Source organism: Halomonas sp. KO116 (genome assembly GCF_000734975.2).
Taxonomy (GTDB): domain Bacteria; phylum Pseudomonadota; class Gammaproteobacteria; order Pseudomonadales; family Halomonadaceae; genus Vreelandella; species Vreelandella glaciei.
This window is the reverse complement of the sequence record NZ_CP011052.1, coordinates 1667091-1724761: the sequence shown is the minus strand read 5'-3', so window position 1 is coordinate 1724761 and position 57671 is coordinate 1667091. Positions and strand designations below refer to the sequence as shown.

53 protein-coding genes and 3 pseudogenes (2 of these 56 cut by a window edge) are annotated in these 57671 nt (G+C 49.2%); 16 read left to right on the top strand and 40 right to left on the bottom strand.

Going from position 1 to position 57671, the window contains the following annotated elements:
• Positions 1-681, top strand: partial view of a TraX family protein gene (locus tag KO116_RS07950; protein WP_035556734.1) — the 3' portion only. It extends 138 nt beyond the left edge of the window; only the last 681 of its 819 coding nucleotides appear in the window; its start codon lies beyond the left edge, outside the window; it ends in the stop codon at positions 679-681.
• Positions 682-701: 20 nt separating this feature from the next.
• Here the strand turns inward: KO116_RS07950 and KO116_RS07945 are convergent, their stop codons facing one another.
• The 3 genes from KO116_RS07945 to purE form a co-directional block, all read right to left on the bottom strand.
• Positions 702-2276, bottom strand: coding sequence for a diguanylate cyclase domain-containing protein (locus KO116_RS07945; RefSeq protein WP_052703750.1), 1575 nt, complete (start codon positions 2274-2276; stop codon positions 702-704).
• A 177-nt stretch (positions 2277-2453) separates the two neighbouring features.
• A complete protein-coding gene (locus KO116_RS07940) occupies positions 2454-3575 on the bottom strand; it encodes a 5-(carboxyamino)imidazole ribonucleotide synthase (protein WP_035556730.1) in 1122 nt (373 codons plus the stop codon).
• A gap of 11 nt (positions 3576-3586) precedes the next feature.
• Entirely contained in the window at positions 3587-4102 is a 516-nt protein-coding gene (gene purE, locus KO116_RS07935; RefSeq protein WP_035556727.1) for a 5-(carboxyamino)imidazole ribonucleotide mutase, read from the bottom strand.
• A 219-nt stretch (positions 4103-4321) separates the two neighbouring features.
• Here purE and KO116_RS07930 point away from each other — a divergent pair, with 219 nt between their 5' ends.
• Positions 4322-4594, top strand: coding sequence for an XRE family transcriptional regulator (locus KO116_RS07930; protein ID WP_035556722.1), 273 nt, complete (start codon positions 4322-4324; stop codon positions 4592-4594).
• Positions 4595-4760: 166 nt separating this feature from the next.
• Here KO116_RS07930 and chrA read toward each other — a convergent pair whose 3' ends face one another.
• Complete coding sequence (gene chrA / locus KO116_RS07925) at positions 4761-5954, bottom strand: chromate efflux transporter (RefSeq protein WP_200897139.1); 1194 nt, start codon at positions 5952-5954, stop codon at positions 4761-4763.
• 88 nt (positions 5955-6042) lie between these two features.
• A complete protein-coding gene (gene ilvD / locus KO116_RS07920) occupies positions 6043-7725 on the bottom strand; it encodes a dihydroxy-acid dehydratase (RefSeq protein ID WP_035556720.1) in 1683 nt (560 codons plus the stop codon).
• Positions 7726-7924: 199 nt separating this feature from the next.
• Here ilvD and KO116_RS07915 point away from each other — a divergent pair, with 199 nt between their 5' ends.
• Together KO116_RS07915 and KO116_RS07910 are read left to right on the top strand one after the other, a co-directional pair.
• Entirely contained in the window at positions 7925-8221 is a 297-nt protein-coding gene (locus tag KO116_RS07915; protein WP_035556854.1) for a type II toxin-antitoxin system RelE/ParE family toxin, read from the top strand.
• Positions 8222-8225: 4 nt separating this feature from the next.
• Positions 8226-8540 (top strand): addiction module antidote protein, encoded by a 315-nt coding sequence (locus KO116_RS07910; protein WP_035556717.1) that lies wholly within the window; start codon positions 8226-8228, stop codon positions 8538-8540.
• A gap of 78 nt (positions 8541-8618) precedes the next feature.
• Here the strand turns inward: KO116_RS07910 and KO116_RS07905 are convergent, their stop codons facing one another.
• The 3 genes from KO116_RS07905 to KO116_RS07895 form a co-directional block, all read right to left on the bottom strand.
• Entirely contained in the window at positions 8619-8909 is a 291-nt protein-coding gene (locus KO116_RS07905) for a helix-turn-helix domain-containing protein (RefSeq protein ID WP_235272531.1), read from the bottom strand.
• A gap of 204 nt (positions 8910-9113) precedes the next feature.
• Positions 9114-9512, bottom strand: a complete 399-nt coding sequence (locus KO116_RS07900) for an RES family NAD+ phosphorylase (protein WP_235272530.1) — start codon at positions 9510-9512, stop codon at positions 9114-9116.
• Between the two features lie 115 nt (positions 9513-9627).
• Positions 9628-10059 carry a DUF2384 domain-containing protein gene (locus KO116_RS07895; protein WP_008958938.1) on the bottom strand — a complete coding sequence of 144 codons (432 nt, stop codon included), beginning with the start codon at positions 10057-10059 and terminating at the stop codon, positions 9628-9630.
• Between the two features lie 178 nt (positions 10060-10237).
• Between KO116_RS07895 and recC the strand changes: the two genes are divergently transcribed.
• Positions 10238-13885, top strand: coding sequence for an exodeoxyribonuclease V subunit gamma (gene recC, locus KO116_RS07890; RefSeq protein ID WP_035556712.1), 3648 nt, complete (start codon positions 10238-10240; stop codon positions 13883-13885).
• Positions 13886-13890: 5 nt separating this feature from the next.
• On the opposite strand, the gene pncB is transcribed toward recC, so the two are convergent.
• Positions 13891-15072, bottom strand: coding sequence for a nicotinate phosphoribosyltransferase (gene pncB, locus KO116_RS07885; protein WP_035556709.1), 1182 nt, complete (start codon positions 15070-15072; stop codon positions 13891-13893).
• A gap of 159 nt (positions 15073-15231) precedes the next feature.
• On the opposite strand from pncB, the gene recB reads away from it, so the two are divergent.
• From recB to KO116_RS24120, 3 genes are all read left to right on the top strand, one after another.
• A complete protein-coding gene (gene recB, locus KO116_RS07880; RefSeq protein ID WP_035556706.1) occupies positions 15232-19110 on the top strand; it encodes an exodeoxyribonuclease V subunit beta in 3879 nt (1292 codons plus the stop codon).
• 32 nt (positions 19111-19142) lie between these two features.
• Positions 19143-21422 carry an exodeoxyribonuclease V subunit alpha gene (gene recD / locus KO116_RS07875; protein ID WP_035556850.1) on the top strand — a complete coding sequence of 760 codons (2280 nt, stop codon included), beginning with the start codon at positions 19143-19145 and terminating at the stop codon, positions 21420-21422.
• A gap of 723 nt (positions 21423-22145) precedes the next feature.
• Positions 22146-22874, top strand: a complete 729-nt coding sequence (locus KO116_RS24120; protein ID WP_052703749.1) for an autoinducer binding domain-containing protein — start codon at positions 22146-22148, stop codon at positions 22872-22874.
• Between the two features lie 8 nt (positions 22875-22882).
• On the opposite strand, the gene KO116_RS07865 is transcribed toward KO116_RS24120, so the two are convergent.
• From KO116_RS07865 to KO116_RS07830, 11 genes are all read right to left on the bottom strand, one after another.
• Entirely contained in the window at positions 22883-23536 is a 654-nt protein-coding gene (locus tag KO116_RS07865) for an acyl-homoserine-lactone synthase (RefSeq protein ID WP_035556703.1), read from the bottom strand.
• Positions 23537-23603: 67 nt separating this feature from the next.
• On the bottom strand, positions 23604-24914 hold the full coding sequence (locus KO116_RS07860; RefSeq protein ID WP_035556696.1) for a nucleotide sugar dehydrogenase: 1311 nt from the start codon (positions 24912-24914) through the stop codon (positions 23604-23606).
• Positions 24915-24932: 18 nt separating this feature from the next.
• Entirely contained in the window at positions 24933-25745 is an 813-nt protein-coding gene (locus KO116_RS24585) for an alpha/beta hydrolase (RefSeq protein ID WP_082072567.1), read from the bottom strand.
• On the bottom strand, positions 25735-27531 hold the full coding sequence (locus KO116_RS07855; protein ID WP_144408574.1) for a glycosyltransferase: 1797 nt from the start codon (positions 27529-27531) through the stop codon (positions 25735-25737). The genes KO116_RS24585 and KO116_RS07855 overlap by 11 nt, the downstream gene beginning before the upstream one ends.
• 11 nt (positions 27532-27542) lie before the next feature.
• A complete protein-coding gene (locus KO116_RS24115) occupies positions 27543-27761 on the bottom strand; it encodes a hypothetical protein (RefSeq protein ID WP_052703746.1) in 219 nt (72 codons plus the stop codon).
• Positions 27761-28030, bottom strand: coding sequence for an aminotransferase class I/II-fold pyridoxal phosphate-dependent enzyme (locus KO116_RS26065; protein WP_268762332.1), 270 nt, complete (start codon positions 28028-28030; stop codon positions 27761-27763). The genes KO116_RS24115 and KO116_RS26065 overlap by 1 nt, the downstream gene beginning before the upstream one ends.
• 37 nt (positions 28031-28067) lie before the next feature.
• On the bottom strand, positions 28068-28856 hold the full coding sequence (locus tag KO116_RS07850) for an aminotransferase class I/II-fold pyridoxal phosphate-dependent enzyme (RefSeq protein WP_035556694.1): 789 nt from the start codon (positions 28854-28856) through the stop codon (positions 28068-28070).
• A 10-nt stretch (positions 28857-28866) separates the two neighbouring features.
• A complete protein-coding gene (locus KO116_RS07845) occupies positions 28867-29499 on the bottom strand; it encodes a LysE family translocator (RefSeq protein ID WP_035556691.1) in 633 nt (210 codons plus the stop codon).
• A 6-nt stretch (positions 29500-29505) separates the two neighbouring features.
• Entirely contained in the window at positions 29506-30621 is a 1116-nt protein-coding gene (locus tag KO116_RS07840) for an alpha-hydroxy acid oxidase (RefSeq protein ID WP_035556688.1), read from the bottom strand.
• A complete protein-coding gene (locus tag KO116_RS07835; RefSeq protein ID WP_035556685.1) occupies positions 30621-31094 on the bottom strand; it encodes a hypothetical protein in 474 nt (157 codons plus the stop codon). The genes KO116_RS07840 and KO116_RS07835 overlap by 1 nt, the downstream gene beginning before the upstream one ends.
• A 15-nt stretch (positions 31095-31109) precedes the next feature.
• Positions 31110-32267, bottom strand: coding sequence for a serine/threonine protein kinase (locus KO116_RS07830; protein ID WP_235272528.1), 1158 nt, complete (start codon positions 32265-32267; stop codon positions 31110-31112).
• 172 nt (positions 32268-32439) lie between these two features.
• Between KO116_RS07830 and KO116_RS24580 the strand changes: the two are divergent.
• The 3 genes and pseudogenes from KO116_RS24580 to KO116_RS07815 form a co-directional block, all read left to right on the top strand.
• Positions 32440-33158, top strand: a pseudogene (locus KO116_RS24580) (IS5 family transposase); the annotation flags it as partial.
• A gap of 119 nt (positions 33159-33277) precedes the next feature.
• A complete protein-coding gene (locus tag KO116_RS07820) occupies positions 33278-33958 on the top strand; it encodes an MFS transporter (protein ID WP_052703745.1) in 681 nt (226 codons plus the stop codon).
• A 202-nt stretch (positions 33959-34160) separates the two neighbouring features.
• Positions 34161-34418 carry an ATP-binding domain-containing protein gene (locus KO116_RS07815; RefSeq protein ID WP_035556680.1) on the top strand — a complete coding sequence of 86 codons (258 nt, stop codon included), beginning with the start codon at positions 34161-34163 and terminating at the stop codon, positions 34416-34418.
• A gap of 136 nt (positions 34419-34554) precedes the next feature.
• Here the strand turns inward: KO116_RS07815 and KO116_RS07810 are convergent, their stop codons facing one another.
• From KO116_RS07810 to KO116_RS07780, 7 genes are all read right to left on the bottom strand, one after another.
• Positions 34555-35706, bottom strand: coding sequence for a DUF3883 domain-containing protein (locus KO116_RS07810; protein ID WP_035556677.1), 1152 nt, complete (start codon positions 35704-35706; stop codon positions 34555-34557).
• A gap of 161 nt (positions 35707-35867) precedes the next feature.
• Positions 35868-37592 carry a hypothetical protein gene (locus KO116_RS07805; RefSeq protein ID WP_144408571.1) on the bottom strand — a complete coding sequence of 575 codons (1725 nt, stop codon included), beginning with the start codon at positions 37590-37592 and terminating at the stop codon, positions 35868-35870.
• Positions 37593-37618: 26 nt separating this feature from the next.
• Entirely contained in the window at positions 37619-38704 is a 1086-nt protein-coding gene (locus KO116_RS07800) for a dsDNA nuclease domain-containing protein (protein ID WP_035556671.1), read from the bottom strand.
• A gap of 231 nt (positions 38705-38935) precedes the next feature.
• Positions 38936-39256 carry a DUF427 domain-containing protein gene (locus KO116_RS07795; RefSeq protein WP_035556668.1) on the bottom strand — a complete coding sequence of 107 codons (321 nt, stop codon included), beginning with the start codon at positions 39254-39256 and terminating at the stop codon, positions 38936-38938.
• Positions 39257-39340: 84 nt separating this feature from the next.
• Positions 39341-40135 carry a carbon-nitrogen hydrolase family protein gene (locus KO116_RS07790; RefSeq protein WP_035556665.1) on the bottom strand — a complete coding sequence of 265 codons (795 nt, stop codon included), beginning with the start codon at positions 40133-40135 and terminating at the stop codon, positions 39341-39343.
• Positions 40136-40339: 204 nt separating this feature from the next.
• Positions 40340-40942: a glutathione S-transferase N-terminal domain-containing protein gene (locus tag KO116_RS07785; protein ID WP_045812101.1), complete on the bottom strand. Its 603-nt coding sequence runs from the start codon at positions 40940-40942 to the stop codon at positions 40340-40342.
• Positions 40942-42189, bottom strand: coding sequence for a YbfB/YjiJ family MFS transporter (locus KO116_RS07780; RefSeq protein WP_035565822.1), 1248 nt, complete (start codon positions 42187-42189; stop codon positions 40942-40944). Before KO116_RS07780 ends, KO116_RS07785 begins: the two co-directional genes overlap by 1 nt.
• Before the next feature lie 147 nt (positions 42190-42336).
• On the opposite strand from KO116_RS07780, the gene KO116_RS07775 reads away from it, so the two are divergent.
• Positions 42337-43215, top strand: coding sequence for a LysR family transcriptional regulator (locus KO116_RS07775; RefSeq protein WP_045812100.1), 879 nt, complete (start codon positions 42337-42339; stop codon positions 43213-43215).
• 44 nt (positions 43216-43259) lie between these two features.
• Here the strand turns inward: KO116_RS07775 and KO116_RS07770 are convergent, their stop codons facing one another.
• The 7 genes from KO116_RS07770 to KO116_RS07745 form a co-directional block, all read right to left on the bottom strand.
• Positions 43260-43955, bottom strand: coding sequence for a haloacid dehalogenase type II (locus KO116_RS07770; RefSeq protein ID WP_035565338.1), 696 nt, complete (start codon positions 43953-43955; stop codon positions 43260-43262).
• Positions 43936-45171, bottom strand: a complete 1236-nt coding sequence (locus KO116_RS07765; protein WP_035565339.1) for an MFS transporter — start codon at positions 45169-45171, stop codon at positions 43936-43938. Before KO116_RS07765 ends, KO116_RS07770 begins: the two co-directional genes overlap by 20 nt.
• A complete protein-coding gene (locus tag KO116_RS07760) occupies positions 45168-46202 on the bottom strand; it encodes a hypothetical protein (protein WP_200897138.1) in 1035 nt (344 codons plus the stop codon). Before KO116_RS07760 ends, KO116_RS07765 begins: the two co-directional genes overlap by 4 nt.
• Before the next feature lie 84 nt (positions 46203-46286).
• Positions 46287-46466, bottom strand: coding sequence for a hypothetical protein (locus KO116_RS25455; RefSeq protein WP_200897137.1), 180 nt, complete (start codon positions 46464-46466; stop codon positions 46287-46289).
• A gap of 375 nt (positions 46467-46841) precedes the next feature.
• Positions 46842-47765, bottom strand: a complete 924-nt coding sequence (locus KO116_RS07755; protein ID WP_035565342.1) for a LysR family transcriptional regulator — start codon at positions 47763-47765, stop codon at positions 46842-46844.
• A 231-nt stretch (positions 47766-47996) separates the two neighbouring features.
• Positions 47997-48332 (bottom strand): zinc ribbon domain-containing protein YjdM, encoded by a 336-nt coding sequence (locus KO116_RS07750; RefSeq protein WP_035565344.1) that lies wholly within the window; start codon positions 48330-48332, stop codon positions 47997-47999.
• A gap of 103 nt (positions 48333-48435) precedes the next feature.
• Positions 48436-49485 (bottom strand): DUF2235 domain-containing protein, encoded by a 1050-nt coding sequence (locus tag KO116_RS07745; RefSeq protein ID WP_045812099.1) that lies wholly within the window; start codon positions 49483-49485, stop codon positions 48436-48438.
• A gap of 170 nt (positions 49486-49655) precedes the next feature.
• On the opposite strand from KO116_RS07745, the gene KO116_RS07740 reads away from it, so the two are divergent.
• Positions 49656-49841 carry a hypothetical protein gene (locus tag KO116_RS07740; protein WP_158414204.1) on the top strand — a complete coding sequence of 62 codons (186 nt, stop codon included), beginning with the start codon at positions 49656-49658 and terminating at the stop codon, positions 49839-49841.
• Between the two features lie 12 nt (positions 49842-49853).
• On the opposite strand, the gene mmuM is transcribed toward KO116_RS07740, so the two are convergent.
• The 3 genes from mmuM to KO116_RS07725 form a co-directional block, all read right to left on the bottom strand.
• Complete coding sequence (mmuM, locus tag KO116_RS07735; protein WP_082072566.1) at positions 49854-50813, bottom strand: homocysteine S-methyltransferase; 960 nt, start codon at positions 50811-50813, stop codon at positions 49854-49856.
• On the bottom strand, positions 50810-51223 hold the full coding sequence (locus KO116_RS07730; RefSeq protein ID WP_035565352.1) for a hypothetical protein: 414 nt from the start codon (positions 51221-51223) through the stop codon (positions 50810-50812). The genes mmuM and KO116_RS07730 overlap by 4 nt, the downstream gene beginning before the upstream one ends.
• A 286-nt stretch (positions 51224-51509) precedes the next feature.
• Complete coding sequence (locus tag KO116_RS07725) at positions 51510-52301, bottom strand: 2OG-Fe dioxygenase family protein (protein ID WP_035565355.1); 792 nt, start codon at positions 52299-52301, stop codon at positions 51510-51512.
• A 266-nt stretch (positions 52302-52567) separates the two neighbouring features.
• Between KO116_RS07725 and KO116_RS07720 the strand changes: the two genes are divergently transcribed.
• Positions 52568-54433 carry a putative bifunctional diguanylate cyclase/phosphodiesterase gene (locus KO116_RS07720; RefSeq protein WP_235272526.1) on the top strand — a complete coding sequence of 622 codons (1866 nt, stop codon included), beginning with the start codon at positions 52568-52570 and terminating at the stop codon, positions 54431-54433.
• Positions 54434-54436: 3 nt separating this feature from the next.
• A pseudogene (locus KO116_RS07715) lies at positions 54437-54742 on the top strand (ATP-binding domain-containing protein); the annotation flags it as partial.
• Between the two features lie 130 nt (positions 54743-54872).
• On the opposite strand, the gene KO116_RS07710 reads toward KO116_RS07715, so the two are convergent.
• Both KO116_RS07710 and KO116_RS07705 read right to left on the bottom strand, forming a co-directional pair.
• Positions 54873-55505 carry a LysE family translocator gene (locus tag KO116_RS07710; protein WP_035565359.1) on the bottom strand — a complete coding sequence of 211 codons (633 nt, stop codon included), beginning with the start codon at positions 55503-55505 and terminating at the stop codon, positions 54873-54875.
• 250 nt (positions 55506-55755) lie between these two features.
• Positions 55756-55995, bottom strand: coding sequence for a hypothetical protein (locus tag KO116_RS07705; protein ID WP_035565362.1), 240 nt, complete (start codon positions 55993-55995; stop codon positions 55756-55758).
• On the opposite strand from KO116_RS07705, the pseudogene KO116_RS26280 reads away from it, so the two are divergent.
• Positions 55993-56219, top strand: a pseudogene (locus KO116_RS26280) (ATP-binding domain-containing protein); the annotation flags it as partial. The gene KO116_RS07705 and the pseudogene KO116_RS26280 overlap by 3 nt on opposite strands.
• 135 nt (positions 56220-56354) lie before the next feature.
• Here the strand turns inward: KO116_RS26280 and KO116_RS07700 are convergent.
• Positions 56355-57671, bottom strand: partial view of an AAA family ATPase gene (locus tag KO116_RS07700; protein ID WP_035565364.1) — the 3' portion only. 858 nt of this gene lie beyond the right edge of the window; 1317 of the gene's 2175 nt are visible here — the last part of the coding sequence; its start codon lies off the right edge, out of view; it ends in the stop codon at positions 56355-56357.

Sequence of the window (57671 nt, the reverse complement as noted above, 5' to 3'; positions counted from 1 at the left end):
CCCGGCGACTGGGATTTGAGCTGGGCCGGGTCTTCCATTGGCCGTATCGCCTTTCCGCTGTTTGCCGCCATGGTGGCTTGGCACGGGCTGTTTAATACCCGCAATCCGCTACGCTACTCGCGGCGGATTTTGATTATCGGTTTGGTCGCCCAGCTTCCCTATATGATGATGCCGCGGACGTCAGACGCCTTCATTCTGAATGTCTGTTTTACTCTCGCCAGCGGCTTGGCCCTGGGCGCGCTCGTGCGCCAAGGTTGGCAGCACTACCAGCAGCAAACCCTCACCATGCCCTGGCTGTTAGCCGGCGCCGCACTAGGCGTTACGGTGTGGTATCTGCTGGGGTTCTGGGTCGAGTATGGCCACAATGGGCTGTTGCTGATTCCGCTATTAATGTTTGCCATGCATGCCTTGAGCCAAGCGGACAGTGACTTTCAGTCGCGCCTGTGGGCCGGGTTAGCAGCGTTTCCGGCACTTTGGATTGCCGGTCAAATGAATGCGTCTGACATGGCCAAGTCATTTACCGTAGGCACTTGTGTGGTGGTGCTGATACTTGCCGCAGGGGCGGCCCAGCGCATCCCTGCCATCAACTTGGCGATGCCGCGGCGTCTATGGTTAGCGTGGTACCCCGGCCACTTTGCATTAATCGCGCTATGGCTATTGCTGAGCGGGCAGATAGCCTAAAAGGTTCTTTCAATGCCGCTTTAATGCATAGCATCCCGCATCCAGGGCTTAAAGCGGCGTAGGCGTGCCCGCCCTTCCGTTTTGGCGCGGTACATCGCAATATCAGCCTGCTTAAGCAATTCTTCATCGTCACAATCAGCAGCCATAAAGCAGGTGTATCCCATGCTGGGCGTTACCTCCACCCAGCGGCTTTCAAGCCGATAAGGTTCAGAGAGCGCCTGCTGAACAGTGCACATATAAGCCTCAGCGGCGGCTTCCATGCCTGCCTCTGATTTTTCTTCAAGCAGCGCCAGCAGGACAAACTCGTCGCCGCTAAGTCGTGCGGCCATGTCACCTTCGCGCAGGCAGCCTTCTAGGCGGCGGGCTACTTGCACCAGCAAATCATCCCCGGTGGCGTGCCCCCAGGTATCGTTAATCAGCTTGAAACGGTCTAAATCTAAAAACATCAACAAACCGCCCTGCTGTTCAGTTTGCTTCTCATTGCAGAGGGCAGCTAATCGCTCAATAAACAGGCGACGATTGGGCAAGTCAGTGAGTGAGTCATAGTAGGCTTGGCGGTAAATAATCACGTCGGCGCGCTTACGCTCGGTAAAATCTTCAATAATCGCTACACCGCCAACCATCTCGTTACCCGCGCTATGTACACCATTGAAGAAGGCACGCAGAGGCGTTCCCGCGCTAGCCTTGGGCAGATAGTAGGTTCCTTCGTAATAGCCAGTGCCTTTGGCTAGTGCGTTGCGCACAGCCTTTGCCACTCTGCTATCCGCCGAATGGGATAACATGCGATAGCCAAGCAGCTGCGCACGGTTAACACCCAGGATATCCAGCAGTTTGCTATTACAGTCCGTTACTTGGCCATGTTCATCAAAATGCAGCACGCCCAGCGGCGAACGTTGAAAGATAGAGCGGTAACGGTTTTCGCTTTCTTGCAACTGCACTTCGCGAGCAGACATACTCACCCGCAGGGCAATATTGTCGTGAATAATGCGGCTTAGGCGTCGGCTGGTAGTAATTATCAGGCCTAAAAACAGGCTTAGCATGGCGCCAATGAGAATTGCCAGTGATGACCCCAACAACAAAAATTGCACCAGCAAGGGCAGTATAATCGGCAACACAAAACCAAGCGAAACCCACCATACGGAAGAAAGCGTTGTGATGCCGCCAGCGGCAATACCGGCCAGGACAATCGAAAGCGCGGCTAACTGGCCATGGTTTTCGCCAGCAAATAGAAATACCCCACCAGAACCCCACACGCAGCCAGCCGCAATCGCGCCAATGCTGAACCGGTGTAACCAGCGGCGGCGCTGCTGTTGCTGCGCGGGTAAGCGGCGAAAATAGTAAGCCAAGACAAGGCGAGCCAACGACACAAAGGTCAAGACGGCAAGCCAGGTCAGCAGTATCCAGCTCGGCACTACCGGCCACATGGCAGCCACTAACAACACGCCTGCCAACACACTGCTAAGCACGGGCTGCCATAAGTTATCGTACAGAAGGCGTACTTTCTCGCTGTGTAAACGTTTTACGCTGACATGATGATCGCGCTGGAAACCGCTACGCATCCCCGACGCAGTCCCCGTGGTTGAGGATTGAGACATACCGATTACCTGCCTAATGGAAAAGTGCTATTAGTTTCAGCTTAGTGAGCTGATTTTTTTGTGATTCCTTTTTAGCGCATTTAGGCAATTTTAGCGATATACGTTGCTTACTCGGTCAACCACTGACCCATTAAGTAAGCAAAAAAAGCCGCTTGCTGGGCAGGCGGCTTTGGAGCACTACTGTTTGATTGAAAAGCTGAGATCTGGAGGGGGCGCATCGGGCAACAAAGCGCTACAGGCGCGAACTTTCTCAAGCAGTTCGGCATGGTTGGGTGCCAGGATATTGACGTGGGCGAGTTTGCGTCCGGCACGTTCTGCTTTGTCATAGCGATGCAGATGCGTGTTCGTAAGCGCCAGGATCGCCGCATTATCCCCTTCACGACCAATCACATTAATCATGCAGGTGGGGCCTATCGCTTGGGTATCACCCAACGGCAAGCCCTGAATAGCACGCAGATGATTCTCAAACTGACTGGTCACCGCACCGTCCATCGTCCAGTGGCCGGAATTATGTACGCGTGGGGCCATTTCATTGGCCAGCAGGCTGCCATCGCGGGTTTGAAACAGCTCAAGCGCCAGCACGCCCACGTAATCCAACTCATCTAACAACGCACGAATATAGCTATCGGCGGTTTGCTGAACGCTGGCATCCAGATCCGGCAGCGGCGCAACGGAATAGCGCAGGATGCCATCCACATGCTGGTTTTCCGCCATAGGGTAGAACACCACCTCGCCATCACGACCGCGCACGGCAATCATCGAGACTTCGCGCACGAAATCGACAAATGCTTCAACGACTAGCTGCGAATGGCCAATAGCGGCCCATGCATCTGCCGCCTGCTCAGGCTGTTTCAATACTGCCTGGCCTTTACCGTCGTAGCCTTCCGTGACCGATTTAGCCACCACCGGGCAGCCCAGCTCGCGGGCGGCGGCTTCGAGCTGCTCGGCACTTTCCACCACCCGATAGGCAGGCGTCGGAATTCCCAAGCGGTCAAATAGCGTCTTCTCTTCGACCCGGTTCTGGCACACTTCAATGGCGCGGCTGCTGGGGTAAACCGGCTTGTGCTGCTCAATTTCCCGTACCAGTTGCACCGGCAGGTGTTCGAACTCGTAAGTCACCACATCCACCTTGGCTAAAAACTCAGCCAGGTGCTGGTTATTAGGGTCGACAATCACGTCGCCAATGCCTGCACTGGGATTACCCGTGGTATCTAAAAAAGTGAAGCGATTGCCCAGCGGGTAACCCGCTAGCGCCAACATACGGCCTAGTTGGCCTGCGCCTAGTACACCGATATTCATAGACAGCCTCCTTATTCTGCTTCTGGATCGGGACGCGGATCCGGATTATCGAGTACTTTCTGGGTCTGCTCAGCGCGAAATGCCTCGACCGCACTGCGCACAGTGGCATCTTGTAAGCCAATAATCTGCGCCGCCAGCAAGCCTGCGTTAGTGGCGCCCGCCTTGCCAATTGCCAGCGTTCCCACGGCAATGCCGCCCGGCATCTGCGCAATCGAAAGCAGCGAATCCAAGCCTTTAAGCGCCTTAGACTCCACCGGCACGCCGAGCACGGGCAGCGGCGTTTGCGAGGCCACCATGCCGGGCAAGTGAGCAGCACCACCAGCACCCGCCACAATCACTTGCAAGCCGCGCTCGGCAGCGCTCTTGGCATAATCGAACAGCAGGTCAGGCGTGCGGTGCGCCGAGACCACGCGGGTTTCATAGGCCACGCCCAAACGCTCCAGCATGGAGACAGCGTGCTCCATGACCGGCCAGTCAGACTTAGAACCCATGATCACGCCCACCTTGGATGTGCTGTTCGACGACATGCAAAACTCCTCGGCCCAACGGCCTATTAAAGCAATACCAAATTGAAAAAACGGCGTGTACCGGCCTGGGTACACAACAAAATAGGAAGGCGACTAGTTTACCAGAGCTAGCGCGTTTGCGGGCTTTGCAGCAATCGTGAAATTTTCATCAAAATAGGCATTGAAATGCGCACGACTTGGCGGCATTGTGTGATTGTCATTTCAGACTGTTGGAGCCACATGAGCACGGCACGCGCAACTGCCACTGCGGAACATATTGATCCTCCGCGAAGCAGCCCTGACCTCGATGTCAGGGAGCTTGAAAAACGTACGCGACTAATGCGTATTATTACTCGTCTGATCGCTGTATCAGACTTAGGAAGTCGAGACATTGCCCGTCGGGCAGGACTTCCCGTTCAGAAAATTAGCGACCTGCTCGCCGGAAGGCTTGAGCACCTGGGAGTGGATGAACTTCACGCCCTGCGTCGCACCTTAGAGCTGGAGGCGCCATAGCAGACACTTTTCTGCTTTTCCCACCGCTTCTCCAACCGACAGGCCGCCTCCCGGCGGTCTGCTAAATAGTTTTTTCTTCATGCCCAAGCACTGTCTCAAGCCCTATCTCAAGCCCTACTCCAAGATTACTTCACTTCGTTCGTAATGACCGGTGATGTGTCATTGCTCACGGCGCAATCGCAATTCCCCCAAACGCTACAACAGCCACCACTAGCCAAGCGGGCAGCTTCCATACGGTTAACATCAAGAAACCGGTGAGCGCCAGAGCAAACTCTTCTGCACTAATGATCGCGCTGGTCCATACCGGCTGATAAAGCGCTGCGCCTAAAATACCCACGACCGCCGCATTGGCACCGCGCATTAGCGCCTGAGCGCTGCCCCATCGACGAAATTGGTTCCAAAACGGCAGCACGCCGACCAGCAACAAGAACCCAGGGATAAAAATTGCCAGCAGTGCCAACAAAGCCCCCACTACCCCGTTCATGCCGGGCAGAAGCGCGCCCAGATAAGCCGCAAAGGTGAATAGCGGACCTGGCACCGCCTGGGCAGCGCCATAGCCTGCCAAGAACTCATCCGGTGTTATCCAGCCTGACTGCACCACTTCGGCTTCTAACAGCGGCAGCACCACATGCCCACCACCAAATACCAACGCACCTGAGCGGTAAAATGCATCGATCACGTTAAGCCAAACAGCACTACCCGCCATCAGTGGCAGAAGAGCCAGCAGCCCGCCGAATAGCCCCAACGCGACCACGCCTGCTCGGCGGGAAATTGGAAAATGCAGCGGTGCGCTTTCTGCTATGGCGGCACTATTCCGGCACAGCGCCAGCCCGACTAAACCACCCAATACAATCGCGGCGACCTGTCCCAGCGGTCCGCTTACCAGCACCACCGTGAACACAGCGGCCAAGGCGATTCCTGCACGGGTTTTATCCGGGCAAAGGTTGCGTGCCATCCCCCATACCGCGTGGGCCACGATCGCTACCGCGACCACTTTTAAACCGTGAATAATACCGCTGGCGATGGGGCCATCCAGCACCGCAGCCCCCAATGCAAACAGCACCAACACAATGGCTGAAGGCAGCGTAAAGGCCAGCCACGCCATCGCCGCGCCCCACGGGCCAGCACGCATTAAGCCAAGCGCAAAACCCACCTGACTACTCGCAGGCCCCGGCAGAAACTGGCACAGCGCGACCAAATCAGCGTAGGCACTTTCGGTTAACCACTGACGCCGCTCCACAAAGGCGGTACGAAAATACCCCAGGTGCGCCACCGGGCCGCCAAAAGACGTTAAGCCCAGCGCTAAGAATGCCCAAAACACTTCGCCTATGCGCTTGCTTGTCTGCGTTTGCTCTACCATCATGCTCACCATTTACCCAATAAAAAAGCGCAAGGCTTATATGCTAAGCCTTGCGCTTGACGTCTTGATGACACCTGCCGATAAACCGTTACTCTTGGTCTGTCACCGCGCCGGTGCTAGCGGAGCTAACAAGACGTGCATACTTAGCAAGTACACCGCGGGTATAGCGAGGTTCTGGTTGTTTCCACGCCTCGCGACGACGCATCAACTCTTCATCGGACAGATCCACCTCAATGGTATCTGCCTCTGCATCAATGGTGATGATATCGCCATTTTCCACCAACGCCAGCGGGCCACCGTCAAACGCTTCCGGCGATACATGGCCGACCACGAAACCGTGGCTGCCACCCGAGAAACGACCGTCGGTAATCAGCGCCACATCGTTACCCAGGCCGCGGCCCATAATGGCAGAAGTGGGCGTGAGCATTTCGCGCATGCCGGGGCCGCCTTTAGGGCCTTCATAACGAATCACCACGACATCACCCGCCACTACGGTGCCGTCGTTAATACGTGCCTGGGCTTCCTCTTCGGAACCAAACACCCGCGCGGAGCCAGAAAAGCGTGTGCCCTCTTTACCGGTAATTTTCGCGACGGCCCCTTCCGGTGCCAGATTGCCGTAAAGCATGCGTAAATGGCTTTCCGCTTTGATCGGGTTGCCCAGCGGGGCAATGATCGGCGGCTCGGCTGGGTAAGGTGCCACTTCAGCCAGGTTCTCTTCCAGCGTTTTGCCGGTCACGGTCAAGCAGTTGCCGTTAAGCAGGCCTGCGTCCAGCAGCATTTTCATCAGCGGCTGAATGCCGCCAATCGCCACCAGTTCGCTCATCATGTAGTGGCCGCTAGGGCGCAAATCGGCGAGTACCGGCACGCGCTTACCAATCTCGGTAAAGTCCGCCAGGGTCAGCTCCACACCGATGGTGCGCGCCATCCCAATCAAGTGCAGCACCGCATTGGTAGAACCACCCAACGCGATGGTCACCGTAATGGCGTTTTCAAACGCCTCGCGGGTCATGATATCGGAAGGTTTGATATCGTCCGCCAGCAGCGCCAGCACCGCCTCGCCGGCGGCTTTGCAGTCATCGCGCTTTTCCTGAGAGATAGCATTTTGCGCGGAGCTGCCCGGCAAGCTCATGCCCAATGCCTCAATCGCAGAAGCCATGGTGTTAGCGGTGTACATACCGCCACAGGAACCGGGGCCAGGAATGGCGGTTTCTTCAATGTTTTTAAGTTCGATCAGGTCGATATCACCGCGGGAGTGCGCACCCATCGCCTCGAAGACTGAAACGATATCGGTATGCCCTTTGCCGGGCATAATAGTGCCGCCGTAGACGAACACGCTGGGGCGATTCAAACGCGCCAAGCCCATCAAGCAGCCCGGCATGTTTTTATCGCAGCCACCGATCGCCACCAAACCATCAAAGCCTTCACAGCCCGCCACCGTCTCGATGGAGTCAGCAATCACTTCCCGCGACACCAGTGAATACTTCATACCCTCGGTGCCGTTAGCAATACCATCGGAAATCGTGATGGTATTGAAAATCACACCCTTACCACCGCCAGCATCGGCGCCATCGCGGGCAAACTCGGCCAGCTCATTAATATGGCTATTGCACGGCGTCACCATGCTCCAGGTAGAAGCAATGCCCACCTGAGGCTTTTTGAAATCGGCATCCGTAAAACCTACGGCGCGCAGCATGGCGCGGCTAGCGGCTTTACCTGGGCCATCAACCACAGGCGCAGAGTGGCGGCGGGAGTTTTGCGATGAATCTGACATTAGAAATCTCTCTTAGCGTTGTTCACGGTATCCGCATAGCTTGGCGATATAATCCTCATCTCGCAAGATGATTAACGCTTGGCATCATAGCGTTACCCACCGTTTCGCTTGCTATCAACTATTTGCTTTTGATTATTTACTTTTCAATAAGCGTCAACCAAAGTTGACACTCTCAAAGCTGCCAACTATAGTTATCACCATGATCGAGTTGATTAAAACCGATATCTTCGATGGATGGCTACGCGAGCTTCGTGATATCCGCGCCCGCGCCAAGATTGAAGCCCGCATCCGACGTTTGAGTCTGGGCAACCCTGGCGATGTGAAACCGGTCGGCAAAGGCGTTTCTGAACTGCGAATTCCTTATGGGCCAGGCTACCGCGTCTATTATATTACCAAGGGGCCAGTCATCGTGGTGCTGCTTTGCGGTGGTGATAAAGCCACCCAATCCCACGATATCGAACTAGCCAAAGCCATTGCCGCGCAATGGAAGGAGTAACCCCATGACCGTTCCTACTGTCAAATTCAGCCACTACGATACTGCTGATTATCTTCAAACTGAGGAAGATATTGCGGCCTATCTTGATGCAGTGATGGAGGAAAATGACCCTGCTCTTCTTGCCGCCGCACTTGGTGATATCGCCCGTGCCCGCAACATGAGCCAACTCGCCAAAGACGTAGGCATGAGCCGTGAAGGGCTCTATAAAGCCCTATCCGGGGAAGGCAATCCAGCATTTTCTACCATCAGCAAGGTCGCTAACTCCTTGGGAATGCGCCTATCTATTAAACCGCTATCCCGGCCAGAAGCGGGCAGCTAGGAAGGTCTAGCGAGCATCTCACAGAACGACTCCCTGAAGGCAACATATCGCTGAATGTCGTGGTTCTCACTATTTGCTCTATACAGCCGTTTTGTGCCGCTGAGCTTGGACTGACAACTCAAATCCGCAGGCTTTTGCATAGCGCTGAAGCGTTTTCCAACCGGGATTGCTGTCCCCGCGCTCTAGCCTGCTGATGTTACTTTTTTGAGTATGTAGGCGCTTTGCCAATTCGTCCTGGGTTAAGCCTGCTTGCTGACGCATAGTAATCAGCGTATTGGCCAACTCAAACTCAGGTGCCAAACGGTCATACTCTGCTTTCACCTCAGGATTTTGCAGCGCCTGCTCTTTTAATGCTTTTAAGTTAATCACGACTGCACCTCGCGCTGTCTTGATCGAGCTAACTTTAACGCCTGGGTAAAAACCAACCTACCATTCCACAGCTCCTAAAGTTATCACTTATGATAACCTGCATTCTATAAATGTTCCTAACCTCGATACACACGAGCGGCCTGAACTGATGGCGCCATACACTTAGTCGTTCTGCTATCAACGTGAAGGAGTTTTATAAAACAATTACTGCCAGGAGCGTGCATCACGCGGCAAATCACCTTTCGGATCATAGACCTCTAGGCTATCGCTTTCTGTTAGCATTTCGGTATAGAGGAAGAGATTAGTACCTGAAGCATGTGCCAAAGAAGGAAACAGTATTCCTTTAGCACCTTGCTCCAACGCCATATCGCCTAATAGCCAGCTAGGCGGCTCAATGCGCCGATTAAACCAATACTTACGCCAGTCACAGTTGAGCTCTTGCCACAGGCTATCCCATTTCGAGTGATAGCCTGCTCGAAAATCGACAATATGAGTCACACTCACCGAATAACTAACAATCAGCCCAGGTGGCATCAATGCAGAAAGCTGCTTGTACTCCGCTAACGCAGTTTGCTCCTCTAGAGAAAGATATAAAGCATCCACACCAACTCGGTTCAGCCGCCCACCATGCTCTCTAGCACCAGCCCCACTGGTAGGCGAAATGCCCAGCGTGGAACATATACACGGTATGCCTGAGTTTTCAGCTCCGGCAGTACTATCATCCCACGACACCTGCTTGCAGCGCCTGAACATAGCGCAGAAGATCATCTGCGCGACCTTCACTTACTAGCTGCTCGGGTGTTTTATAGTCAAATGCGCTAAGCGGCTCGTTGCGAAACCAAAACAGAGCATCATGGAAATCACCATTAATATCCGCCGCTGCACCGAGCACTCGAAGTGCATCACGCAAATAACGTTGAAGTTTTTCTGCCCCTTGGGCACGTGAGATCGTCGTACGATGAACATGCGCTTGGCTGGCCAGCGTTTGGATATCGATGCTCAATGCACTGGCAAATAACTTCGGGTTAATCAACGGGTGACGCTCTTGTCGAGCAACACCCTTTAAGTCAGCCAAAAACCGCTCGAACGAATCAGGTACCAGATACCGGTTAGGCTCATTCAATGACTCTTTTACATTGCCCACTGCCATTGGCAACCTCCTGCTACGCTTATACAGCCGATATACAACCTATATGCATCATATTTTCATCATAGCAGCTATAAAACTGGACGCTAGGGTTTAAAGCTTCAGAACTAAACTTATGGCACCATACACTTAGCCGCTCCGCCCTGGCCGTGAAGGAACCATCCATTAAGGAACATCGTGCATGTCTGCAAACTCGCTGCTCTCACAAAAGCCGTTAACGCCGGGCTTTATGGTCGTGCACGCCAATCGCCTGGAAGACCTGCGCGGTTTGGCGGTGGAGTGGATGCGCCTACACCCGCTCTCGCCGCTGGAGAATGAGACTATTCTGGTGCAGAGCAACGGCATTGGGCAGTGGCTAAAGCTGGCGCTGGCGGAAGACCCGGCCCAGGGCGGTGCAGGCATAGCCGCAGCATTGAACGTTACGCTGCCCGCGCGTTTTCTTTGGCAGGCCTACCGCACGGTGCTGACTCATCTGACGCATGACGACCAAGCGGTGCCCGAAACGTCGCCGTTTGATAAGTCGCGGTTGATATGGCGCTTATTGCGCCTGCTGCCCAGCCTTGCCGAGCAGGAAGCTTTTGCACCGCTCGCGCGCTTTTTAGAGGTCGATCGCGACCAGCGTAAGCACTACCAACTGGCCGAGCGGCTGACGGATCTGTTCGATCAGTATCAGGTGTATCGCGCCGACTGGCTGGACGCCTGGGCTAAGGGTAACGATGTACTCATCACCGCCCGTGGCGAAACCCGCCCGCTGGAAGCACACCAACTGTGGCAGCCGGCTTTATGGCGTGCCCTACGCGACGATGTGGCGATGACGCAAGGCGACGCAGGCCTGAACAGCAGCCGCGCCCAGGTACACAGCCGTTTTCTGGAAGCCGCCGAACAGCTTGAAGGCCAAGCGTGCCCGCGCGGATTGCCCCGTCGGCTAATTATTTTTGGCATCTCGTCACTGCCGCAGCAAACCCTCGAAGCCTTGGCCGCCCTTTCACGCTGCTGTCAGATCGTGCTCTGCGTGCACAACCCCTGCCAGTACTACTGGGCGGATATCATCGAGCACAAAGACCTGCTCCGCGCCAGCCGCTACCGCCAGCGGCGCAAGGCAGGCATGCCCGACGCCCTGGATGTGCTCGGCACCGGCGATGCCGACGACGCCCTGCACCTCCACGCACAGCCGCTGCTGGCCGCCTGGGGCAAACAGGGCCGCGACTACCTGCGCCTGCTCGACGAACACGACGATTCCGGCAACTACCAAACGTTATTCGAGCAGCAGGCGCTGCGCATCGACATGTTCGAGCCCTTCAGCGGCGAAGAGCGCCACTGCCTGCTCAGCCAACTGCAGGACGATATCCGCGAGCTGCGCCCGGTAGCGGAAACCCAAACCCACTGGCCCGCACTCGACCCGGCCAGTGACGACTCCATCGTGTTCCATATCGCCCACGGCCCCCAGCGGGAAGTGGAGATTCTTCACGACCAACTGCTGGCAGCCTTCAGCGCCGACCCGGATTTGCGCCCGCGGGACATCATCGTCATGGTGCCGGATATCGACCGCTACGCGCCGCATATTGAAGCCGTATTCGGCCAGTACCGCTCCGCCTTCGGTAGCTACAATGCGAACGCTAGACCCGACGACCCGCGCTACATCCCCTACACCCTTTCGGATCAGGCCAGCCGCCACCGCCTGCCGATGATGATCGCGCTGGAGAAATTGTTGCGCCTGCCGGAATTGCGCCTCTCGGTAAGCGATCTGCTCGACTTGCTAGAAGTCCCCGCGCTGCGCACACGCTTTGGCATCGATGAACACGACCTGCCCACTCTCAGCCGCTGGATTGAGGGCGCGGGCATTCGCTGGGGGCTTAACGCAGAGCAACGGACACGTCTTGACCTCCCCGAAGGCCTGACCCAGAACACCTGGGCCTTTGGTCTGCGTCGCCTGCTGCTGGGTTACACCGTGGGGAGTGCCGAGGCGTGGCAAGGCATCGAGCCATTCGACGATATTGGCGGGCTGGAAGCATCGCTAGCAGGCCCCCTGGCAAATCTGTTGGAGAAGCTGGAAAGTACCTGGGAAACCTTTTGCCAGCCAACCGATACCGCCACCTGGGTGGCCCGGCTGCGCGAGCTGCTGGAAACCTACTTCCTGACCGACGACGCCCAGGAAAGCGTCATGCTCACCAAGCTGGAGACCGCGCTACAGCAGTTGCTGGACAGCACCGAAGAAGCCGCGCTTGTTGATCCCCTGCCGCTCTCCATGGTGCGCGAACACTGGCTGGGGCAAATCGACGAGCACAGCCTTTCCCAGCGCTTTCTGGCGGGTGCGGTCAACTTCGCCACCCTGATGCCGATGCGGGCCATTCCCTTCAAACACGTATGCCTGCTGGGCATGAACGACGGCGAGTACCCGCGCTCACAGCCGCCGCTGGATTTTGACCTGATGGGCAGCGACTACCGCCCCGGCGATCGCTCACGGCGTGAAGACGATCGCTACCTGTTTCTGGAAGCGCTGCTCTCCGCCCGCCAACAGCTGTATATCAGCTGGGTCGGCCGCAGCCAGATCGACAACAACCCCATGCCGCCCTCGGTGCTGGTCGGCCAACTGCGCGACCACCTGGAAGCGGGCTGGCACACGCAAAATGGCGAACCGCTGCTGGAAGCGTTAACCACCGAGCACCCGCTGCAGCCGTTTAGCCGCCGTTACTTTACCGAACACGCCAGCGACTTCCCCGCCCAAGCACGGCTGTTTACATACGCCCACGAGTGGCACGCCCTGCACACCCCAAGTGGCGAAAGCACCCAAGGCTCACAATCAAAAGCGCTTAAAGCGGACAGCGAGCAGCCGAGCACGCTAACCCTGAACCAGCTGGGCAACTTTCTGCGCGAACCCGCAAAGGCATTTTTCAACACCCGCCTGGGGGTCTATTTCGAGCAGGAAGAGCTTACCCAACTAGACGTCGAGCCCTTCACACTGGACGGGCTACAGAACTGGCAATTACAAGATCAGCTAATTGCTGCCCAGCGCCACGCCGTGGATAACGGCCAGCCGCGCATGGAAGCGCTGCATGCGGCACTGGAACGCTTTAAAGGCCAGGGCGTGCTGGCCGTGGGCGCCTTTGGCGAGCGAATGCGTGAAGCGCTTGCGGAACCGATGGAAGCACTATTCGGCGCTTACGAAGAGGCACTGCAAGAGTGGCCACACGTGGTAGCAGCGCCACAGGCGGTGCATGTTGTTGTTGAAAGAGATGAAAGAGATGAAAGAGCTGAAAGCGCTGAAGGGCAGATAACGCTGGAGGACTGGCTGGGAGAACTGCGTCAGGATGAGGCGGGCAACCGCTGCCGCCTGTTACTGCTCAGCAGCAGCTTGGTCAGCCAGGGGCGTGGCCGTGGTCAGTACCGCTGGCAGCATCTGCTGCGGCCCTGGGTCGCGCACTTGGCGGGCAACTGTGAGCACCCGATGACCACCCAGCTACTTTCCAAAGCGGGCCATGTGCGCCTGGAACCATTAGAGGCCGAGAATGCCCGCTACCAGCTACAAAACCTGCTAAGCACATGGTGCGGCGGCATGCAGGCCCCGCTACCCCTGGCCCCGCAGGCTGCTTTCGCCTGGTTGGCAAAGCTGGGCACGCCGGAATCCGAACCGGATAGCGATGCTTACGCCGCCGCCGAAACCGCCTACGAAGGGGGGCGCTTCCAGACCGGCGAAGTCGCCCAAAGCGCCTACCTTTCCCACCAATGGCCGAGCTTCGAACGGCTATTCAGCGAACAGGCGCTGGGCCACCGTTTCTCCACCCTGACCGAAGCGCTCTACGCGCCGCTGCATCGTGCCGTGAAAGGCTAAAAAATCTAATGACTCTTCCAGCCCAGGGTTAATACCCGCTTCGCCAGCGAAATCATCTCCGGGTCCCCGGTGTGCTTATCCGGCACATCGGAGAGCTTTATCACCGGCAGCCACTGCTGCCCTTCCGGGCGCGCCTCGACCATCTTGATCACCATGTTCATCGGCTCGACGCCCACATCGTTAGTGAAGTTGGTGCCGATGCCGAACGCCATGCCAATCCGGTCTTTGCAAAACGCGTGAATATGCTCGACCTTCTCCGGCGTCAGCGCATCGGAAAAGATAATCGTCTTGCTCAACGGATTGATGCCCAGGCGCTCGTAGTGGGCGATGGTCTGGGAGGCAAAATCAATCGGGTCGCCGCTGTCGTGGCGCACGCCATCGAACAGCTTGGCGAACTTCTTATCGAAGCTATCGAAGAAGGCCCGCGAGGTAAACGTATCGGTCAGGGCAATGCCCAGATCACCACGATACACATCCACCCAATGCTCAAGGGCAAGGCTATTGGCCATCTTGAAACCGAAGCGGGCGCCGTGGAACATGAACCACTCATGGGCGTGGGTGCCGATCGGCTTAACCCCGTGACGCATGGCCAGCAGCACATTGCTGGTGCCGCTGAACGCCTCGCCACCATGGTGGCAAAGTGCGCCCACCACCCGGTCATGAACATCGAACGAAAAGCGCCGACGGGTACCGAACTCGGCAATCTTCAACCCAAGACGGCGGTAGAGTTCGATCTTCTCCTGGGCGCGTTGTTCGATCATCGCATCGGCCTCATGGGTGACCGACACGCCACGCAGCCGATACCAAAGCTCGCTGATCAGCGCCATCAACGGCACTTCCCACAGAATGGTGCGGTACCAGGGGCCCTCGATAATCACCGAGAGGTCACTGCCCTGCTGCTCGATGATCACCTCGGCGGGGTCGTAATGAAACCCGGCCAGAAAATCGAGATAGGTAGGGTCGAGATAGGGGCACGTCGTTTCGAGATAGCGCTTTTCCTCATCACTCAGTCGCAGCGCCGCCATCTGATCCACTTCGCGGCGCAGCGCGGCACCGAAGCCATCAGGAAATTCGTGCTCGCCACGATTGATAAACGCGTAGCGCGCCTGGGCATAGGGAAAGCGTTTGATCACGGCGTTCTGCATCGTGATCTTGTAAAAGTCATTATCCAGCAGCGATGTCAGCATGAGATCCCATCGTTAGAGTGAACCGAAGCCGCCGGTAGCGTAAACTCATTGCACCAAGAGTGGCTCGGCGACAAGATTATCAGGTGGCGGGGCTCTCATACAGTCTAGGCCCCATGTTGGGCCGATTTGCTTTCTGCTGCCAGCGACCGGAGATCAGTGATGAGCCAGCCTGAACCACTCAATCCACTAAGCCTCCCGCTTCACGGCAGCCGACTGATAGAGGCAAGCGCTGGCACCGGCAAAACCTTTACCATCGCCCTGCTCTACGTGCGATTGGTACTCGGTGGCCACAGCGTTGACGACGACACCGCGTTTATCCGCCCGCTCACGCCGCCGGAAATCCTGGTCGTCACCTTCACCAACGCCGCCACCCAAGAGCTACGCGAACGTATCCGCAACCGGTTGGTAGAAGCCGCAGAAGTGTTTCGTAAGGCTCCAGACGCGAAGGAAGCAGGTCACGAAGAGGGTCTTTTTCCAGGGATGGAAAAAGTAGCGCCCAAGGACGGGTTCACAGCGCCCTCGCAGTGGCCTGCTTCCGTGCCACCTGCTCATGATCCCCTGCTGCTAGAACTCCGCAACCAATACGACCCCGCCACCTGGCCCGCCTGTTCGCGGCGCTTGGCACTGGCTGCCGAATGGATGGACGAAGCCGCGGTTTCCACCATCCACAGCTGGTGCTACCGCATGCTGCGCGAACACGCCTTCGACAGCGGCAGCCTGTTCTCCCTCAACCTGGAAAACGACCAGCGCGAACTCGAACAAGAAGTGGTGCGCGACTACTGGCGCAGCTTCTACTACCCGCTGGACAGCGACGCCCTCGGCATTGTCACCCGCTACTGGAAATCACCAGACGACCTGCACGCCCCGCTGCAAAGGCTACTGCCCGAAAGCGAAGCGCTAGGCGACGAAAAGCCTGAACCCAGAGAGACCCTGGCCGCCACCCAGGCTGAACGCGCCGCCCAGCTCAGCGAACTCAAAGCCCCCTGGGCCGCCTGGATCGACGAACTGGTGCCCGCCCTGGAAGAGGCCGCCACACGCAAAGCCTTCAAGGGCCAGAGCTTCAACGCCAAAAGCCGCGCCAACTGGCTAGGCGCACTACGTGAGTGGTGCGAAACGGACGCTGACCGCCCCGCGCTCACCGACGCCGCCTGGAAACGCATGACACCAGACGGCATGGCCGATATCTGGAAAGAAGGCGCACCGCCCTGCCCGCAAGCCTGGGAAGCGCTGGCACAGCTACCGAAAGTGCTGGATGCCCTGCCCGAGCCGCGCAACGACCTGCTGATTCACGCCGTACAGTGGTGCCGCGCCCGATTGGAACGCGAACAGGAACGCCGCGCCGAGATGGGCCCCAACGACCTGCTCACCCACCTGGATCGCGCCCTGAAAGGCCCCAACAGGGAGGCCCTGGCCGCGCAGATCCAGCGCCAATTCCCCGTGGCGCTGATCGACGAGTTCCAGGATACCGACCCGATCCAGTACCGCATCTTCAACGCCGTGTATGACGTTGCAACGCCCGGTCGCGACAGCGCCATCCTGCTGATTGGCGACCCCAAGCAGGCGATCTACGCCTTTCGCGGCGCGGATATTTTCACCTATCTGCAGGCTCGCCACGACACAGATGGCCGCCACGTCACGCTGGGCACCAACTTCCGCTCCAGCCGCGCCATGGTAGCGGCGGTCAACCACTGCTTCAGCTACGCCGACCAGCACGATGCCGGCGCCTTTCTGTTCCGTGCCGATGGTGGCGGCAACCCGCTGCCGTTTAACCCGGTTGACGCCAAAGGCACCAAGGACACGTTGGTGCTCAACGGCCAACCGCTACCCGCGATGACCCTGTGGCCGCTGGAAAGCGACGAGCCGCTCTCCAAAACCGCCTACCAAACCGAGATGGCCGAGCGCTGCGCCTCGCACATGGCCGCGCTACTGGAAGCAGGCCGCCAACAACAGGCGGGCTTTGCAAAAGGCTTTGCCAAAGAGGCTGATGACAAAGGCGATAACGGAAAGCAATCACTCACTCCGCTGGCCCCCTCGGACATGGCGGTGCTGGTCAACGGCCTGCAGGAAGCGCGGGCGATTCGACTGGCGCTGGCCAGCCGGGGCATCAAGAGCGTCTACCTTTCCGATCACGACAAGGTGTTCAGTTCCCCCATCGCCCCGCAGTTGGCCATTTGGCTGCGCGCCTGCGCCGAGCCACAGGCCAACTCGCGCCAAGCGGAAGCCAAGCTGCGCGCCGCCCTCGCCACACCGGTGATTGGGCTCAGCCTTGAGGAGCTTGATCACCTCAACCAGAGCGAGCTGGCTTGGGAAGCACGGGTCGAGCAGTTCAGCGACTACCACCGCCTATGGCAGCGCCAAGGCGTGCTGCCGCTGGTGCGCCGTTTGATGGTCGATTTTGATATCGCCGCGCGGCTGCTGGGCGAGTTCGCCGAGGGTGAGCGTTTGCTAACCGACCTGCTCCACCTGGGTGAAATGTTGCAGCACGCCAGCCAGGAACTGGATGGCGAACATGCGCTGATTCGCTTTCTGGCAGAAGCCATCGCCGACCCGGATAGCCACGGCGATAGCCACAAGCTGCGCCTGGAGAGCGACGCCGATTTGGTCAAGGTAGTGACCATTCACAAATCCAAGGGGCTGGAGTACCCGCTGGTGTTCCTGCCGTTTATCGCCAACCACCGCCCAGTCAGCGACACCGACCTGCCACTGCGCTGGCACGATAGCGAAGGCACACTGCAACTCAGCCTAAGCGCCGATGAAGCCACGCTGGCCACCGCTGACCGCGAACGGCTGGGCGAAGACCTGCGCAAGCTCTATGTGGCACTCACCCGCGCCCGCCACGCCACGTGGCTTGGGCTGGCACCGCTAAAAGGCAGCGAGAACAGCGCCATCGGCCACCTGATCAACGGCGGCAAAGCCATCGCCCCCAGCGGGTTTACGAAAGCCTTGAGCGAACTGGTGGAAGGCAGCGATATCGAGCTAAGTGACGCCCCAGAGCCCACCGCGCTGCGCTTTACCCCCGCACCGGAGCAACAGGCACTGGGCCACGCCCGCACGCCGTTGCGCCCCGCCCGAGAACAGTGGTGGATCGCCAGCTACTCGGCGCTGCGTACCTCGGGGGCTGTCTCAGGGGCTATCTCAGGAGCGATACCGACGGCGCTACCAACGCCCACGCCAGAACCCACTACGCCCCAGGAAGCCACCACCCTGGAAGTGCTGGACGAGCCCCACGACAACGCCATCAACACCGAAGCGTTTCACCTGCACCGCTTTCCCCGAGGCCCAGGGCCAGGAACGTTTCTGCACGGGCTTTTAGAGTGGGCGGGCCAGCTAGGCTTTATCAAAGCGCTGGAAGACCCCGCCGCACGGGAAGATATGCTGCGGCGGCGGGTACAGCTACGCGGCTGGCAGGCGTGGCACGACACCCTGGCGGGCTGGTTTGAAGAGCTGCTCGCTACGCCTCTTCCCCTACCACAACCGCTTTCACATCCCGGCGAAGGCGGCCAGGTAGCGCTAAGCGAACTAGGCAGCTATCAGGTAGAGCTGGAGTTCTGGTTTGCCGCCCATCAGGTGGGAACGCGCAAACTCGACGAACTGGTAAGCGACCACTTACTGCCTGGGGTGTCCCGCCCTGCACTTGATGCCGACACCCTTAACGGCATGCTCAAAGGCTTTATCGACTTGGCCTTCGAGCATGAAGGTCGCTTCTATGTGCTCGACTGGAAATCCAACTACCTGGGCAGCAACGACAGCGCCTACACCTTTGATGCCCTACGCAACGCCATGCTCGAAAAGCGCTACGACCTGCAAGCGGCGATCTACCTGCTCGCGCTGCACCGGCTGCTCAAAGCACGCCTACCCGACTACGACCCGCACCAGCATTTAGGCGGCTCGATGACGGTATTTCTGCGCGGCAGCCGCACCGCCGCCCGCGGGGTACACGCCGTGCCCGCCCCGGTGGCGCTGATTGAAGCGCTGGACGCCCTCTTTGCAGGCACAGCGGCAGAGCCAGCAGCAACCAATCAGGAGGTGGTGGTATGAGTAAGCGTGACTTAGCCTCCAAGAACGAGCCCATGAACCTTGACCTGTTCGCCGATGACGCGCCGCCCGCTGCACCTGATTCAACCGCATCGGCTGCACCACCGACAGAATCAGCCACCAGCGCCGCCCAGCCCCACCCCGCGCTAAGCGATACTACCGCGCTGCTACAGCTGTGTGAGCGCTGGGTTTCCCGTGGCTGGCTGCGGGATCTGGATCTGGCACTGGTGCGCTTTCTCGACCGCGAAACCCAAAACGCCCCGCCGCTGCTGTTGCTAGGCGCGGCGCTGGCCAGCCACCAGCTTGGCCGAGGCCATGTGTGCCTGGATATAGCCGCGACGCTGGAAGCGCCGGATTTTGCGCTTTCGCTGCCGCCGGAAGGCGACGACCTGAACGACCCGCCGCCGCTGCCCAGCCATGTGCTGGCCACGCTAACGCTGCCCGAATGGCAGGCCGCGCTCAACCACCCCACGCTGATCAGCGACGGCCCCGGCAATACGCCGCTGGTAGTGAGCCACAGCGGCAACACCAGCAAACTCTACCTACGCCGCTACTGGCAGTTCGAGCAAACCCTGCATCATGAAATCGCTGCGCGGCTCAGCATCGGTCACTCGGCGCAATCGCCTCTACTCAAAAGCGCGCTGGATGCATTATTCCCCGCCACTGAAAAGCTGGATTGGCAAAAAACCGCCTGCGCCCTCGCCGCCCGCAGCCCGTTCGCGATCATCACCGGCGGCCCCGGCACCGGCAAAACCACCACCGTGGTGCGCCTGTTGGCCCTGCTGCAAACCCTGAAACTGGCCCAGCCCAATGCCCACCCGCTGCGCATTCGACTGGCTGCCCCTACCGGCAAAGCCGCCGCACGGCTCAATGAATCCATCGCCGGGCAGGTGAATGACCTACCCGTTAACGGGTTGGAATCGCTATTAGATGAGCACACTGCCGCTTCCTCATCGAACGCCATAGACATTCCGACGGAAGTGACCACGATACACAGGCTACTTGGCGCCCGCGCCGATACCCGCCACTTCCGCCATAACGCCGCCAACCCGCTGGCGCTGGATGTGCTGGTGGTGGATGAAGCCTCGATGGTGGATATCGAAATGATGACGGCGCTGCTCAGCGCCCTACCCGCCAGTGCCAAGCTGGTGCTGCTGGGGGATAAAGACCAGTTGGCATCCGTCGAAGCAGGCGCCGTGCTGGGCGACCTGTGCCGCCGTGCCGACGCCGCCCACTACACCCCCGCCACGGCACAGTGGCTAGCCGAACTCACTGGCCACCCGCTGCCAGATGAATTAATCGACCCCAACGGCCAGCCGCTGGATCAAGCCATTACCATGCTGCGGGTAAGCCACCGCTTTACTGAAACAAGCGGCATCGGCCAGCTCGCCCAGGCGATTAACCAGCCACTAAGTGAAGCATTGCGGGAACGGGATAAACACCAATCCGTGCATGGCGTACTGAATAACGGCTACGCCGACCTGCACCACTTAGTGTTGAAGCCAGATGCACAAAACGAAGACAGCGCCCTGGAGCGCCTAGTGATCACCGGCAGCCCGGAACGTTTTCCCAACGCAGGCGAAGGCCGCACCAATTTCAAGGGCGAGCCAATAGCACCGCCCACCGGCTACCAGCACTACCTGAAAACCCTATCGAGAGAGCGGCCTGATACGGCGCTAGCGTTTGAAGAGCACGGCGAGATTTACGATGCCTGGGCGAAGGAAGTACTTAAGGCCTACAGCCGCTTTCAGCTGCTGTGCGCACTACGCAAAGGCCCCTGGGGAGTAGAAGGGTTAAACCTACGCATCGCCAAAACATTGCGCCGCGAAAAGCTGCTGTTCGGCAACGACCACACGTTAGAGAAAGGCTGGTTCGAAGGCCGCCCGGTGCTGGTCACCCAAAACGACTACGGCCTGAAACTAATGAACGGCGATATCGGCATCACAATGGCAGTGCCAGATCCACGCTCTTCATCAGGAGCGCCCGGAAGATCACTATTAAGAGTCGCCTTTCCGACCAGTGACGCAGAAAACCCCATCCACTGGGTGTTGCCCTCCCGCCTGCACGCGGTAGAAACCGTGTTCGCGATGACGGTACACAAATCCCAAGGCTCGGAGTTTCAGCACACCGCCCTACTGCTACCGCAAACGCCCAACCCAATCCTAACCCGCGAGCTGGTCTACACCGGCATAACCCGCGCCCGCGATTGGCTTACGCTAATCGAAGCCAAACGTGGGATATTGAATGATGCGGTGACTAGGGAGGTTATGAGGGTTAGTGGGGTGGGGGTTAGCATAAGCTATTGTGAGATATAACCGCATCTATCTATAAGTTGACCCATGAAAAAACAAAGTTTCACCCATCCCTTTATGAATCATAAAACAAATGATTATCGCTTGGTTGAAACACCTCGAGTAAACGGCTATAAGTACTGGAAAAATTAGCGCATAGCATACTCTCATCCTCCCTGAACGGGCCAGAGACCTGCAGTCAGCAATCAATTGTCTTAGAAGATGCTTGGCAGATAAAACCCATTTTCCTATGCCAAGCAGCTGGTGTTAAAAAACGATAAAATAACTTCTAACTCTCAACCCGGCTGTTCCTGAGGAAGGGGTGACGGATATACTCACTATAATATGCGTAAACGTCATCGGTGAGTGAATCATTGAGCATCGGCGAGCCGATCTGGGCAAACTCCAACACGACGATAAACACTTAGACGTTCTTGCTGCTGTCGGCCTGGGAGGGGCTTCGCGGCGAGTGCATCAACCGATGGTTGCGAGCAAACTATTAGTATAAGCTTCAAGCAATAATTAGCTCGCTACTTACATACATGAAACCAATAAGCCAGTTCACTTAAAGAATTTATCATCAATGATGTTCACACCAAAATCGTCAATATGCTACACTGATAAGTAGTTTTTGCAAATTATCAAAATCGCTTAATAGACTATGAAAAAGTAGTTCTTTCATTAAAGAAAAAATAGATAATACAGTAGAGTAAGATTTTACATGTATAAGACATAAAGAGAAATTCAATGAAAAATCATGAAAAAATAATTTCTAAAAAACAAGAAGAATTTTTAAACGAAGTACAAGCAAACCTAAAAAAGAATGATCACGATTTTTCTAATGTACTATCTTTGGCTCTTGAAAAGTTGGGGATTCATTTTTTTAGCTACGTACATTTAGACACCCACCCAGAAATTATTAACGAATCAATGATTATTGGCAATTACCCTAAAGAATGGGTTGAAATTTATATAAATAAAAAATTAATAAAAAAAGACCCAGTAATTAAAAACACATCAGTAACGACAGCACCCTTTTTCTGGAACGAGGCTAAGAATATTGCTGGAAACGAAATCTTCAATACCTCTCAAAAATTCGGAATTCATCAGGGTTTCACAATTCCAATTCATGAACCAGGCAATGCTTTTGGGTCGATGCATTTCGCTTCAGATAATAAAAACACTAGTTTTAAATCTTTGATCAATGACAACATAAATTTACTTATTGCTATTAGCTTCATGGCTAACTTAAATCGTCCTAGCAAAATTCAAAATAAAAAAATTTATCATCTTACAGATAGAGAAAAAGAGTGCTTATTTTGGGTTACTAAAGGAAAGACATATAGTGAAATTTCAATTATCTTGGGGATAACTGAAAGAACAATAAAATTTCATACAAAAAATATAATTGAAAAATTTGATTCTGTAAACATAAAGCAGGCAATAACTATAGCTTTAAGATTAAATCTTTTATAGCAAGCTCATTACTGATTACAACCTAAATTATTGAGTGCTTTTTTTATAATTTCATCTAATATCGCATCATTACAGTCAAGAATACCATAATAAATAATATCATTATTTGAACCATAGCTTTCACTTAGCACTGTTAATTCCCAGCCTGCTCTTTTAAGCACCCTGGCCATCAAGACATCCACTACCACTTCAAAATAAGACACATTGTTTTTAACGCCAAATATAATCATGCCAATAAACAGGCTGAGCGTATAATGGCTTAAACCATGAATTTTTTTAACATCATCTGAATATCCTTTTTTTACAATAAAAAATCTAGAAGCTTCCCACATATTATCATCATATATATCATTACTTTTAACCATATCTTTAAGATATTTAAAGGGACCTGAAAGTAAGGTTGGTGATGAGCTTTTTCGTAGCCTGACACTCCCTATTAAACTATTTTCCCAATAATAGATATAGTAGGCATCCTTATCATCATACATATCCATTTCTTTATATCCACCGACATAGCTATCCATATTCCATTTTTTGTCATCGATAAATATCCTTTTTCGTGCCATAAGTATTTCTTCAAAGACCTCGCTTTCAATATAAGTATAATTTTTCTCATATATATCTGCTTTAAGGGTCTGGAAAATTGGAATTGAATATTTCACTATGAGCTCCCATCATTTTAATTTATAAAAATAGAGAAATTTATGTGCAACAATATGATCATAGCTACTAAATACTCACTATTTTTAAATTACTTCCACTATACACACCACGAGTATCAATAATTAATTTAGCCCTTTCTAAAATCAATTCATAATCGAAAATATCATGATCGCAAACAATAACTACAGCACTATAATTAACTAGGCATTGATAGTCTAAAGAAATACCTTTTAGCCTTGTGTAAGGGTGAATGGACAAATCAACCTCATCAACATAGGGATCACAATAATCTATGCAGAGGCCATATTTCATTAAAAGTGTTAAAATTTTAAGTGAAGGAGACTCTCTTACATCAGATACATTTTTTTTATATGCCATGCCTAATAACAATATCTTTGTGTCATTTAGGACTTCCCCCCTTATATTTAACGAGTGAATTATTTTATTTACTATCCACGTTGGCATTCTATCATTTACATCACAAGCAGCATCTACTATACGAGAAGTACAATCAAACTCTTTTGACTTCCAAATAAGATAAAATGGGTCGACAGGAATGCAATGTCCCCCTAAACCAGGTCCAGGTTTAAATGCAACAAAACCAAAAGGCTTTGTAGCTGCTGCTTTTATTACTTCATGAATATCAATATCCATGAAATCAGCAAGTATCTTCATTTCGTTCACTAATCCAATATTTACAGATCTATATACATTCTCTAATAATTTAGCCATTTCTGCAGTCTTTGGAGAGCTAACAGTAATAACTTTTTCAATTACTGTTTCATATAACGCCACGCCTACTTCAAGGCAGTTTAGAGTAACTCCACTGCACAGTTTTGGAATTGTAGAAGTTGAAAATTGTAAATTACCAGGATCTTCTCTTTCAGGGCTATAACATAAGAAAAAATCCTCTCCAATTTTGAAACCCTTCATCTCTAGTTTTGTTTGGATCAATTCTTCAGTAGTACCAGGATATGAAGTGCTCTCCAGCACTATAAGCTGACCGGCTTTCAAGTAAGGCAGTATGGTATTAACGACTTCAACAATGTAAGAAGTATCGGGATTTTTATTTTTATCTATTGGTGTAGGTACACATAATATCAATACATCTAAAGAATGTGTCAATTCAAAATCGCAAGTAGCAAAAAAATTTTTATTTTTAGCATCTAAAAACTTTTCGTTTTCTATATTTGAAAGATAACTTACTCCTTCGTTAATTTTCATAATACGTTCTGGATTGACATCAAACCCAATTACTCCATACCCTCTTTTTAAGAAAGTAAAGGATAGTGGTATTCCTACATAGCCTAAGCCAAAAACCCCAATATAAGCATTTTTTAATTCTATTTTTTTCATCAAATTCATCAAAAGAGACATATAAACCTCGACTTAAAATTAATTATCAACAATCCATCTAGCACAATCGTCTGCCCAATAAAGACATTCATGCTGAGCAAGTCCTAAAGCATGTCCCCCTTTTTGATAAATATGTAACTCATATGGTATGCTTTTTTTAAATAATTCCCTTGCATATAATATTGTATTATCCACAGTAACCTCTTCATCTCTAGATGTATGCCATAAAAAACTTCTCGGGTTATTTTCATTTATATAATTTATTGGACTAAATGCTTCTTGATATTCATATAAATCTCTATAATCACCTAAAAAATTTTTTCTGGTTTCAATGTGAGCAATAGGGTTGAGAAGGGATAAAACACCATAGCAAAGCACGCAAAAGTTTGGTTTGATATCTAAATTGGTGTATTGATCAACACCATGCTGTTTTAAAATATCATTACCAGCCCCTGTACTCATTATTCCGGCTAAATGAGCACCTGCAGAGGTTCCTATTAAACCAATTTTTTGGGGATCAATTTTAAACTCTTTACTTTTTGAGCTAACGTAATTGTAAGCGCTATAGCCATCTACACATATTGATTTAAAATCATAGCCCTTGCTTCCAAGTCTAAATTTTAAGACAAATACTGTAAAACCTTTACTAGCAAACCAAACTCCGTACTCCTTACCTGATTTTTCTGATAAAAAAGAATATGCACCTCCAGGAAAAGCGAGTATTGAATAGCCATTGCGTATTTTTTTTTCTGGAAAATAGATATCAATATAAACTCCTTCATCCACAGTACAGTCAATACTTTTAGAAAAAGGAACTATTTCTGTGTAAATATTAATTTTCTCAGTGTTCATTTTCACTACCTCTGCTTGTAAAAATATCTACAACTTGTCCTCTATCCTGGTCTATGACGTATTCTTCACTTCGCCATGCTTCTGCAGGGTCTATAGCTATTTTTCCTTTTAATAATGCACATTCAATGTCACCAACATCCTCAAGCAGCCATTTATAGGCGTCCGAATCAACTCCAGAAAATTTAAAATATTCACCGAGTACTTTCTTATAAAAAAACATAATATGATCAAATGACATCTCTATCATTTTTTCAGCTATTTTTTCGGCTTTTTCTTCCCTTGCCTCATGTTCTGAGGAGATAATTTCTTTTTGACAAGAATGATTCAATATATTTTTTTTGATTTCATTGAGGTTTTTTAAACCAAGGAGGGGTAAGAAAACTAATTTCTCTATCTCTTCGCTTATAGACTGACTTGATAATATTGAAAAAAGAATTGAGTTTTTTAAAACCCAACGCAAAGGAAATAAAATACGCTCAGGAAAAGCTGTTTCTTTATAAAAATTGTCATCATATTTTTTAACTTCTTCTTCAATTTTAGTTTGAATACGTGTCATATGAAGATATAAACCACTAGCTCTTTCTAAGCTGCTAGAACGCGCATCACCATAAAATATATTTTGATTTTTATTGAAGTTACGTATCATTTTTGCAAGTCGATCTATCTCAGTTTCAGAATATTCTTCTGCATTAGCTAAAACAATCCTGCATCCAACAGCTTTATGTATACGTCCTGATTGATAGTCAGTTCCAGTAACAATTTTTAATCCAGGTCGTGATAATTGATGTTGCCCACCTATAGAAAAACTCCAGCACCTAAAAGTTTTTAATGCATCGCTTGTATCAGGTAATATTGCTTCTTCAGGAAAAGAAAACATTGTGTAAAGAGAACGTAAAAAAATATCATGGCCTACTAACGTATGCCATTTCCATTTTTCGTTTCTTTCAATATAATTATTGTTTAGATAGACAAGCGAGCGATCATCTCCTGAAACCGTAGATTGTTCCAAAAGAAGCTGCCCATCTATATACAGTTTAGCTTTATTACCTTCTTTATCTATAAGCACTATATAAGATAATTTTTCATTAGTATGAACTGCAAAATCATCACGAGAAAAAATCGTATTAAAATATTTGATTCTATTTGATAACTTTAATTCTTCATAAGCTAAAGATCCGCAAAGAGGGAAATCAACCTTAATGAAAAGGCTTTGATCTAAATTTGAAAAATCTTCGCTTAGAGGCACGTAGTTGTTGAAGAATCTTACTGTACTTGTTATTTTGTATATAAGAAAAGGCATAACCCCATCTATATCGATGTTACTTTTAAGCTGAAAATCAATTTCTTTTAACACTCCTTCAGTATAAACAGTGTCACCATCGGTTACTGCTATTGAGCAATGTTGCAAACGACTCCAGTCATTATCAAGCTTGCACATATTGTATATGGTAGAGATGCAAGCATCTACGCCATATCGAGCAGCATTACCACCCCCAGGCATAAACTGATTCACATAATAAATTCTTGCATCTGTAACTGTTTCATTTATAACTGACTTAACTATTTCATCCGAACCGTCAGTGGAATTATTATCAACTGCTACGACAACGAGTCTTTCCATTTCATATTTTTGATTAAGAATCGATTTTAATGTTGCTCTAATATGAGGAGACTCGTCCATAAACTTTATTACTACAAATGTATCTCTTTTCTCATTTGTTAAAGCTTTGTAGTCATTTAGCGTTATTACTTGGTCATTTCCATAGTAACCAACTCTATTTTCCAAATGCCTCTCAACTATTTTTTTTGTAACCGTACATAGTCGATATTGGCATTATTGCTTTGATCATTATAGTCACTCCTCTTTTTAAGCACCTGCTGAGCAAGCTCAACTTGTTTTATATCAATGTCATTTACTTCAGAGGTAAACATCAAACTCAGTGAATCGCTTTCAATTATCTCTGAGGGTGATCTCTCTCTGTTCTTAAGACATGAAGCTAAGTATTGATTAATCATTATATATTCACCTTTTTAATCGCTAAACAAATTTCTTTACAAGCATACTCTAACTGTGACGGGGGGTAGAAAGTAAACCCTAACCTTAAACAATTAGAAAAATTCTTATTCAATGAGAATTGACTACCATTAATAATATCTACTGATTTTTCTATTAGATTTTCTCTTATTTTATCTATACTAATTTCGCTGTCTATCTCTAACCAAGCAAAGAAGCCTCCTGTTGGTGGGTAGAATTTTACATGTATAGGTAAATTTTTTGAAAACACATCGATTAACCTTTCTCTTCGTTCATCATAAGAATAATTAAGTTTTTTTGCATATTGAATCAACCTTCCCTGTTTCCAACATATTTGATAGAATTAAAGACATTAATGGTGATACACCTCCACCACTAATCAATACACCGCATTTAACTAAGTCAGAGATATTTTGGACACTCGTATTTATCCAACCTAATCTGAAGCCAGGGCCCAATATCTTAGAAAATGAACCAATTGAGAAAATACGTTGTTCATGGCCGGTATACATACTTTGAGGTTGTGGATCTCCAACAAACCGGTATACCTCATCTGAAGCCACATAAAAATCAAATTTATCTGCCAGCATTTTTAATTTATTTATTGTTTTTTTATTTGCTGTTATACCTGTAGGGTTATGATTAAAAGGGATAGTATAAACTAAGTCAACTTTTCTTTTTTTACATATTTCTTCTATCTCATCAACATCTATACCGCCATTATTTAAGCCTACAGTTATAATATTCAAATCCCAGTCTTTGAATATTTCTAGTGCAAAAAAATACGTTGGATCTTCTATAATTATAGTCCCACCTTTTGGAACCATCATTTTCAATATAAGTTCTAGCGCATGTGAAGCTCCATTGGTAATCAGAATATCTTTATAGAGCACTTCCATTTTTGCTTTAATTGTCAACCATTTAGCTATTTCAACTCTTAAGAGATACAACCCTTCTTCTGGTGCATATTGAAATGCCTCATTATTTGAATGATTTATTACTTTCAATGCGGAACATTTAACTTCTTCCGAAGAAAATAAGCAATTTTCTGTCTGTCCTATTCCTAAATCAATCATTTATACGCTCCTAACTAAGCAAACCAAAAAACAAACCGATAATAATAAGTAAAAAACCACTAATAAAACCTATTTTTTTACTGATTTCATCGCTAATTCCTTTAGATCTTATTTTTTCGGCCACAACTATATAAACCATAAAAGCCATCAATCCTGCTAGCATGCCAAGTATATATAACACTATTATTTGAAACACTAATCCATTTTCTTTATTTATAAACTGTGGAAGTATAGCTATGTAAACTAACAAAGCTTTTGGGTTAGATATATTTATAATAAAACCTTTAATATATGCATCAGAAGGTTTTATTTTCTGAATTTCATTATTGTGATTATGGGTTTTTATATTTGATAATTTTATTGAATTTTTTATATCTTTAATACCAAGCCATATTAAGTACAAAGCTCCCAAATATTTTATTGCCATGAAAACCATTGCATTATTTACTATCAAGAGTCCCAATCCCGCAGCAGATAGACCAAAATATACTGTTTCAGCTGTCAATATTCCTGCAGTAGTAAATAAACCCAAACACCTTCCACTTGTTAATACTACTACTAAAACTAATAAAGTTGCTGGGCCTGGTATAATGTAAGCAGTGAAGTCGGCCACAAAATATAACAACAGCTTTTCTATTTCCATGCTAAATCAACCTTTAAATATGAAATCAAACAAATTACTTTCATCATTATAACCAGCTAGCATAAGAGTATCTTTATATTCGTCAATAAATATGTCTAATATATTTTTAACCCCTCTTTCGCCCATTGAAGCAAGTCCATAAATTGCTGGTCGTCCAATAAATACCATTTGTGCGCCTAAACATTTTGCTTTAAATATATCTTCGCCTCTTCGTATACCTCCATCAATCATTACTGGTATTTTTAAAGATTCAGATATTTCTTTTACTACATCAATTGGTGATATACAGCTGTCTAATTGTCTACCACCATGATTTGAAACTATTATTGCATCTACACCAATACTCTCACAGTCGATAGCCTCTTCTTTATCCATTATTCCTTTTACTATAAGATTGTAGGGCCAAATATCTCTTAATTTTTTTAAATCTACCATATCAAAATCGGCATTCATGCTTCTATTAAGCAGTTTTGCTTGTAGTGAAGAATTTTTAGTATCAATATAGTCTTCGATATTAACTAATTTTGGCCTTGGTTTGAAAATATGATTTTTAACATAGCTGGGTTTGCACAGAATTTCGTAAATATTTTTGTGCGATAACTTAAAAGGCAGCTTAAAACCATTATATAAATCTCTTTCTCTCTTCCCAGAAATAGGTACATCTACTGTAATCACTAAGTTTTTACATCCAATACTTACCAGTCTTTCTAATAAATTTTTAGTTATTTTTTCATTCATGGCATACAGTTGAAACCATAAATATTTTTCTTCAGTTATTTTAATAACATCTTCTATTCTATTATTTGATGCTGTAGATAGAATAAATGGGATTTCTTTTATTTTAGCGGATTTTGCTAAAATAATATCAGCATTAGGGTAAAAAACACCTGCCAAACCAATTGGCGACAATCCTAAAGGCACTTGATACTCAGCACCTAACAGGGATACGACTTTATTATTATTTTTTACATTTAAATTTTTTGGTTTTAATTTAATCTTTTTTATACTCAAAATATTATTACCGACACATATTTCATCGCATGCTCCACCTTCTAAATAATCAAAAACAAATTTAGGTAATTTCTTCTGCGCACTCCTACGATAGTGTTCGATATTGTGCATTAATCAACTCCTTTATGTACAACCCCATTAACGAATAAATATTGACTTCCTGATGCACTAATTATTCCTGTTGCATGTACTTCAGGTATCAGTGAAGTGAACAGTGCTGTGATCCATCTACTTCCAATCTTTTCAATATCTAAATCGCTATTTAATATTTTATCTGTGCATTCGGGTATTGGAGCGGCGACATAACAACTATTTAATAGAATATCCATATTAGAAGTTAAAATATGAAATCCATCATGAAGAGCATCTTTAGAACCGCACGTCCATTTGAGCATCGCTTCTGTTTTAAATTTTCCAATATTATATTTTTTAGCTATAGGCAATTGATACACAGGCAAACCATTTATATGGTCGGTTATTATTAACCCCACCCCATAAAAATCGTTCTTATTCTCAACCCTTATATTACTCATCAAAGTAGAAAGTTTTTCAAAGACTGTTTTATCTTTATCACAATTTATCATAATTAGCCTTTTTTATTAAAACCTACCATGTCGGTTTGGAAAATAATCTTCCATTTCTCCTTCTCTTTCTATATCCACTGTTGCACAATGCAACCCACCACCAAAAGGTGCAACATCCCAAAATGGAACTGGCACAACATTAAATCCAAGTTTATCTAATTGCTCAATCTGCATTTTTTCAGACTCCTCGACTACTATAGTATTTTGATCGATACTAAGTAGATTCATCGATAGCCAGGGTGAGCAAAAACTCATTCGTGGTAACGTTTTATAAGTTTTGCTTGGTTTTTCAGCCTTTATAATTTGCCAATCATTTTTTTCGAAATATCTAATTAATTCTGGATCCGCTGTTCGTTCACCGCAATGTAGCACCATACCTGGCTTTAAAGGAACGAATGTTGCATCTATATGTTGTGGGTAATAATTATCAAATGTCACTGCATGGACTCTGTGATCTTTAAAGTGATTTTTAATCCATTTATAGCCCAACTTATTTGTTACAAGCGAAAGTTGAACAAATAAATCTTTTCCTAATCTTGAGATATCCGCAGCATCAAATAGTGGTTCTTCATCAGTTAAAATAAGATCATTTTCTCTAACCTTTATTAATTTTTCTTCATTACTTAATTTTTCATATTTTTCCCAAAAATTTTTATTAAACGATTCATCAGACAGCCTAGGTTTAGGAGCGGCCTCCCATTTCATTTTAGAGTCATTTTTGAAATAATTAATTATCAATGGTCTATAACATAAATATTCATGCCACCTGCTACGTTGGGACATGGTTGCCTCTAGAATCTCATTTCCAACTACAGCTAAAACATCTCGTGGAGGCATACATCCAAACATTGATTTCTGATTCCAATCAGGTGTACTAACTTCTTGTGCGAAGTCAAAATCTGAAGGCCTGTCAACTTTAACTCCTTTTTTTTCTAAAATTTTAACCAAGTTATCTAACTGTTCGTCTGCTGCATCAACTAATTCATCAGGAACCAATCCATAAGACCCTTTTGGAAAACCTTCATTAGGCCAATCCCTTATTACAGCTGGTTCAGGTGCTTGAACCATTGTACCTTTTGCACGACCAACCATTACTCTTTTAAGAGGATCCCACTCATTCCAGCTATTAACTTTTATTTTTTCAGCATCTGAATCTATAATTCCTGTTTTCACTATTCGACTCCTTTTAACAACGATTAATTTTTTAATAGGTAAGTTACTTTAAAAAATTAGTTCAATTCCTTTCTTCCAACCACCTGTACTTTAGGGCAGGTGCGACGTCACCCCCTTAGAGCTCCTTTCAAAACCCTTGAAATAGCTCGTCTACATACCTAGCTTAGCTACTATGGCTAAGAAGATTGTACCTAATGAGCTCTGGGAAATTGTCGAGCCGCTCTTGCCACCTGAACCACCTAAGCCTGATGGTGGCAGGCCACGTGTTTCCAACCGTGCCGCCTTGACCGGCATCCTGTTTGTGCTTAAGTCAGGTATCCCTTGGGAGATGTTACCTCAAGAAATGGGATGCGGCTCCGGCGTCACTTGCTGGCGACGGCTGCGTGACTGGCATGAAGCCGGTGTCTGGGAAAAGCTTCATCAGACGTTGCTGGAACACCTGCAAGAAGCTGAACAACTAGACTGGGATCGTGCCTGTATGGATAGTGCCTCCATTAAGGCAAAAAAGGGGGATCAGCCATCGGCCCAAACCCGACAGACCGTGGGCGACCCGGGACTAAACGGCACCTACTGACGGATCGAAAGGGAACACCGCTGGCGGTCGTTCTGTCGGGGGCCAATATGCATGACAGCGTTCCCCTATCAGTCCTGTTAGACGCGGTAACCCCCGTCGCAGGTCGTCTTGGTCGCCCTCGCCAGCGACCACGTAAGCTTCACGCCGACAAGGCATACGACTTTGCTCGCTGTCGCCGTGCCTGCAGTAGACGCCATATCCAGGCGCGCATAGCCAGACGCGGTGTGGAAGACACTCAGCGACTGGGAAGCCATCGCTGGGTGGTTGAAAGAACCTTCGCTTGGCTGGAACAGATGCATCGACTCGCAACACGATATGAGCGGCGTACTGATATCCACTATGCGTTCACTTTGCTGGGTTGCTCACTGATTTGCTTTAAACGGCTCATTAGACAGTTTTGAAAGGAGCTCTTATTGCTATTCTTGGATTGGTCTCAATGGTGGGCTTGGCACTAAAGCTCCCGGCACTTCCCGCCTCCGAAGCCTCTATCCTAAGGGAAAAACTTGCCATCCTTAAAGACATTAAAGTCACTTTGATTTTGACAGTTTCCCTATTGGCGGCGGTATCTGGCCTTGAGCTTTACACCTATATCGCGCCCATCATGGCTAATGAAAGCTTTGGTGGTATTTCAAATATCACTCCCTGGCTGTGGGTATGGGGGATCGGCGGCGTAGTGGGCAGTTTCCTTATTGGCCCAATAGCAGATCGAGTTAGCGGACCAAAACTCGTTACCATCATCATGCTTATGCTGACCGTCTCCCTAGCAGCCCTACCCTTCACCGCAGGTATTAATGCCTGGCTGGCAATGGTGCCGATTGCTATATGGGGAGCTGTGGGTTGGGCGCTACAAGTGCCACAGAACAATCAGTTGATATCCGCACGTGAAGGAATTGGCGGTGGCAATGTAGCCGTAGCACTCAATGAATCAGCACTTTACCTGGGCAGCGCGATTGGTGCCGCTGCTGGTGGCCTGATCTTCGCCTTCCAGTTGGAAGGGTGGGCACTGCCTTTTGCTGCTGCATCCGTGGCGGCGCTTGGATTACTGCTGCAGTTGATAGCACTGAAATCAGATGGCATCTTCAGCGTAAACAAGCCTGCAGGCTGCAGTTCTTCCTGACTAACATATCGATATATTTAGGCCTCGCTGCTCACTAGTTAAATAAAGGTACGAGGCCTTTCTGCTGGCGACATCATCCAAAACTACTACGACCTGAAACTGATGAACGGCGATATCGGCATTACCCTTATCGTGCCCGACTCACACAACCTGCAACAAAAGCTGTTAAGAGAGGCCTTTCCTACCAGCTACTGCAAAACCTATGCTGGGTGCAGCCTTCCCGCCTGCACGCGGTGGAAACCGTGTTTGCGATGACAGTACACAAATCACAAGGCTTGGAGGTCCTACAGAAAGATCTACTGCTACCGCCGACGCTGAACCACATCCTGCCCGTGAGCTGGTGTACACCGGCATCACCCGCGCCAGCGAATGGCTCACAGTGGTGGAAGGCATTCGCTGGGTGTTGGATGAGGCTGTGGTAAGGGAGGTGATGAGGGTTAGTGGGGTTGAGGTTAATTGAAACCGACACCAGTGGCTTTGTCGGTGTCGGATTTCGGCCAAAAGAAGTCTTTCGGGTGGCACTGATATAACGCTTACAGCAAGCATGGCGGTGGAAGGGAGCCGGAACCGCAATGGAATAGCCATCGCAGTAACTGTTAGGGATTAATATTTATCTTATTCATATCAAATCGCACTATATAAGCACATGGTGTAGTTTCACTTTCTAAATAGAATTCTTTAGCACGTATCGCCAGCACATCAAAAGGCTCACCATTTTTATCAAAGAATACTAGGTAAAAATAGTAATCATCAGAAATTTTCTCGGTAATTGAGATTGTCCGCTCATTCTCTGAAAGGTAAAAACGGTAACAGTCTTCTTTTCTATCTCTACCTACAGACTTAACCTCAATGTATCTTTTATGACCAGGGGAGTGGTAAGAAAGATAATCATAACCATAGGAAGGAATATCGCGTTTATCTTCTATCTTATTGACCAAATCTGTGTAGCCAAGACCAATCAAACGATTCTTTTCCCAGTCAATTGCGAATTTCTCACTTGCTTTTCCTATAGCATCACGATTCGCAGAAATTTCTTCAAAATTTACTTTTCGCCTCACTTTTTTTCGTGGAGGTTTGATAGCATTATGCAGGATATCAATCAAATCGCCTCGAATAAACTTTGCATACAGAAACGACATAAACTTAGGATTACTCCAATCCTTTGAAAAATTATTTTTAAGCTTTTCCTTGAGCAATAAGTGCTGATACTCACTTATAAATTTTTTTTCTGGAATATTCATTTCCATAGCTATTTTCTTAATATGTTCAGAACTGCATATATTTAAATAAGAACCCGGGAAGTAAAGACTTAATATCTTGGCCTTAAACATTTGAGAAAGAGGATTATTATCTATCTCTCTAAAATTCAGAGATTTTCCTGCTTCTATCAAATTTAATAGAGAATATTTTACTGCATTAAACGCTTCGTTTTTATTCTTCCCAAATTTCATAGTATATCGATACTGCATCTTTGGATCAGATTTCTTTTTACCATAATAAATTCCAAATTTATTAGCCGTCGCACCCTGTATACTTGCCCAAGCCTTAGTTTTTACCTCGACACATGCGCAAAACGAAGCAGTACCCTTTCCGATCACATATTCTTCAATTGAAAGACTTTTTAGTTTTTGAATTGGGTAGGCTTGCAGGAAATTTCCCCGAGCAGCAACTGCCCTATCTTCATAGGATGTGTCAAAATTTTTTGAGAAGGTTTGTAGTTCAGACTTCAATATGGGTTTTCGTGACATATAAATCCTTAATGAGTGTTTAATAGTAATTTTTTTATTCACTAACAGTGCCAACACTCAGCATTGTGGTTTTGCCGAAACCACAACGAAAATTCCGTCACTGTGCTTGGTATTTTTATGTAGCAAATTCAGTGTAAGCATTAAAATAAAAGAAAAATACTCTAAGAAATATTAATCATTCTCAATGTCTTCTGAATCAACTCTTCATACTCTCCGCCATATTTATTTAGAAATGATCTTTCAGAATCGCCATTGCCGATTTGAATAATTTTCCCCTTACCTGAAAAATAATTTTTATTTACTAACTCAATATTATTTGTAGTTCTATCATCATCTTTTGAGTGCGACAAAGATTCTGAAACCGAAAAAATCATTTGTGTATCACTAGGGGCGTGATCGTTAAGAAACTTAAAGATTATCCTTCTGTTTTCTTCATCGATATCTTCTTTCATCACAGCATCAAGAATAAATGGAAAGCGGTGAATTCCTTGCGTATTGGCTATTAACTTATTTAGAGAAAAATGATATGCAATTACGGTTTTGTGTAACTCAACACCTTGACAAGGAAATGAATTGATTTTGTATAATTGTTTATATCTTGCTTCGTCAAAATTAGATAGGTTCAAATCTGAAAGGCATCTCTGAAAGTAAGTTAGAAAAATCTGCTCCTTAGTATGTCTAATACTTTCAACATTTTGATCAATACCGAAACTATCGATATCGTTTAGAATCCCCTTTAGCTCTATAGCCTTTTCAGATAATGAATAGTTGATATTCCCAATAAGTTTCATGTTTGACTTGTGATCTAACCAAGTATCAAACGTAACTGTTGAGCTAGAAGATTGATAGTTTTTAATCACAGAGTACTTTCTTTCCACTATATCACTTATTTTTTTTAATTTTTTAAATGTAGAATTGATTTTTGCCTGCAAATCGGCAATTTCCGCTTTAACCGTATAAACTTCACTCTCTGTATCATTTATATCCTGCTGGTGTATATATACTGCTTCAAGAGAGTTTGGTAATATTTGAGAACAAACAGGGCAAGCATCTATTTCGGGTCGCTGATGTGAAATATTGCGTTTAATTCTATTAAGAATAATTTTTCTGTTGAGCGACAAACTTTTTTTATTACATAAATGAATATGACGGGTCTCTTCCTTTATTAGACTTTCTCTAAGTTCCGAGTACTCTTCAAGGTATTTCACTGCTTCCCCTCTAAACTCCTCATCAAGCAATTGAGAAAGCTGAAGATTTTCATCATTATTCTTCATTTGTTCTAGAAATTCTATTTCTCGAACAATCTCCGCTTTTTTTCGCAAAAATTTATGTAGCAAAATCCTGTCGATATCAGAAGTGATTCCTAAATAGTAATCAAGGTAATAAAACTTAAAATTTTTATAGAAATTTAAGCCGCTAAAAGACTCCCTTAAATACACCCAGCCAACTGATTGTGATATATAATAAGGAAGAAGCATTACTTCCAAAGGAGCCTCTTTTAGTTCCTCCTTACTCTCAAGCGCCAAATTAAATCCAAATATAGAAGATATTTTTTCCTTAAGCTTTATATGCTCGGACGCGTTGTCTGAATTAATACCATCAAATCGAAACGCACTTTTTCCTGCTTCATATATAAAGAAAGACTGGCTGTCACGTATTAAAGTAATTGTGCTAATGCTACCATTAAAGGTTCGTTCTAGGTCAAGACGAAATATAAGCTGCTCATCTAGAATTTCCTGTAATTTATCATTGCCATCATTTATACCGAGGCTATAAATAATTGACTGGATCAGTGTGCTTTTTCCAGATGTATTCTTTCCTTTGACAATATTGATTCCATCAGAAAAATCCGTATAGAAGCACTTCTTACCTTCTTCAGAAAACACTAGCAAACTTTTAAATTTAACTAACATTATATTGCATTCCTAGTTTCTACATAAGCGGCTACTATAGCAAAAGATACCAATACTTTATTTAATTGTGTTTGATGATCTCTTGTGAATCTTTCACTAATTTTTTTTATGCAATCTGCATGCGAATATGAAGACTCATCAACATCTCTGTTATCATCAACAAAATGATAAATCTTCTGAAACTCAACCTGCTTAAGATCCTTAAAATAATCAAAGCAGTCATTCAGATACTCTGTATAGTTGCTACTTCTGCTAATTGGAATCTGAAGAAATTCCGACAATTCTTTAGCATTCTCGCGCCATAATTTAAACGCTTTTGCTTTGCTGCAGATTACATCTATAGCTTTAAATATATCTTTACTATAAACTCTCTTGCTAATATCGAGCAACTTACTTTTATTTCCTTGATTATAGACCGTCTCAACCTCTCTAAATAATTTTAGCAGAAGATTTAGAGCGGCATTCGGGTCTGATATTTTATCTTGAAACAAGTCTGACAACATGCCTGAAAGTTGATTTCTTTGAGACTTATCGGTATTTGCGACATCTATATATTTAAAGTAAACATTTTCAAGCTGCTGAACTTCAAATGAAAAACCATCAAGCTTTGTTAATATATTATTCTGAATATTACCATGAAGATTGGTATAGCAAACAAATACATTATTCTCCTTTACTATCTCACTAAATTTTTGTTCTTTTTTTCTACTCCCACAGTTCAATCTAATGCTTTTATTCGTTAAAAAAATCAAGTCCTGTGAATAACCAGTATTCTTGGACATTTCATCGTCTGCAAGATCACTACCAACTTTTGTCATCTTAGCAAGTATTTCAGCTAATTTTTTTCCGAGCATCCATTCAGAGGAAGACTTTTTAGCTTGATATGCTTTAATTTTACTAATCTCGTTTGAGTTGTTAAATTCAGCAAAAATCACATCATCATGATGCTCTATACAGATAAAAAACTCACTTCCAACCAATAAGTCATAGTTTTCTAATACAAGAAATATGGCGCTATTTCTTTGAAATGAAAACCCAGTTAAAGCTTCAACTCCTGAGTTAGTATCATTTTTTGTATCAGACATAGTCATCCATAATTTTGCAAATGTGAAACGGCCATATCAAAACATAACAGCGTATTAGACTTCTCACCTTATGGTCGGATGAATATGCCAATATATTCACCCAAAAAATGCTCACTGCAAAATACACTAAAAGTCATTGATAGATATAATTACTAACCCCCATTAAGCTACGTCTCCGAAATTTGCTCGCCTACTGAATTGTTCGGAATGAAAGCTTAGGGTCAAAAAGAGTCATTCGCTCACATCCTCATAAAACACCATTCTACCCGCTATAGCCTCCATACCCTCAACCGGCTCCACATAACTCCAAGCAATATCCAGACTTTCACCCAGCGAAAAATACAAAGTACGCCCTTTAAAGGGGCAATAAGTGGTGGTTTCTGAAACGGTGAGTAAATCCATCCGCACGTCTTCGCGTGGAAAGTAATGGCGTGGCGGGTAGCCGTGTTCGCGAAGTTCAAGCGTATTGGTGGAGTCAGCCAACAGAATGCCATCAACCTGCACTTGGATGCGCTGTTGGTTAGGGTGAAGCGTTATGCGGGCATTCTGCATTGTATTGTCCCTGCGGCGTTTTTCGCTCTAATGCTTCGAGACTAGCAGTTAACTTAGGTTAAGCCTACCTTGCCGGATTAGCTTTTAGTCGGTAACTGATCCTTTTTGATGCAGGTGATTCATTACTTCCACGTTACCGCTTAATGCACCGTGTTGAACGCGGCACAGCACTAGGCTGGGCTGTGTGCCGTTGGCTTTCACGGTTAGCTCGCCTGCTGCGCTCCAGCCGCCGCTATTACCGCAAGTTTGCCAGCCGCCCGTGGTGGAAACGTGGTTGGCGAGCAGTACCGGCAGCTGGTGGCGCTGTGCAATGTCGGCGAGCAGCTCGGCATCTTGGGCGTAGCCGCCTGGGGAGATCAGTGCGCTGGCTAGGTAAACGTCCGCTTGTTGGGCGGCGGCGATGGCTGAGTGGCTGGGGTGGGTAAAGTCGGCGCAAACGGCCAGGGCAATGCGGGTGCCATTCACGTTGATAAGGCCGATTTCGTGGCCGGGGGCACAATAAACATCCTCCCCTTCGTGAAGGTGCTGTTTTAGGTAGAAGGTGTGTTCACCGTTGGGGAAGCAGATCACAGCTGCGATGAAGGGTTTGCCGTTTGGGTTATGCAGCGGGCAACCTGCGATCACCACCGTGTTGGTGGCCACTGCAGCGGCGGTGAGTGTGGCAAAAATTTTATCGTTGTGGGGCATTGCCAGTTGGTTGAGTAGCGCCAGCTCGTAGCCGGTCAGCGAGTGTTCGGGAAAGGCTACTACGTTGGCTCCTAACGCGGCGGCGCGTTCTATGTAAGCCAAGTGTGTTTGCAGGTTTTTGTCTACCGCCGCTTTGATGACGGGCAGCTGGGAGAGTGCAATGGTGATGGGGGCGGCTGTGGTAGTTGTCATTTTTAATCGCTTATCTGTATGGCTGCTGGAATGGTCACGGGCTAAAGCCCCCGTCCACTGTGTCTTTATAGGGCTTTTTGCCATACAAGAAGGTAAGTATCGATTCTCGGTTAAAAACAAATGCGGCTAGGTGATGTTTGGCCAGACGATAACACCCCGCAGTAGCGAGGTGATACTGGCAGCCATTGTAGGGCGTAGGCTTTGCTAAACGAATGCAGTCTCCTGAAAGCTAGCACGTGCAGTTACACCAGCATGCCATTCCTTGAGCTGCGAGTACTCTTCTTGCCAGTTCACCTCTGGCAGCCTGAAGGCGAGATAATCCAGCGCGACCGCAATAGCGATTTCACCCAAGTTGATGGCTAAGGCCTGCTGTTTTTCCCCAAGCTCACTGTTCAGCTTTTTCAACAACCGCTGAATGGCTCGCGAACGCCGCTGGCCCAGCTCGCTCTCGTCAATCTCGTTGCCATAATGCTTTCTGGCAATCACGGTCGTGAACGCTGCATCCATCAGGTTTTGGCCCAGGCCAGCCAGATGCAGCACATCCCCCAGGCTGGCTGCTGGCAGCATTGGCTTGTTGGGGCTAACGCTATCCAGGTAAACGGCAATCAGCATGGATTCGCTAAACGTGGTGCCCTCCTCCGTTACCAGCGCGGGAATGCGCCCGGCGGGGTTGGCCTTTAAGAGTTCGGCATCGTCTGCCCAGGGGTCGCACCACTTCAGCGTCACGGCGTCTGCCAAGCCTTTTTCTAGTAATACGATGCGCACCAGGCGCGCATAGGGCGAGGTTGCGTTTAGGTAGAGTTCCATTATTGCTTCCCTTGGTGTGTAGAGTGCTGTGTAGCGTGCTTTGTAGATTGTTGGGCAGAAAGATCCGTGTGGCGTTGCTGTACGCCACGGCTAAGCAGCACCAGCAAAAAGCCTGCGATAAGGATCAGGCCGCTGATGGCAAACAGTGGCGCGTAGCTGCCCCAGGCGCCATAAAGCGCCGACATGGCATAGCCTGCCACTGCCTGGGCGGCGGCAAAGGCGGCGGTGGCTTGCCCCCAGAGCTTTTTGTGGGCGGTTGGCCCTACCAATTCAGCAAGGCGGCCAGAGGTGAGTGCCACAATGCCGGGGATCATCGCCCCCACCATGAACGAGGAAACCGATTGGCTGAGTAGTGCGAGCGAGAACACCGGCAGCAAGACAGCGGCGGCCTTCGCCGCAAAGGCGATCATCAAGCCACCCTGCCAACCCACTCGCTGCGCCAGCGCGCCGACCATGAACGGCCCACACAAGGCGCCCAACCCGAAGATACCCCACTGCAATGAAGCCGCTTGATTGCCCAGGGCGTTTTCCCTGGCGAGATAGTCCACCCAGAACACGGTATGGGGCACAAAGCCAATCGCATCCAGGGCGTAAGCGCCCACCACCAACATCACGATTATCTTTACACCCGCACCCCCTGTGGGGCTATTCCCCCTTGGGCTAGCCGTGATTGGTGAGGCTAAGTGTGCCACGCCCCAGTCGCACAAAAGGCCAGCGGCAATACAGAGCAGCCCCAGCGTGCCCCAGGTGACGGAGAGGCTTAGCCCTAAAAGTAACGGTACGATGAAGGCCGAAAGCAGTGCGCCAAAGCCAATGCCGGTAAACACCATGGCACCGACACGCGTTCGCCTTTCAGGTGGCGTGGCCGCTAGCGCCAGCGAGGGGCCAACGACCATCAAGATAGCCCCAGCAATGCCGGAGATTAGTCGCCAGAAGAAAAACCAGAGAAAACCACCCGCCCCGGCGCAAAGCACAAAGCTGAGCGCGATACCCGCGAAGCTGGCCGCCATCACCATGCGAGGAGAAAAGCGCTCACTCAGCGAGTGGGCGGCGAGTGCGCCGATAAAGTAGCCCAGCAGGTTGGCAGCCCCCAGGTAGGCACCTTGGCTCGCGGTAAACCAACCCTCTTGAATAATCGCGGGCAATAGCGGCGTATAGGCGAAGCGTGCGATGCCAATCGCCGCCAGGGTCGCCATTATGCCTGTCATCAGGGCGGGCAGATCGTGGGTAGTGAGTGTTCGCTTCATCACGCCAATTCCTTTTTGTGCCACCCCTTGGTGGGGTCGGCAGCACGTTGGTACACCGCCAGACTACGCGCGAGAAATTATTTCTAGAAACGATTAGTTTTGATCGCTACTATCTTGTTTATAGATAGCCTGACAGGGAGACGGCGCGTGCAACTTAAATCGCTGCGACTGCTCGTGGCCGTGGCCGACACCGGCAGCTTTGGGGCGGCGGCCAAACGGCTGCACACGGTGCAATCCAATGTGACCACCCACATTAAGAAACTCGAGGAGGAGTTAGGCGTACAGCTGATTCACCGTGCGGGGCGGGTTCGCCCGACGAGTGCCGGATTGGCGCTGGTGGAGTACGCCGAGCGCATGCTGTCGGCCCACGATGAAGCGGTGTCGCTCTTCAAAGGCCAGGAGAAGGCGTGTGGGCGGCTGCGCATAGGCGCCATGGAGACCACAACGGCGTTGCGCCTTCCGCCGATACTGGCGGCGTACCACGCAGCGCAGCCTGACGTTGATATCCAGATCAAGACCGGGCCCACGGCTGAGTTGGTCGAGTTGTTGCTTAACGGGCAGGTGGACTGTGTCTTCGTGGCCGGGCGGCTTGAGCATGGCCGCTATCATTCGCTCAAAGCGTTTAGCGAGCAGCTTGTCTTAGTCGGCTCAACGCCCATGACGACGATGCCCTCTTCACAAGCGCTGCTGACGTCTGCTTTCTTAGCGTTTCGCCAGGGGTGCAGCTACCGCCAGCGTATCGAGCTGCTGCTGGCGTCCCAGGGTGTTAATGCAGGAAGGATCTTCGAGTTTGGTTCGCTGGATGCGATGCTTGGCTGCGTTGCTGCCGGGATGGGTTACACAGTGCTCCCCCGTGGCACGGTTGACGCCCATCAGCACCGGTTCGGGATTCACACGCTGGAACTGCCCGCGGCCATCGCCAATGTCGATACCTATTTTGTCGCCCCCGAACCGAAAACCTGGACACCCGCCTTGGCAAGTTTTGCTGACACGTTGCGTGGCGCGGTGGTGAATGCAGGGACTTAATGGTACTGACCCCCTACCCTGCATTTACGCTACTGATTGTTGGCTCACTCTATTAGCCGCTCGCTCAACTCGACGAGGTCCTCAGCCACAAAATCCCATGCTTCTTCTGCTGCTAAATCTTTGCTCTGCTGGGGGCCATACTCTGTACGCCGGGGGATAAACGCCGTTTTCATTCCCAGTGCATGGGCAGCACCCAGGTCATAATTATGCGCCGCGCATAGCATCACTTCTTCAGGCGGCAGGCGAAGCAGGCGGCAAGCTCCTAAGTAGACCTCCGGGTCAGGCTTATAGTGTTGGAATAACTCGGCGCAAAAAATCATGTCCCACGGTAGCTTGGCGTAACGGGCAACATCGACCATCAGTGAGATATTTCCGTTGGTCAGGGTAGCGATAATGTAGTGTTCTTTTAAACGCTGAAGGCCTGGTTGCACGTCTGGCCACGGCTCTAATTGGTGCCAGAAGTGATTGATGCGATCAATGGTCGCCTCGTCCAGCGCTATCCCATGTTGATTGAGTAGTTTGACGAGGCTTTCTCGGTGTAGGTCATCCAACCCCATCCAGGGAATGTCGCCTTGGCGTACCCTATTCATCGAAGAGGCATACTGATGACGCCATTGATCAGTCAACTTTTCGCTGGGTAGTTCAATCCCTAGCTCTTTTTCTAGCTCATTGAATTGATTAATCAAACTGGAACGCCAATCGACAATAGTGCCAAATACATCAAACACGATCGCTTGCATTAATTTCTCCTTGCCGCTGTATGGTCATTAATAGCCCCATTAACGTCATGACGATCAGCAGACTCCAGCCGAGTATAAAACTACCACTTATATCCAGCATCCACCCCAGCAGTGGCGGTACCGATACAATCGCCAGTTGGTTAATTGCCATGGCCAGGCCCAGCACGAAGCCGGTTTTATCGGCAGGTGCCGACTCCGCGACATAAGCCACCCAGGGGCCGTACCAACCAAAACCAAAAAAGCCCAGCCAGGCCATCAAACCGCCCAACATGAGCGTTGAGTGTAGCGGCAGCCAAACCAACACCAATAGCCCTACTATTACTCCCACCATGCATACCATTACCGGAAAATAGCGCGAGCGACAGCGGTCACTCCAGGCCGCGAGCAAAATACGTCCCGCAACCCCAGCCCCCTGGGCGACAAATAACAACGTTGCCGCCTGCAGCACCTCTATCTGCAAACGGCTATGCAGATAAAGCACGGTAAAAATTAAAATACCGTACTGAACCGAGATCAAACTGATGCCGGACGCCATGATCTGTTTCATAGCCGGTTCACGAATCATCGCCAGCCGCGATAAGACGACTTTTTTTACGCCACCTTCAGAGGCTCTAGTGACCGGCACCACCCCTCCAGGGGTACGGTAAAAAAGCATAAAGACTAACGCCCCGAAGATCGCAATCAGCCCCCCCACCAGAAAAGAGGCACGCCACCCCCAGGTTATTGCGACTGTTGGTAGTATGATCGCGGCCAGCGCACCGCCGAGCGGCAAGCCTGCCTGACGAATCCCCATGGCAAAGCCTCTCTGGGATTTATCAAACCAAGCGGCTACCGATTTGCTACCGCCTGGCTGGGCGGTACTGTAGCCCGCCCCTACGATGACCAAAAAAAGCATCATGGCCCAGTAACTCTCAGCCAGCACGGCAGCGCTAAGCGCGATGCCCACTACAAGAGTTCCCACTCCAACTACCAAACGCTCACTGAATCTGTCCAGCAACTCTCCGGCAACTAACAGCCCGACTAAAGGCACCAGTTGAGCAGCAGAGACCAAGGCCCCAATCTGAAATGCAGAGAGACCCATATCTTCCTGTATATATACGCTTATGGCGCCGATGCCTTGAACAAAAAAACATGCCGCGGCTTGAGCAAGGGTGGCTATCAGCAGGATGACCCAGCGGTATTGAGCAGAAGAACTAAGCGGAATAATTGCATTCATGCGATGGCCTCACTTTCAATAAGGGGAAAACCAAATTCTCCAAGCGGGCTTTGACGTTGAGCGCCAAACAGAGCATCCCTTACTTTGGAAATCCCCATACGCTGCACGATTTTAGTTGAATCTGTTTCTATCTCGACACCATTTTCTTCCACCTCTTGTAAAGCTATCTTAAACAACTGATTATTATTGGTAATTCTTACTTCCCCATATTTATCCAAAGTGTAGGGAGTATCTTCCATTCCAACCCGCAATATATCCACTTGACTATCAGGCTGAGCGGCATAAGCCGCTAGTCTACGCATGGCACACATCATCACACCTTTTCTTGGCCCCACATCCATAGGTTTGACATTTTTTTCAGCATGTTGAGGTATTACTGCTGCCCCTACCGTGATTGTAACTTTACGTTTAACCACACCAGGCTCTGCAATGTCATACTCCAAACTTTTTGCTGTTTTAACAACATCACGAAACTCGTTATAACTTTCAGGAAATGGAAGCCTCGGAGAAAATCCAAACAACAATATAATATTAAGCTGACCACCCCCACCAAGACGCATTAATGGGTGCTCTATTGCAAATCTAGTCATAGCATAACTTCGGGATAACTGCACCCACTCCACTTCATGAAGGAGCCCTAACCTACGCCGAGCCTTAATTGAGTTCCTATAAACTTGGAACTGAACCATTGGCGAAGTAATTCCATAATCAGCGCCTTTACTTGTTGAGTTCAAATCCATATTTGATTTTTCTTTTTTTGATGAAGGAAAACAATCATAAATCGCTGATAAAAAATTACGGCTCGAAGCAAAATCCACACTAACTTCTCTAAACTTCTTCTCAAGATCACAAATAATTTGCAGTTCTATAGCAGCCTGCATGGTGACAAAGTGTGCCCCTCCAAGATAAAGAGGCACTGCACATTGGCTTACTCTTTCCCATTCGCCATATGATGAGATATTCTCTTGAACCTCACGACCATTACGACTTGCTCCAAAGCTAATCAATATATCTTTACAACGATCTTGCACCCCTAGGCTTATGCTCTGATATACTTCGTTATCAGTGGTTTGCTCCTTAGTAATGGGGTTCCTTGCATGATAATGATAATATCTTCAACCATTTCTATATAGTTCTTCGGCCTCTTTTAAAAGCTCTTCTTCTGCAACTAAAATAGAACCCCCACCACATATCTTATCAAGTGTTTTATCTCCAGTTGCATAGTGGTTACTTGGCGTAAATTTAGCACCTGTAGATGCGCACCCAAGTATCAATTTATGCTTACTCTTCTTCATTTTCTTGCCCCATAAAACGTGAACGTGTTTTAAATATATCTTAAGACCACATCACATACTTCATAGGCGTTATAAATGCAGTCCATTTTTAAAATCTAATTCAGCATTTTGCGCTGCACCATGCAAATATTACAAACCGTCTTGCAATAACTGCAAAAGGCCAATAAAAATCAAAAACTTTGAGTTGAAATAAAAAGAAGGTGAAAAATTTGCTTAATGTGCAATCTCAGTGGGTCATAATGAGGCAGGTTGTGGAGAAATGGATATATTTATGGGTATCCTAAAACATGAACTCTTTGGCATTCTATCGGCCAAAATCGTTTAAACTAACAACAACCCATATGAAAAAAATATGTTTTGTTATTTATAATTATATTAATTTTCTTTCAATTTGATGAGATAATCCCATAATCGCTGCGCTTCTGGAGTCAAAGGCGCTATCCGCCTTAATAATTTTACCTTTAAAGAAATGTCGAAAATTGGCTCACCAGATCTTACTAGTCGTTTGGCGCCAAGGTCTTCTCGTATCAATGATTTTGGCAACCACGCCATACCTAATTCACATAAAGTCATATGGCGCAAACCATCCGCAAGGTTAGTATCGTGATACTGTTGCAAATTCAAACTTTTCCTTCCAAGTACCGTCTGTAGTGACCAACCCAGATGACATTCTTCTGAATACCCCAAAAATGATACCGGGCGATCATTATTTGCATGCAAATTAAATAGCGGCTGACCAGCAGCATTAGGCACACTGATGGGGATAAGGCTTTCTGTATCTAGCTCAATGGAAGTATATTTATCGCTTCCTACTAATAGTGGCAACCGGTTTATAATTAGATTATTTTCATCGAACAATGCAACTACGAAATCTACTTTACCTCTGTTAAGCTCAGCTAGACACTGGGGCAATGTATCAGAATTAATACTGAGCCTTGCTTCTCTAAATTTTTCTTGTAATCTTGGCAACCAATAAGGAAAAAATATTGTTGATAGTATGTGTGGCGAGCAAAAGCGTATGCGTCTTTTCTGATCTCCAGATCGCCGTGCAACCGACTCCCTAAATTCCTCAAACACAGGAAGCGATTCCAAGACTATTTTTTGTAGCTCATAGCCAGCCTCCGTCAGAGCTAACTCCCCATTTCGGCGCTCAAATAGCGCGGTTCCCGCCCATTCCTCAAGTCCTTGGATACGGCGACTCAGTCCTGACACAGACACATGCCGATGCTCAGCGGTGCGACTAAAACTCTTGGTTTCACATAGAACCAGAAAATCTTTCAAGATTATAAAATCATTCATTGATGGTATTCCGGCAGGGATTCTCTAGCCTTACTTTAGCTAAATTAATCGAAAGGAAATAGCGCTTTTGAATACTTTACCCCCTGCTGTCAAAGGGTTGGAGCTGATTTTATCTGCCACAGAGCCAGATACCTGAACACCCGCTTCGCTTAAACGATTAGTAGAATGGCGATGGTGGATGAGCCTCCACTTAGTGCGCCGTGAGGTGGAACGAAGAATTCCAGATATTCTTCAGGCCTTCTTCACAAACTGTGCCGTAACCATCATGTCGCCGACACCGTCGACCTTGCAGTCCAGTTGGTGATCCTTGCTGTCCACGAGCCGTTTGATAACGGCTTTGGTGCCTACCTTGAGTACCAGTGAGCTACCTATAACCTTGAGGTCTTTGATCATCGTTAACTTATCGCCTTCCGCTAACAGCTTGCCGTGGGCATCTTTTACCGTCACGGCGTCTTCCGCTTGAGTCTCAGAAGGGTTCCATTCGTGGGCGCACTCGGGGCAGATGAACAGGCTTTGATCCTGATAGACGAATTCGGATTGGCAATGAGGGTAAGGCGGGCAAGACATGAGCAATGCCTTCTGTAGTTTGATTAGTTTCTTATGATACTGAGCACTGGCTACCTTGGCTAATGGGAATGGTGCCAATGCCAATGAAGATTGTCCGCCCTGCCTATTGATCCGGTGGGGAAAGGGGGGCATCGGTCAAGGTACGTGGCCGGTACTCACACGTGGTGTCGGCCCAGCGCTTCCAAACACTCTCATCGACTGAAATATTCACCGCACACTGCCCTGGCATCACTTCCGAATATTGTCGGTAAAAACGGCCATCAGTGGTGTTTCCAAGGCGTTTGTATCTGGCGTAGAACCCCTTCAGGAAATCAGAAAACGAATCTTTGGGTGCTGTCTTCCAGGCATCCTCAGCAACTTCGTAGGGCGCTACTTTTAGGCCTGCCTTTTGCGCCTTGGCTAACATCCAGCTCAGCGATATGTCGGCCAGTGTGTCATCAGCGCCATAGCCGCCGCCTACATTGGCGTGGGCACCGATAAACCAGCACTGCTCTACCTCGCGATTGCCCGTTTTCTGCTTACCATCCTTGCTTGTCCAGAGCGATACGTTGTAGGTCGCTCTGTGTTCGTCCAGTGCGACTGCTTGATAGGCATGATCGACAATGCTGGAAAGCTCGGTATCGTGCCAATCATATTTGCTTTTAAACAGGTTGGTTCCGGGCACGCCCAGCGCGCCAACGGTATCCCACACACCAATGAAATGAATCCTGGGCTGGCGGCTGAAGCGCTCCTTGAACCCTGTGCACACCTCAGAATCGGGGTGCAAATCGCGGTTTCGATAAATACTTTCGGCCTTATCGAGCAACCCTGGTGTGACGACATGTACTAGCCCGCATTTACGAATCATCCCCACCAGGCTTCTGGCGGTGTAAGCACCACGGCTGAACCCGAATATCCAGATTTCATCGCCTTCACTGTAACGCCTTGCCAGCCAGTCATAGCCTTCCTGAAGGTTTTTGCTCAGCCCGTGACCGAAGGCTCCGCCGGTAAAGCGCTGAAACTTGGATGTCCCTACTCCGGGGTTGTAATAGAACCGTTGCCTGATACCCCCATCGTCATCGTGGATCAGCCGGGTAATACGATAAACATTGGTTTGGTCTTCAGGGTCGTTCCACGTTCCATCAAATAGCAGGATCAGTTTTTGTTTTGTCATTGTGTTCCCCATGATGATGCGCACCTTTGAACAGTGCTCATTACCACTGACGAGAGACAGCGAACACGTTATGCATCCTTGGGCCTGCATAGCGCATCCGGCAGCCTCAATATTTCTAAACTAATGTTAGTCGTAAATTCCTCACTATGCCTGTCGGTATTACCTGGTCGATGAAGGACGCGCCACTAAATGAGCGGTTGGGCGTGGTGCAGCCCTCGCTAAGGGCAGTGTTCAGCGTTAGGGAGCCGAAAAGCGCTTTGGAAGACAAACGCAGCGGTGCCTGTAAGCTGATCGCGACTATTGAAGAGCTGCCCGTCGAAGAGGTGGAGAAGTTACGGGCAGAGATTCAGCATTGAGACCTTGATCAGTTAGCGTGAGCGCCGCCACTCAGACAGAGAGTGAATATCCTCCGGTGTCGTCCGGCAGCATCCGCCAATGCCTGACACGCCTGCTGCAAGCCAATGCTCAACCCCTTGTGCCAACCCGGAAATATCCGCAGCGGTATGATCGCATTGGGCCGGGTGCCAGGTTTTGGTTACCGCGTCGTACACTTCCCCCGAGTTGGGGTAGACCAACACCGGCAGGTCACACTGACGTCGGATCGCCTGAATCAGCGATTCAATGTGGGTCAAGGCCGTACAGTTCACACCGATTGCCGCAACGCCTGGGCAGTTGGCTAAAGCTGCTGCGCACTTCTCAATCGGCGTGCCATCGCTGATATGTTGGCCATCCTTCGCCGAGAAAGTGATCCAGGCCTGCGCGCCCGGATGCTCGGCCAGTAAATCGGTGATCGCCAGCGCTTCCTCCAATGAAGGCAGGGTTTCAGCGGCCAGTAGATCCGCCCCCGCCGCCAGCAAGAGTTCGAAACGCTCACGGTGAAATTCAACCAGCCCGGCGCGATCCAGATCATAGCCGCCCCGGTATTCACTGCCGTCCGCCAGATACGCGCCATAAGGGCCGACGGATGCGGCTACCAGCGGTTTGGGGCGGTCGGTTTGGCCGGGCTGCCAGACCGCATCCCGCGCCTGCTGCGCCAGGGTAACCGATAACTGAATTAACGCCCGCGCCTCTTCTGCCGTCATCCCTGCCTGCATAAAACCGGGCACCGTGGCCTGATAGCTGGCGGTAATCGCACAGTCGGCACCGGCTTCAAAGTAAGCCTGATGCACCTGACGAATCTTCTCCGGGGCTTGCGCCAATAAGCGCGCCGACCAGAGGGCGTCATTGAGGTCACAGCCTAGCGCTTCCAGCTCGGTGGCCATGGCGCCGTCGATGACCATAAAGGGCACGTCGGCCAACAGGGCTTTGATCGGATTCAACTCATTCATACGGTGTTTTCCTCAACGGCGTTGGGCGAATATTCAGAACGTTGGGAGGCCGAACGGTGGCGCACATAGTGCACCAGGTAGCACAGGCCAATGAAAGGCACACCGAAATAGAGCGCCACGCGTTGATGCGGGTCGAAGGCAATGCCAATGCACGCGGCCAGACAGGCTGCAAACGCAATAATCGGCACCCAGGGGTAGAACGGGGTGCGATAAACCAGATCCTTCAGTTGCCCGCCTTCACGCAGGTAGTGGCGCCGGAAGTTAAACTGGCTAAGCGCAATCGCCATCCAGACCACCACCACGGCCAAGCCGGAAATCGAGACCAGCACCAAATAGACGGTTTCAGGGGCATAAACGCTGGAGAACAGCGCGCCCAGGCCGCCGACCATGCTGAGTAATAGGGCATTCATCGGAATGCCTCGCTTGTTGAGGCGGCCAAGCGACTTCAGATTGCTGAGGCGACTGGGTTATCGGTTGACGATATCGCTCAACTGCGTCTCGAAGATAAACACTAAAATAAAAGCCGAGCGATGTTAGTACTGCTGCTCATGATCAGCATAGCGGCGGTGGGCGCATCGGCTCCCTATTTACTGCGGCAAACAACCAACCTCTTAATTGAGGATTCGGGTGAACAAGACGCCCCCGGAGTTCCGGGGGCGTGGGTGTTGCTAGGTTCTCAATTTACCGAGAGTGTGATTAGCTCTCATTGAGGACCGCTTCCGGGAAGTGGCGACGTAACATCCGGTTCTGGAAGTCGTCCACGAAGTGGCTGTTGATGATGATGATGAACCGTTCGAAGGGTGCCTCGCTGTCGAGCTGTTCGATCCCATCGACACTGTGGAATAGCCGGTCATCGTTCAAATGAAGGATATCACCGGGATTCAGGGTGATATCGACCAGGAGTTGGGTGCCAGCCTTGTCTGCGTAGAGGTGGTTTTCACCCCCCGCCACGTTTTCCCGATTGAGGACCAGAATGCTTAAGGCCTTGCAGCCATCGGCATGAATTCCCTGCCCCTGAAGGGGGTCGATGCTACCTTCTCCACGAACCCCGGTGATCTGCATCAGAATGGGTTCGTGCGCACCGATACTCCACAGCCTTGCCCAGGCGCGAACGAAGGCCCTCACATCGGGGCGTGCCATGAACTCCCGAGTCAGCGGATCATAGTACCGCAGACGATCCGCCATGCTTTCCGCGTCGTTGAAGGCTCCCCCCTGGGCCATCGGGCAGTGGCCCATATCTTCGACATCTCCCTGATCATTCAGGGCGAGCCATGACATCCGCTTCCATCGCTGGTTCACATAGGGATCGCGCGGCAGGTCAGCGGTAAACCCCTGCCAGGCGGTCAGATCGATCCGCTCCCGAATATCGGTTTTCGCCCAATCCTGATGCCTCAGCGCCTCGGTCACTCCCGGATTCCAATAATCGGCGAGTGAATCGGCAGGCATGGAGGTGAGGTCGAAACCATGCTTGAGAGTATCGAGTTTCATGTTGGTATTCTCCTGTTAACTGGGCGGAATTGCCCGGTGTTGCCGGTGTAAACACTTCGGTCAACAGGAGAAAAATGAAAAGATTTGCAAGGATATGTCAAAGAAATGTACTTAAAAAGAGTGATTTTTTTGAAAACAGGATCAGACCGCTGATGAGGTATATGTGTAGGTTATCTCCTACAAATAGGTGTAGGATCATCATAACAAAATGCCTATTGTTGCCATTATGATGGCTCTTGATAGTGTTTTTTCTTTAAGTGGATCCCATGACTGCCAGCGATTCCCGACATCACAGAGATCCGGAACGCCTGAAGGAGAACCGCAGGGAGTTTTCCGGTGCGCTCGTATTGGCGGTGTCAAAAACACCTCCAACGGATGGCATCGATTCGCATGATGCCAGCAGGGAAGAAGTCGAGTTAGTACGCCGCCAGTATCTGGAGAGTGAGCAGCGATTCCGCGCCCTGCTGGAGAGTCTGCCGAAGGTGGCGGTTCAGGGGTATGATCGCGATCGGCGAGTGATTTACTGGAATGAGGGTAGCACTCGTCTCTATGGCTATACCGCTGAGGAAGCCCAGGGACAGTTACTGGAAGATCTGATCATTCCTGCCTTCATGCGTGACGGGGTGATCCAGGCGCATTGTGCCTGGATCGAAGACGGGGTCGATATACCCGCTGGTGAACTCGAGCTCAAGCACAAAACCGGTGAACTGGTATCGGTCTTTTCGCAGCATCTGATGCTCAATGAGCATACCGACTCACCCTTGATGTTCTGCGTGGATGTCGATCTTTCCGACCAAAAGCGCGCCCACCGTGACCTGGAATTCGCCACCCGTTTCGACAGGCTCACCCATCTCCCTAACCGCCAGACCTTCGAAGTCGACCTGGACAGTCTGTTGGATTCCTGTCGACGCCAGGGCAATGGCCTGGCAACCATCTACCTAGACATCGATCATTTCGTCGAAATCAATGATGCCCTTGGCTATGATCAGGGCGATCGCCTGCTCATTGAGCTGACTCGGCGACTGAGAGAGTGCCAGCGAGTCACTGACCTGGTGTCCCGTGTCTCTAGCGATGAATTCGTGCTGGCTTTTCCCGGCGTCCACTTGGCCCCCGATGTCAGACGGGTCGTTCGTCATGTCCAGAATGTCTTTCGGGGACCTTTCGTCCTGGATGGTCGGGAGTGTCAGGTCACGGCCTGCCTGGGTGTGGCGCTCTTTCCCGAGAATGGTGAATCGTCACGCGAATTGATCCGTAATGCCGATGTTGCCAAGAATCGTGCCAAGCTGGATGGTCGGGGTGCTGTACGTTTCTTCCAACAGAAGCTCCATGATGAGCTGGTTCGCCAACACTATCTCTCAGCGCGACTCGAGGAAGCTCTGGATAACGGTGAATTCTCCCTCCACTACCAGCCCCAGGTCTCGGCGGCCAGTGGGCGAATAGAGAATCTCGAGGCCTTGTTACGCTGGGAACCTGCCGAGGGCCCGCCGATCTCGCCTGCCGAGTTTATCCCGCTGGCCGAGCGTTCCGGTGTGATCCATCGTCTGGGCAACTGGGTCATCGAAGAGGCTTGCCGCCAGCAGGTGGAATGGCGTGCCAAGGGATTTCATGAACACCGCATCGACATCAATGTCTCGGGGCGTCAACTGCTGCGTACCGATGCCCTCAAGCGCTTCGAGGACTCGCTACAGCGTCACGGCTTAGGTCCGCGGGATATCGGCATCGAATTGACCGAGAATGTCCTGATCGAAGCCGAAGAGACCGTCCTCGAGGACCTGTGGCGCCTCTATCATCGCGGTATTCGCATTGCTATCGACGATTTCGGGACCGGTTATTCCTCCCTGAGCTATCTCAAGCACTTTCCCGTCACCGCCCTGAAGATCGATCGCTCCTTCATCCACGACGCTCCCACACAGCCGAAGGATAGGGCCATCATGGAGGGTGCCATCTTCATCGGTCATCGGTTGGGATTGGAAGTGGTGGCCGAGGGCGTCGAGAACGCCGAACAGTTGTCATTGCTTCGTGAAATGCATTGCGACCTCGTCCAGGGTTTCTTCTTCTACCGTCCGATGCCTGCCAAGGAAATCGACCGCCTGCTGGGCGGTTTCGTGCCTAGTCACGATGGCGATGCCTGACCCTCGCTCTTAAGAGTCGCCTTTCCGACCAGTGACGCAGACAACCCCATTCACTGGGTGCTGCCTTTCCGCCTACACGCGGTAGAAACCGTGTTCGCGATGACGGTACACAAATCACAAGGCTCGGAGTTTCAGCACACCGCCCTACTGCTACCGCAAACGCCCAACCCCATCCTTACCCGCGAGTTGGTCTATACCGGCATCACCCGCGCCCGGGATTGGCTTACGCTGATCGAAGCCAAACGCGGGGTGTTGAATGATGCGGTGGCGAGGGAGGTTATGAGGGTTAGTGGGGTGGAGAGGATCTAATCTTTGCTATCACCTGTGATACAACCGGAGCGAAGCAAAGATTTTTACACATGCTGCATGGCTCAGTTATCGCAAAAGCTCACTTACTGGATGCAGCTATTTTGTTAGCTTTAAAACGGATAGAGCACTACTAACTCGGGCTGTTACGAGCCAAGAGAGCGCCTGCACCGATCATCAAACTGCCAGTAACCCAATCCCACCACTGCCTTATGTCCGGTCTACTTAATGCCCTCGCAACGCGCTCCATAATTATGATAATGCCCCACCACCATGCGATACCAATCAACACATCAAGCACGCCGAGTATCAAAATTTGCTGAACTGCACCGACCGTCGGATTGATAAACTGGGGTAAGACACTTAGGAAAAAGATGATTGCCTTTGGATTAAGCAAATTGCACAAAAAACCATTAGCAAAAGCACGGCTTCGGCTAGCAACCTCAGTAGACTCTTGTGCATCTACCTGTTCACTGCGGTACTGGCTACGACTGCTGTACAGAACTGTTAGTCCCATCCAGATCAAATAAGCTGCACCTATCCACCGAATCAGCATAAACAGCTCAGCGGAGCGGGCCGCAATGGCCGAAAGACCCAGAGCAGCCATCAGCATATGTATACAGAGTCCGCTTTGGGCACCCAGCGCGGCTGCGAACCCAAGTCGACGATGCTTTACTGCATACCGACTGACTAGCAAAAAATCCGGGCCAGGAATCAAATACGCCAATAATACGACTGCGACGAAGCCCATAAGCTCAATACCCATCCACCCTCCTTCTATTTATTAAATCAAACTAAACCGCCTAGTATTGAGCTAACGATCAGCTTAAGAGATCGCGAGAGCGCTTAACGTACCGGTCATCAGCTACAAGGATTTGTCAAAACGATCCACCCTCCAGCTATCGCCTCCACGCCCTTAAAGGGTAGTTGCATATCATTTGGCTGACGCAATGGAGCTAAATGATCAGCTCATTTATGGTCGTTAGCTTTGCCTTATCCTTCCGGTTGCCTGAGTTTTAAAAATTAGTCAGGTTACAATAACCGCTGCGCCAATGAAATCCGCCATGCGTAAAGGCCCCGCATAGTATTAGATAAGCGAGTAATACGCCGAAGAACGGATTAAGAAGGTGGTACTTTGATGCCATCGCGGTGCCGCTAACCCGAATCAGCCCAAGCCAGAGGTTCATACCACCAATAGTAACGGCAAGCAGCAGATAAACATTGAAAAATAAACCATCGTTATTGTCGTAGCGCATGCGGTGGAAACCGTGTTCGCAGTGACGGTACACAAGGCTCGGAGTTTCAACACACCGCCCTACTGCTACCGCAAACGCCCAACCCGATTCTCACCCGCGAGCTGGTCTACACCGGCATCACCCGCGCCCGCGATTGGCTAACACTGATCGAAGCCAAACGCGGGATATTGAATGATGCGGTGACGAGGGAGGTTATGAGGGTTAGTGGGATGGAGAGATTGTAATCAAAGCCGACATTACCGTTGGTGTTGTTGGTTTTCGAACAGGAACAGCTATGCATGAGCATTCCTTTTTCGGCCAGAAATGAATATTGAAAATAAATAGCAACGCTGCCTTCTGAATGCCCTACACTTTTTTTGCTAGTTGGTTGTCTTAACAATATTCTTAACAGCATCCTGCAGACCTTCTCCTGTCACTTCACCCATGTCAACGTTATAGCACTTAAACATTGGCCCAGATTCAGGCAGCCACTCTTCAAATTGAATTACCTTCATTTTCTTACCTTGTGGGGGAAGCAGAAAATCAAGCAAACGATTGGTTAAGTCTTCATGATGACTGGTGACAATTACCTGCCTTTTCCAACCATCATCGGCATCCGCGTACGCCAGCTTACGGAGTAACACAGCTGCTGGGATCAACTGATTCATATCAAGAGAAGTAGTAAAGTCGTCAAAGCCAATAACACTATGACCTAACTGAGCAGACAGAGCCAAGTTGAGATTAATAGTCCAGCAAATAGCTAATTGCGACTTTTGTCCCGTTGATAGGTCTTCGAACAGAACTCCTGACTGAGTAGCAAACCCCCATTTTGGACTTTTCTCTGTACCATTGTTTATTAGCTCAATAGGTAAAAAGTCTTCAGGGAAGTGGAAGCTGGAAAGAAGTTGGTTCATATTTCTAAGTAACTGTTCAAGCTCTGCCTGCGGTATCACTCCAATGACCGACAACAACTGACTTTTTGCACTAGATTCCTGCTTACATATTGCAAGGGCATCTGAGATCATTTTCTCTGCCAGCTCTACACTTTCCAAGTTTGTTGCACTGGCTTCGTCTTCTAACTTTTCAATCTCTAAATTCGCCCAGCGAGTAAAAGCACTTCCAAGTTGATATATAACCTCCGACTCAACAGGTGCATTTTTAGCATCTTCCGCCTTATCCTGCCCCGCCTCCAAATAATTACTTACATAGTTAGCTAGATCTTCCACTGTGAAACTAGACTTATCCAGCAGAGGTGAAAGTTCCGTTGAATGAGTATCTATGTCTCTTGCAATCACTTGATAGCGTTTAATCTGGTTCAATTGTTCAGCAACCGCCTTTCCTTCTGACGTAAATTTATCTAACTGGTCTCTGAGTTCAGATGAGCGGGAGCTAGCTAGGTTAGACAAGGCATCTAAATGATTTTCTATGCCTTGCTTCAAATTGGACACCTCCAGTTTGGAGGGATGGTCTTCCCAAGCTATCAACCAACTGCTGATATTCTCACTAAACTCGTCAATCCAACTAAGGAGAGAACCACCATTACCTTGCAAACTATCTATCAACAGTTTAGCTCTATTATATTCAGCCATTAGCTCGCCGCGACTAACATCTAACTCCTCTACTTTACTTGCATATACATCATAGTCGGAGCCTACAAACAAAGTGCTCTTTAGCTCAGAAGGAACCAAAGAAGCTCC

What these genes read in the sequence shown, in the direction of transcription:
- KO116_RS07945 (WP_052703750.1), bottom strand. Translation starts at nt 2,276, where the DNA reads ATGTCTCAATCCTCAACCACGGGGACTGCGTCGGGGATGCGTAGCGGT.
- KO116_RS07940 (WP_035556730.1), bottom strand. Translation starts at nt 3,575, where the DNA reads ATGAATATCGGTGTACTAGGCGCAGGCCAACTAGGCCGTATGTTGGCG.
- purE (WP_035556727.1), bottom strand. Translation starts at nt 4,102, where the DNA reads ATGTCGTCGAACAGCACATCCAAGGTGGGCGTGATCATGGGTTCTAAG.
- KO116_RS07930 (WP_035556722.1), top strand. Translation starts at nt 4,322, where the DNA reads ATGAGCACGGCACGCGCAACTGCCACTGCGGAACATATTGATCCTCCG.
- chrA (WP_200897139.1), bottom strand. Translation starts at nt 5,954, where the DNA reads ATGGTAGAGCAAACGCAGACAAGCAAGCGCATAGGCGAAGTGTTTTGG.
- ilvD (WP_035556720.1), bottom strand. Translation starts at nt 7,725, where the DNA reads ATGTCAGATTCATCGCAAAACTCCCGCCGCCACTCTGCGCCTGTGGTT.
- KO116_RS07915 (WP_035556854.1), top strand. Translation starts at nt 7,925, where the DNA reads ATGATCGAGTTGATTAAAACCGATATCTTCGATGGATGGCTACGCGAG.
- KO116_RS07910 (WP_035556717.1), top strand. Translation starts at nt 8,226, where the DNA reads ATGACCGTTCCTACTGTCAAATTCAGCCACTACGATACTGCTGATTAT.
- KO116_RS07895 (WP_008958938.1), bottom strand. Translation starts at nt 10,059, where the DNA reads ATGGCAGTGGGCAATGTAAAAGAGTCATTGAATGAGCCTAACCGGTAT.
- recC (WP_035556712.1), top strand. Translation starts at nt 10,238, where the DNA reads ATGTCTGCAAACTCGCTGCTCTCACAAAAGCCGTTAACGCCGGGCTTT.
- pncB (WP_035556709.1), bottom strand. Translation starts at nt 15,072, where the DNA reads ATGCTGACATCGCTGCTGGATAATGACTTTTACAAGATCACGATGCAG.
- recB (WP_035556706.1), top strand. Translation starts at nt 15,232, where the DNA reads ATGAGCCAGCCTGAACCACTCAATCCACTAAGCCTCCCGCTTCACGGC.
- recD (WP_035556850.1), top strand. Translation starts at nt 19,143, where the DNA reads ATGAACCTTGACCTGTTCGCCGATGACGCGCCGCCCGCTGCACCTGAT.
- KO116_RS24120 (WP_052703749.1), top strand. Translation starts at nt 22,146, where the DNA reads ATGAAAAATCATGAAAAAATAATTTCTAAAAAACAAGAAGAATTTTTA.
- KO116_RS07860 (WP_035556696.1), bottom strand. Translation starts at nt 24,914, where the DNA reads ATGTCTCTTTTGATGAATTTGATGAAAAAAATAGAATTAAAAAATGCT.
- KO116_RS24585 (WP_082072567.1), bottom strand. Translation starts at nt 25,745, where the DNA reads ATGAACACTGAGAAAATTAATATTTACACAGAAATAGTTCCTTTTTCT.
- KO116_RS24115 (WP_052703746.1), bottom strand. Translation starts at nt 27,761, where the DNA reads ATGATTAATCAATACTTAGCTTCATGTCTTAAGAACAGAGAGAGATCA.
- KO116_RS07850 (WP_035556694.1), bottom strand. Translation starts at nt 28,856, where the DNA reads ATGATTGATTTAGGAATAGGACAGACAGAAAATTGCTTATTTTCTTCG.
- KO116_RS07845 (WP_035556691.1), bottom strand. Translation starts at nt 29,499, where the DNA reads ATGGAAATAGAAAAGCTGTTGTTATATTTTGTGGCCGACTTCACTGCT.
- KO116_RS07840 (WP_035556688.1), bottom strand. Translation starts at nt 30,621, where the DNA reads ATGCACAATATCGAACACTATCGTAGGAGTGCGCAGAAGAAATTACCT.
- KO116_RS07835 (WP_035556685.1), bottom strand. Translation starts at nt 31,094, where the DNA reads ATGATAAATTGTGATAAAGATAAAACAGTCTTTGAAAAACTTTCTACT.
- KO116_RS07820 (WP_052703745.1), top strand. Translation starts at nt 33,278, where the DNA reads ATGGTGGGCTTGGCACTAAAGCTCCCGGCACTTCCCGCCTCCGAAGCC.
- KO116_RS07815 (WP_035556680.1), top strand. Translation starts at nt 34,161, where the DNA reads ATGCTGGGTGCAGCCTTCCCGCCTGCACGCGGTGGAAACCGTGTTTGC.
- KO116_RS07810 (WP_035556677.1), bottom strand. Translation starts at nt 35,706, where the DNA reads ATGTCACGAAAACCCATATTGAAGTCTGAACTACAAACCTTCTCAAAA.
- KO116_RS07800 (WP_035556671.1), bottom strand. Translation starts at nt 38,704, where the DNA reads ATGTCTGATACAAAAAATGATACTAACTCAGGAGTTGAAGCTTTAACT.
- KO116_RS07795 (WP_035556668.1), bottom strand. Translation starts at nt 39,256, where the DNA reads ATGCAGAATGCCCGCATAACGCTTCACCCTAACCAACAGCGCATCCAA.
- KO116_RS07790 (WP_035556665.1), bottom strand. Translation starts at nt 40,135, where the DNA reads ATGACAACTACCACAGCCGCCCCCATCACCATTGCACTCTCCCAGCTG.
- KO116_RS07785 (WP_045812101.1), bottom strand. Translation starts at nt 40,942, where the DNA reads ATGGAACTCTACCTAAACGCAACCTCGCCCTATGCGCGCCTGGTGCGC.
- KO116_RS07780 (WP_035565822.1), bottom strand. Translation starts at nt 42,189, where the DNA reads ATGAAGCGAACACTCACTACCCACGATCTGCCCGCCCTGATGACAGGC.
- KO116_RS07770 (WP_035565338.1), bottom strand. Translation starts at nt 43,955, where the DNA reads ATGCAAGCGATCGTGTTTGATGTATTTGGCACTATTGTCGATTGGCGT.
- KO116_RS07765 (WP_035565339.1), bottom strand. Translation starts at nt 45,171, where the DNA reads ATGAATGCAATTATTCCGCTTAGTTCTTCTGCTCAATACCGCTGGGTC.
- KO116_RS25455 (WP_200897137.1), bottom strand. Translation starts at nt 46,466, where the DNA reads ATGAAGAAGAGTAAGCATAAATTGATACTTGGGTGCGCATCTACAGGT.
- KO116_RS07755 (WP_035565342.1), bottom strand. Translation starts at nt 47,765, where the DNA reads ATGAATGATTTTATAATCTTGAAAGATTTTCTGGTTCTATGTGAAACC.
- KO116_RS07750 (WP_035565344.1), bottom strand. Translation starts at nt 48,332, where the DNA reads ATGTCTTGCCCGCCTTACCCTCATTGCCAATCCGAATTCGTCTATCAG.
- KO116_RS07745 (WP_045812099.1), bottom strand. Translation starts at nt 49,485, where the DNA reads ATGACAAAACAAAAACTGATCCTGCTATTTGATGGAACGTGGAACGAC.
- KO116_RS07740 (WP_158414204.1), top strand. Translation starts at nt 49,656, where the DNA reads ATGAAGGACGCGCCACTAAATGAGCGGTTGGGCGTGGTGCAGCCCTCG.
- mmuM (WP_082072566.1), bottom strand. Translation starts at nt 50,813, where the DNA reads ATGAATGAGTTGAATCCGATCAAAGCCCTGTTGGCCGACGTGCCCTTT.
- KO116_RS07730 (WP_035565352.1), bottom strand. Translation starts at nt 51,223, where the DNA reads ATGAATGCCCTATTACTCAGCATGGTCGGCGGCCTGGGCGCGCTGTTC.
- KO116_RS07725 (WP_035565355.1), bottom strand. Translation starts at nt 52,301, where the DNA reads ATGAAACTCGATACTCTCAAGCATGGTTTCGACCTCACCTCCATGCCT.
- KO116_RS07720 (WP_235272526.1), top strand. Translation starts at nt 52,568, where the DNA reads ATGACTGCCAGCGATTCCCGACATCACAGAGATCCGGAACGCCTGAAG.
- KO116_RS07710 (WP_035565359.1), bottom strand. Translation starts at nt 55,505, where the DNA reads ATGGGTATTGAGCTTATGGGCTTCGTCGCAGTCGTATTATTGGCGTAT.
- KO116_RS07705 (WP_035565362.1), bottom strand. Translation starts at nt 55,995, where the DNA reads ATGCGCTACGACAATAACGATGGTTTATTTTTCAATGTTTATCTGCTG.